At 65.2% G+C, this 57,671-nt stretch carries 43 protein-coding genes (2 of these 43 only partly in view); 23 read left to right on the forward strand and 20 right to left on the reverse strand.

Annotated elements, in window-relative coordinates:
• A protein-coding gene (locus tag LK539_RS06445; protein WP_227800085.1) for a hypothetical protein crosses the window boundary here: on the forward strand, positions 1-359 show its 3' end. It extends 1,024 nt beyond the left edge of the window; 359 of the gene's 1,383 nt are visible here — the last part of the coding sequence; its start codon lies off the left edge, out of view; it ends in the stop codon at positions 357-359.
• A gap of 23 nt (positions 360-382) precedes the next feature.
• Here the strand turns inward: LK539_RS06445 and LK539_RS06450 are convergent, their stop codons facing one another.
• Positions 383-1,750, reverse strand: a complete 1,368-nt coding sequence (locus LK539_RS06450) for an enolase C-terminal domain-like protein (RefSeq protein ID WP_227800086.1) — start codon at positions 1,748-1,750, stop codon at positions 383-385.
• Positions 1,751-1,845: 95 nt separating this feature from the next.
• On the opposite strand from LK539_RS06450, the gene LK539_RS06455 reads away from it, so the two are divergent.
• The gene (locus tag LK539_RS06455) at positions 1,846-3,105 is read left to right on the forward strand and encodes an SGNH/GDSL hydrolase family protein (protein WP_227800087.1); all 1,260 of its coding nucleotides are present in this window, start codon (positions 1,846-1,848) and stop codon (positions 3,103-3,105) included.
• Between the two features lie 54 nt (positions 3,106-3,159).
• Here the strand turns inward: LK539_RS06455 and LK539_RS06460 are convergent, their stop codons facing one another.
• Positions 3,160-5,364, reverse strand: coding sequence for an alpha-glucuronidase family glycosyl hydrolase (locus LK539_RS06460; RefSeq protein ID WP_227800088.1), 2,205 nt, complete (start codon positions 5,362-5,364; stop codon positions 3,160-3,162).
• Between the two features lie 358 nt (positions 5,365-5,722).
• Here LK539_RS06460 and LK539_RS06465 point away from each other — a divergent pair, with 358 nt between their 5' ends.
• From LK539_RS06465 to LK539_RS06480, 4 genes are all read left to right on the forward strand, one after another.
• The gene (locus LK539_RS06465) at positions 5,723-8,674 is read left to right on the forward strand and encodes a TonB-dependent receptor (protein WP_227800089.1); all 2,952 of its coding nucleotides are present in this window, start codon (positions 5,723-5,725) and stop codon (positions 8,672-8,674) included.
• Positions 8,675-8,687: 13 nt separating this feature from the next.
• On the forward strand, positions 8,688-11,072 hold the full coding sequence (locus LK539_RS06470; RefSeq protein WP_227800090.1) for a glycoside hydrolase family 3 N-terminal domain-containing protein: 2,385 nt from the start codon (positions 8,688-8,690) through the stop codon (positions 11,070-11,072).
• A gap of 61 nt (positions 11,073-11,133) precedes the next feature.
• The gene (locus tag LK539_RS06475) at positions 11,134-11,925 is read left to right on the forward strand and encodes an SDR family NAD(P)-dependent oxidoreductase (protein ID WP_227800091.1); all 792 of its coding nucleotides are present in this window, start codon (positions 11,134-11,136) and stop codon (positions 11,923-11,925) included.
• 34 nt (positions 11,926-11,959) lie between these two features.
• Positions 11,960-13,507: an alpha-N-arabinofuranosidase gene (locus tag LK539_RS06480; RefSeq protein WP_227800092.1), complete on the forward strand. Its 1,548-nt coding sequence runs from the start codon at positions 11,960-11,962 to the stop codon at positions 13,505-13,507.
• Between the two features lie 12 nt (positions 13,508-13,519).
• On the opposite strand, the gene udk is transcribed toward LK539_RS06480, so the two are convergent.
• Positions 13,520-14,161: a uridine kinase gene (gene udk, locus LK539_RS06485; protein WP_227800093.1), complete on the reverse strand. Its 642-nt coding sequence runs from the start codon at positions 14,159-14,161 to the stop codon at positions 13,520-13,522.
• Between the two features lie 147 nt (positions 14,162-14,308).
• Here udk and LK539_RS06490 point away from each other — a divergent pair, with 147 nt between their 5' ends.
• Positions 14,309-14,794 (forward strand): type II secretion system protein, encoded by a 486-nt coding sequence (locus LK539_RS06490; RefSeq protein ID WP_227800094.1) that lies wholly within the window; start codon positions 14,309-14,311, stop codon positions 14,792-14,794.
• On the opposite strand, the gene LK539_RS06495 is transcribed toward LK539_RS06490, so the two are convergent.
• From LK539_RS06495 to LK539_RS06510, 4 genes are all read right to left on the reverse strand, one after another.
• Positions 14,791-15,828, reverse strand: coding sequence for a glycoside hydrolase family 43 protein (locus tag LK539_RS06495; protein WP_227800095.1), 1,038 nt, complete (start codon positions 15,826-15,828; stop codon positions 14,791-14,793). The genes LK539_RS06490 and LK539_RS06495 overlap by 4 nt on opposite strands.
• Before the next feature lie 24 nt (positions 15,829-15,852).
• Positions 15,853-17,337: an MFS transporter gene (locus tag LK539_RS06500; RefSeq protein WP_227800096.1), complete on the reverse strand. Its 1,485-nt coding sequence runs from the start codon at positions 17,335-17,337 to the stop codon at positions 15,853-15,855.
• A gap of 211 nt (positions 17,338-17,548) precedes the next feature.
• Entirely contained in the window at positions 17,549-18,535 is a 987-nt protein-coding gene (locus LK539_RS06505; RefSeq protein ID WP_227800097.1) for a TerC family protein, read from the reverse strand.
• Between the two features lie 32 nt (positions 18,536-18,567).
• On the reverse strand, positions 18,568-18,996 hold the full coding sequence (locus tag LK539_RS06510) for a TerB family tellurite resistance protein (protein ID WP_227800098.1): 429 nt from the start codon (positions 18,994-18,996) through the stop codon (positions 18,568-18,570).
• Between the two features lie 101 nt (positions 18,997-19,097).
• Here LK539_RS06510 and LK539_RS06515 point away from each other — a divergent pair, with 101 nt between their 5' ends.
• On the forward strand, positions 19,098-20,000 hold the full coding sequence (locus LK539_RS06515) for a LysR family transcriptional regulator (protein WP_227800099.1): 903 nt from the start codon (positions 19,098-19,100) through the stop codon (positions 19,998-20,000).
• A gap of 173 nt (positions 20,001-20,173) precedes the next feature.
• Here LK539_RS06515 and cadR read toward each other — a convergent pair whose 3' ends face one another.
• The gene (cadR, locus tag LK539_RS06520; RefSeq protein WP_227800100.1) at positions 20,174-20,599 is read right to left on the reverse strand and encodes a Cd(II)/Pb(II)-responsive transcriptional regulator; all 426 of its coding nucleotides are present in this window, start codon (positions 20,597-20,599) and stop codon (positions 20,174-20,176) included.
• A gap of 89 nt (positions 20,600-20,688) precedes the next feature.
• Here cadR and LK539_RS06525 point away from each other — a divergent pair, with 89 nt between their 5' ends.
• The 5 genes from LK539_RS06525 to LK539_RS06545 all read left to right on the forward strand — a co-directional run bounded on the left by LK539_RS06525 (position 20,689) and on the right by LK539_RS06545 (position 29,231).
• Entirely contained in the window at positions 20,689-23,115 is a 2,427-nt protein-coding gene (locus LK539_RS06525) for a heavy metal translocating P-type ATPase (RefSeq protein WP_227800558.1), read from the forward strand.
• Positions 23,112-23,447, forward strand: a complete 336-nt coding sequence (locus LK539_RS06530) for a DUF2946 family protein (RefSeq protein WP_227800101.1) — start codon at positions 23,112-23,114, stop codon at positions 23,445-23,447. Before LK539_RS06525 ends, LK539_RS06530 begins: the two co-directional genes overlap by 4 nt.
• Before the next feature lie 93 nt (positions 23,448-23,540).
• Positions 23,541-24,824 carry a TolC family protein gene (locus LK539_RS06535; protein WP_227800102.1) on the forward strand — a complete coding sequence of 428 codons (1,284 nt, stop codon included), beginning with the start codon at positions 23,541-23,543 and terminating at the stop codon, positions 24,822-24,824.
• Positions 24,824-26,071: an efflux RND transporter periplasmic adaptor subunit gene (locus tag LK539_RS06540; protein WP_227800103.1), complete on the forward strand. Its 1,248-nt coding sequence runs from the start codon at positions 24,824-24,826 to the stop codon at positions 26,069-26,071. Before LK539_RS06535 ends, LK539_RS06540 begins: the two co-directional genes overlap by 1 nt.
• A 16-nt stretch (positions 26,072-26,087) precedes the next feature.
• A complete protein-coding gene (locus LK539_RS06545) occupies positions 26,088-29,231 on the forward strand; it encodes an efflux RND transporter permease subunit (RefSeq protein ID WP_227800104.1) in 3,144 nt (1,047 codons plus the stop codon).
• A 111-nt stretch (positions 29,232-29,342) separates the two neighbouring features.
• Here the strand turns inward: LK539_RS06545 and LK539_RS06550 are convergent, their stop codons facing one another.
• The 9 genes from LK539_RS06550 to uraH all read right to left on the reverse strand — a co-directional run bounded on the left by LK539_RS06550 (position 29,343) and on the right by uraH (position 39,174).
• The gene (locus tag LK539_RS06550) at positions 29,343-30,578 is read right to left on the reverse strand and encodes a type II secretion system F family protein (protein WP_227800105.1); all 1,236 of its coding nucleotides are present in this window, start codon (positions 30,576-30,578) and stop codon (positions 29,343-29,345) included.
• Positions 30,579-30,592: 14 nt separating this feature from the next.
• A complete protein-coding gene (gene pilB / locus LK539_RS06555; RefSeq protein WP_227800106.1) occupies positions 30,593-32,320 on the reverse strand; it encodes a type IV-A pilus assembly ATPase PilB in 1,728 nt (575 codons plus the stop codon).
• A gap of 182 nt (positions 32,321-32,502) precedes the next feature.
• Positions 32,503-32,664: a hypothetical protein gene (locus LK539_RS06560; RefSeq protein ID WP_227800107.1), complete on the reverse strand. Its 162-nt coding sequence runs from the start codon at positions 32,662-32,664 to the stop codon at positions 32,503-32,505.
• 186 nt (positions 32,665-32,850) lie between these two features.
• Complete coding sequence (locus tag LK539_RS06565) at positions 32,851-34,413, reverse strand: methyl-accepting chemotaxis protein (protein ID WP_227800108.1); 1,563 nt, start codon at positions 34,411-34,413, stop codon at positions 32,851-32,853.
• 68 nt (positions 34,414-34,481) lie between these two features.
• Positions 34,482-34,889: a hypothetical protein gene (locus LK539_RS06570; RefSeq protein WP_227800109.1), complete on the reverse strand. Its 408-nt coding sequence runs from the start codon at positions 34,887-34,889 to the stop codon at positions 34,482-34,484.
• Between the two features lie 10 nt (positions 34,890-34,899).
• Positions 34,900-36,144, reverse strand: coding sequence for a hypothetical protein (locus tag LK539_RS06575; protein WP_227800110.1), 1,245 nt, complete (start codon positions 36,142-36,144; stop codon positions 34,900-34,902).
• A 204-nt stretch (positions 36,145-36,348) separates the two neighbouring features.
• Positions 36,349-36,906 carry an ATP-dependent Clp protease proteolytic subunit gene (locus tag LK539_RS06580; RefSeq protein ID WP_227800111.1) on the reverse strand — a complete coding sequence of 186 codons (558 nt, stop codon included), beginning with the start codon at positions 36,904-36,906 and terminating at the stop codon, positions 36,349-36,351.
• A 38-nt stretch (positions 36,907-36,944) separates the two neighbouring features.
• Positions 36,945-38,756 carry a DUF4153 domain-containing protein gene (locus LK539_RS06585; RefSeq protein WP_227800112.1) on the reverse strand — a complete coding sequence of 604 codons (1,812 nt, stop codon included), beginning with the start codon at positions 38,754-38,756 and terminating at the stop codon, positions 36,945-36,947.
• 64 nt (positions 38,757-38,820) lie between these two features.
• Complete coding sequence (uraH, locus tag LK539_RS06590; protein WP_227800113.1) at positions 38,821-39,174, reverse strand: hydroxyisourate hydrolase; 354 nt, start codon at positions 39,172-39,174, stop codon at positions 38,821-38,823.
• A gap of 105 nt (positions 39,175-39,279) precedes the next feature.
• Between uraH and puuE the strand changes: the two genes are divergently transcribed.
• The 10 genes from puuE (at position 39,280) to LK539_RS06640 (ending at position 55,123) form a co-directional block, all read left to right on the forward strand.
• The gene (puuE, locus tag LK539_RS06595; protein WP_227800114.1) at positions 39,280-40,221 is read left to right on the forward strand and encodes an allantoinase PuuE; all 942 of its coding nucleotides are present in this window, start codon (positions 39,280-39,282) and stop codon (positions 40,219-40,221) included.
• Between the two features lie 117 nt (positions 40,222-40,338).
• On the forward strand, positions 40,339-41,799 hold the full coding sequence (gene xdhA / locus LK539_RS06600) for a xanthine dehydrogenase small subunit (RefSeq protein WP_227800115.1): 1,461 nt from the start codon (positions 40,339-40,341) through the stop codon (positions 41,797-41,799).
• A 10-nt stretch (positions 41,800-41,809) separates the two neighbouring features.
• Positions 41,810-44,140 carry a xanthine dehydrogenase molybdopterin binding subunit gene (xdhB, locus tag LK539_RS06605; protein ID WP_227800116.1) on the forward strand — a complete coding sequence of 777 codons (2,331 nt, stop codon included), beginning with the start codon at positions 41,810-41,812 and terminating at the stop codon, positions 44,138-44,140.
• Positions 44,140-45,231, forward strand: coding sequence for a xanthine dehydrogenase accessory protein XdhC (gene xdhC / locus LK539_RS06610; RefSeq protein ID WP_227800117.1), 1,092 nt, complete (start codon positions 44,140-44,142; stop codon positions 45,229-45,231). The genes xdhB and xdhC overlap by 1 nt, the downstream gene beginning before the upstream one ends.
• Positions 45,231-46,541: a guanine deaminase gene (gene guaD, locus LK539_RS06615; RefSeq protein ID WP_227800118.1), complete on the forward strand. Its 1,311-nt coding sequence runs from the start codon at positions 45,231-45,233 to the stop codon at positions 46,539-46,541. The genes xdhC and guaD overlap by 1 nt, the downstream gene beginning before the upstream one ends.
• Positions 46,542-46,719: 178 nt before the next feature.
• Positions 46,720-48,228 carry an adenosine deaminase gene (locus LK539_RS06620; RefSeq protein ID WP_227800119.1) on the forward strand — a complete coding sequence of 503 codons (1,509 nt, stop codon included), beginning with the start codon at positions 46,720-46,722 and terminating at the stop codon, positions 48,226-48,228.
• A 476-nt stretch (positions 48,229-48,704) separates the two neighbouring features.
• Positions 48,705-51,077 (forward strand): TonB-dependent receptor, encoded by a 2,373-nt coding sequence (locus tag LK539_RS06625; protein ID WP_227800120.1) that lies wholly within the window; start codon positions 48,705-48,707, stop codon positions 51,075-51,077.
• Positions 51,078-51,184: 107 nt separating this feature from the next.
• Positions 51,185-52,924 (forward strand): bifunctional UDP-sugar hydrolase/5'-nucleotidase, encoded by a 1,740-nt coding sequence (locus tag LK539_RS06630; protein WP_227800121.1) that lies wholly within the window; start codon positions 51,185-51,187, stop codon positions 52,922-52,924.
• Positions 52,925-52,944: 20 nt separating this feature from the next.
• Positions 52,945-54,006, forward strand: coding sequence for a S1/P1 nuclease (locus LK539_RS06635; protein WP_227800122.1), 1,062 nt, complete (start codon positions 52,945-52,947; stop codon positions 54,004-54,006).
• A 256-nt stretch (positions 54,007-54,262) separates the two neighbouring features.
• Positions 54,263-55,123: a MipA/OmpV family protein gene (locus LK539_RS06640; protein ID WP_227800123.1), complete on the forward strand. Its 861-nt coding sequence runs from the start codon at positions 54,263-54,265 to the stop codon at positions 55,121-55,123.
• A gap of 70 nt (positions 55,124-55,193) precedes the next feature.
• Here LK539_RS06640 and LK539_RS06645 read toward each other — a convergent pair whose 3' ends face one another.
• The 3 genes from LK539_RS06645 to LK539_RS06655 form a co-directional block, all read right to left on the reverse strand.
• A complete protein-coding gene (locus tag LK539_RS06645; protein WP_227800124.1) occupies positions 55,194-55,547 on the reverse strand; it encodes a hypothetical protein in 354 nt (117 codons plus the stop codon).
• A 197-nt stretch (positions 55,548-55,744) separates the two neighbouring features.
• Positions 55,745-56,710 (reverse strand): ABC transporter permease, encoded by a 966-nt coding sequence (locus LK539_RS06650; RefSeq protein ID WP_227800125.1) that lies wholly within the window; start codon positions 56,708-56,710, stop codon positions 55,745-55,747.
• A gap of 6 nt (positions 56,711-56,716) precedes the next feature.
• Positions 56,717-57,671, reverse strand: the 3' portion of a protein-coding gene (locus LK539_RS06655) for an ABC transporter permease (protein ID WP_227800126.1). Its footprint extends 137 nt past the window's final position; only the last 955 of its 1,092 coding nucleotides appear in the window; its start codon lies beyond the right edge, outside the window; the stop codon is at positions 56,717-56,719.

The raw sequence follows: 57,671 nt of genomic DNA on the forward strand, positions 1-57,671 counted from the left end.
CGCTGCGCCCGCTCGTGCTGCACCTGCCCGACCTGCGCCAGACCGTGGAGCTGTCCTACCGCCACGGCTTCCGGCTGCGGCCGCGCATGGATGGCGAACAGCGCGCCGCCCACGTGGCGATGTTCTCGGGCACGGCCCTGCAGCTGCTGCGCGCCGAGGACGGCTTCGATACCGTGTATGCCGGCGGCTGCTTCTGGACGCTGCGGCGCAGCGGGCTGTCGACCTTCGGGCGCTTTTTCCTGCCCCAGCGCATGGGACGGCGTGGCGCTGACCGGCGCCGGCCGCTCAAGATGGGCGGCTACCTGTGGCGCGCCCTGGTGGGACGGATGGCGCGCCAGCTGCAGGCGGCGCTGCGCTGAATCATTCGTAGGGGTGGCCCGGTTCAGCGCGCGTAGCTTGGCCGCTTCGGGTCGTAGGTCCACTCCGGAAGGAGATAGCGCATGGCCATCGCATCGTCGCGCGCGCCGGTGGCGATCTTTTTGTACAGCTGGTGCGCCTGTTCGATGCGCGCCATGTCCGGCTCGATGCCCAGACCCGGCCGTTCGGGCACCGCCACCTGGCCGCCGACGATCTGCAAGGGCTCGCGCGTGAGGCGCTCCTGGCCTTCCTGCCAGATCCAGTGGGTGTCGATGGCGGTGATCTTGCCGGGCGCCGCGGCGGCGGCATGGGTGAACATGGCCAGCGACACGTCGAAGTGGTTGTTCGAGTGCGAGCCCCAGGTCAGGCCCCAGTCGTGGCACAGCTGGGCCAGCCGGACTGAACCCTGCATGGTCCAGAAGTGCGGGTCCGCCAGCGGGATGTCGACCGCGCCCAGCAGGTGCGAATGGGCCATCTGGCGCCAGTCGGTGGCGACCATGTTGGTCGCCGTCGGGATGCCGGTGGCGCGTTTGAATTCCGCCATGATCTCGCGACCGGAATAGCCGTTCTCCGGTCCGCAGGGGTCTTCGGCATAGGCCAGGATGTGACCCTGGCCACGGCAGGCCGCGATCGCCTCGGCGAGCGACCAGGCGCCGTTCGGATCGAGCGTCGCGCGCGAATCCGGGAAGCGGCGCTTGATCGCTGCCACCGCCGCGATCTCTTCTTCGGGGCGCATGACGCCGCCCTTGAGCTTGAAGTCGCGGAAACCGTACTTGTCGACGCTGGCCTCGGCCAGGTCGGCGATCTGTTCCGGGGTGAGCGCTTCCTCGGTGCGGCGGCCGTACCAGTCGCTGCCGCCGCTGCCGGCCAGGTAAGCCAGGTCGGTGCGGCGCCGGTCGCCGATGTAGAACAGATAGGCAAGCATCGGCACGTGGCTGCGCTGCTGGCCGCTGCCGAGCAGTTCGCAGACTGGCACGCCCAGGTGCTGGCCGAGCAGGTCGAGCAGGGCGGCTTCGACCGCCGTGATCACGTTTTCCAGGCGCAGGTTGATTTCGTGCGGCTGCTTCAGGACCGCCGCTTCGGCGCTCGAGGTCACCTGGTGGCTGGGACCGGCGATGGCGGCGCGCAGGGCGTTCAGGGTACGGTTGTACTTGCCGATCTCGCTGCCCACCACCAGCGCCGTGCCCCGCTCCAGCGCGCGCAGGATGCCGTCCGAGCCCGGCACCTCGCCCATGCCGACGTTACCGGCGCTGTCCTCGAGCAGGACCAGGATGCGGGTGAAGAAGGGCGCATGGGCGCCGCACAGGTTGAGCAGCATGCTGTCGTAGCCGGCGACCGGAATGACCCGCATGCTTGTGACGGTAGGGCTGGTGTTTCGCTGGATCGGCATCATCGGTCGGGTCTCCTTGGCGAACAAGCGCGGCTTGCTCGTAACATTGTTCTAAAATAAAATGATTGCGCAAACATAACCAGTCTGAAGGAAACCCGATGGCGCGTCAAACGATTCCGGCACGGGCCCTTGCCCTCGCCATCCTGCCCGGCCTGCTGGCCGCCTGCGGCACCGTAGGGAGTCCCGCCATCGGCGAGCATTGGGTGGCTTCCTGGGGCACGGCCCAGCTCGCGCCGGAGAGCAAGGACGCCTTGCCGGCCGCCGACTGGCGCGATGCCACCCTGCGCCAGGTGCTGCGGGTGTCGCTCGGCGGCGAGCGCCTGCGGGTCCGTTTCAGCAATTCCTTCGGCAGCGCGCCGCTGGTCATCAGCGGCGCCAGCGTGGCGCTTGCGAGCGGACCAGGACGAGCCACGATCGATCCCGCCAGCGCGCGCGAGCTGCGCTTCGGCGGCAGCGCTTCGGTGACCATTCCCGCCGGCGCCGAATACCTGAGCGACCCGGTGCTGTTCAAGCATGCAGCCGGCGCGGATCTGGCGGTGTCGATGCATTTCACGGAAGAGCCGGCGCGCCAGACCGCCCATCCGGGTTCGCGCGCCACCAGCTTCATGGCCAAAGGCCGGCGCCTGGCGGAGGCCGAGCTGCCGGGGGCGGTGAGCTTCGCGCGCTGGTACCAGCTGGCCGGGGTCGAGGTGCAAGCCGCACCAGGTGCGCACGCGGTGGTGGCGATCGGCGACTCGATCACCGACGGCTACGGCGTCGCGCCCGACACCAATTTGCGCTGGACGGATGCGCTGGCGCTGCGCCTGCGCACGGCCGGCATGCATTCGGTGGGCGTGGTCAACGCCGGCATCGGCGGCGGACGCCTGCTGCGCGACGGTTTGGGCCCCAACCTGGCCGCGCGCTTCGAGCGCGACGTGCTGGCGCGGCCCGGCGTACGGCATGCGATCGTCCTGATCGGCGTGAACGACTTCGGCACCCAGCACCGCAACACCGAGGACAGTCCCGCAATGCGCCGGCAGCTGCTGGCCGACATGCAGGAAGCCCTGCGCCAGGTGACGGCCAGCGCCCAGGCGCGCGGCGTGTGCGTGATCGGCGCCACCATCACGCCTTATGGCGGGAGCGAGTACTACCACCCGGAGAAGGACAACGAACAGGACCGCCTGGCCTACAACGACTGGATCCGCCGCTCGGGCACGTTCGACGGGGTGATCGACTTCGATGCGGCACTGCGCGATCCGGTCCGGCCCGACCGTATTCGCAAGGAGTACGACAACGATGGGCTGCATCCGAACATGGCCGGGTACCGGGCGATGGCGCAAACCGTGCCGCTGGAAATGCTCAGCCAGTGCCGGCGCTAGGATGAGCGCGCGGCGGCGCGGCGGCCAGGGCCGCCGCGACCAGGGCAGGTGGAATCAGCCGTTGCCGGGCGCGTAGGGGAAGCGCAGCGCGCGGTAATACTCGAGCGTCTGCGCGGGCGGCCTGGCGCCGGCGGGCAGTGCGCGGCCAGAGACGTGCATGAAGTACGCCAGGCAGGCGTCGCGCCACCACTGCGCCTCCGCGCGCTGCTGGGCCAGGCGCTGGGCGGTATCGTTCCAGCGCTGGGCGTCGACCACCTGGCGCAAGCCGTTCCAGCGCTCCTGCATGCGTTCCACTTCGGCGACGCCGCGGTCGTAGCGGGCGACCAGCTCTTCCCACAGCGTGCGGCCGGATGGCATGCGGTAGTCCCAGGGCAGGTGATGGAACCACAGCAGCAGCTCGGGCGGCGTGGTGGCGGGATCGGAAAAGCGGCGCGCGACTTCCGGCGCATACTGGCTTACCGCATTGCTGCCGCGCGCCGTGCGGTCGAAACCAATGCCGTCGCGATCGGCGCGGTGGTAGTAGACCGGGTTCCAGTCAAGGCGTTCCAGGTTGTCGACCCAAGGGCCGGGGCCGTGGTGATGGCCGGTGTCCATCAGGTGGTGCAGGCCGAGCGGGGTCATGTAGTCGACCACGGCTTCGCGCGAGGCCATCATCATGGCCAGGACCGGATCGAGCACGCGCGGATCCGGGGCGAAGGTCTGGGCCGCCCACTCGCGCGCGACGGCGCGGGCGTCCAGCAGCGGGTCCCAGGCCATGCGTCCGAAGGCATACCAGTTGGCCTGGTCGAAGACCGAGCCGGACCAGCTGCGGCTGCTGCCGATGTTGGCCACGCCGGCGATGCCGCCGACGCGTCCTTTCTGGGCGCCCTGCAGCGATTGGGCCACGCTCAGCGCGCGTCCGCCGGCGCGGGTATCGGCGCGCAGGGTCTCCTGGAACATCGGGCCGAGATAGGCCTGGTGGGTGGCGAAGCCCAGGTACTCCTTGGTGATCTGGAATTCCATCATCAGGCGCGTGTCCGGCATGGCGCCGAATAGCGGGTGGAAGGGCTCGCGCGGCTGGAAGTCGATGGCGCCGTTCTTCACCTGCACCAGCACGTTGGGGTCGAACTTGCCGTCCAGCGGCTTGAACTGGTCATAGGCATGGGCGGCGCGATCGTGCTTCGGATCGTCGCCTTGTCCCTTGCGCTTGCGCGCTTCCGGCGGCTCGTACACGAAGGCGCGCCACATCACCGTGCCGCCGTGCGGCGCCAGCGCGCGCGCCAGCATGTTGGCGCCGTCGACGTGGTTGCGGCCGTAGTCCTGCGGCCCGGGCTGTCCTTCCGAATTGGCCTTTACCAGGTAACCGCCGAAGTCGGGGATGCTGCGGTAGATCTCGTCGGTCTTGCGGCGCCACCAGGCGGCCACCGCCGGGTCGAGCGGATCGGCGCTGGCGGTCTCGCGCAAGTCCAGTGGCGTCGACCAGCGCACCGACAGGAACACCCGGATGCCGTAGGGGCGCAGGACCTTCGCCACGGCGGCGGCCTTGGCGATGAAGGCGGGACTCAGCACCTCGGCCTTGGCGTTGACGTTGTTCAGAACCGTACCGTTGATGCCGAGCGAGGCGTTGGCGCGCGCATAGTCCAGGTAGCGCGGATCGATGATGGCGGGAAGCTCCCACCAGTTCCAGATCGATTGCCCGGCGTAGCCGCGCTCCACGCTGCGGTCCAGGTTGTCCCAGTGGTTCAGCACGCGCAGCGGCAGGGCAGGGTTCGAGACCAGCGGCGCCCGCGCCAGGCTCGCCGCGCTGCCGTCCTGCAGGCCGCGTAGCAGGGCGAAGCTGCCGTACAGCAGGCCAATGTCCGACTTGGCCGCGACCAGGGTCAGTTGCCGGCCGTTCGACGTGGTACGGGCCAACAGGTAGCCCTCGGGCCCGACCTGGTCGAGCGAGGTGCGCAAGGAGGGCGGCAGTCCCGCGGGCAGGCGGTCGAGGCGCGCCAGGACCACGCTGGCGGGACCGATGCTGGCGGCGGCTTGAAGCGGACGCCCCAGCATGCCGCCCAGGCCGCGCAGCAGTTCGGCGCGGGCGGCGGCCACGGTCGGGCTCTCGGGTGCCAGGCTTACCACAGTGCTCGCGGACAGCGCCGCGGCCGGGGGCAGGGGGCGATAGCGCAACCAGAGCTGGTAGCCGTCTTCGTCGGCGTGCGCACTGGCCGCGAACAGGGCGCCCAGCAGCAATGCTGCCAGCATGCGCACCAGTGCAAATGGGAGGGAAGGCTGCAAGCTAGTCTCCTTGGTGATTGTCGGCCGGTCGTACGCCAGGCCTGTCGAGCTACGATGTTAGCGCAAACTTTTTCAAATAGAAAATGGTTTCTTGTAGGTTCGGCCTGTAATTACGCCAGCGAAGTGCATGGCCAGCCCACGATCACGACGCCCAGCGGGGCATTTCATGCTCCGTATTGTTCGCGCTAACAATGTGGCATGAACGCTTGTCAAATTTGGTCCAGCCGCTTGCCAGATTTTCGTTGACAGGTCTGAAACTTGCCGTTTAGACTGAAATGATTGCGATAACATTTATGTTATTGGAATGTTGTATGTATCGCCCACAACATGTTGCATAAAAATATTTAGGAGACAATCCATGCACCAGCAGCGAGGCAGCACGTTCCTGCGCCCCGGTCATACCGGCGGCCGCCTTCTTCAACTGACGATCCTTGCCGGGCTGGTCTCGGCAGCCTATGCGCAAGAGACATCCGCGCCGGCCAGCCAGGGCCCGATCCAGACCGTGCAGGTGACCGGTTATCGCGGCAGCCTCGAGACCTCGGCGCGCGCCAAGCGCGAGGCCACCGGTTTCCAGGATTCGATCTTCGCCGAAGACCTCGGCAAATTCCCCGATACGAACATCGCCGAATCGCTGAACCGCATTCCGGGCGTGCAGGTCTCGCGCGAGATCACGGGCGAGGGCGTCAACATCCAGATCCGCGGCCTGGGCACCAGCTTCACCAAGGTCCTGCTCAACGGCGCGCCGATCGCGGTCGCTTCCACCGGCAGCACCGACAGCCAGAACACCAACCGCGAGGTCGACCTCGACCTGCTGCCGACCGACCTGTTCACCAAGCTCACCGTCAGCAAGAGCCCGGCGGCCTCGCTGCTCGAAGGCGGCGCCGCCGGCGTGGTCGACATGCGCAGCGCGCGCCCGTTCGACCGCAAGGGCGCCTACGTCGCCGCCAACGTCGGCGGCACCCGCAACCAGGTAGCCGGCAAGTGGGGCAATAAGGGTTCGGTCCTGGCCAGCAAGACCTTCGACAATACCTGGGGCATCCTGGGTGGCATCGCCTGGAGCAAGTCCAGGGTGCAGGCCACCGGCTACGAGACCATCGGCCTGACCAACCCGAACCTGACCGCTGCCCAGAGCAGCAGCCCGACTCGCAACAACACCGGCGGCGGCAACTGGACCATCCCGGCCACGGTGCCGAGCAATGCCGGCAACGGCCTGACCCCCGGCGCCGCGATCGACCAGGCCTTCCTGCTGGCGCGCAACCCGGGCCTGAACATCGGCCAGATCGACAATGCCCTGATCCCGCGCCTGGGCCGCCAGATGGCGCAGTACGGCGACAAGGACAAGGTCACCGCCATCGTGTCCGGCGAATTCCGCCCGAGCGACAGCCTGCGCTTCTACGTCGACACGATGTACAGCGAGAAGGACAATGACCTGCAGCGCATCGACACCAACTGGATCGGCCGCAACGGCGCCATCATCCCGCTCAACCTGAAGGTCGACCGCAGCGACTGCAACGCCGGCTGCGTGGTCGAAAGCGGCACCTTCGCTAATGCCCAGTTCTTCGCAGAGTACCGTCCCTACATGGAGGAAGTGCGCCTGAAGGGCATCAACCCGGGCATGGAATGGGACATCGGCGACAAACTCAAGCTCAACGCCCAGCTGAACTACACCAAGTCCGAGTTCACGCGCGAGTCGCCGACCGTGCTGCCGGTCACCGCGGTCAATTCGGGCAACACCGTCACCTTCACCAACGGCCCGGTGCCGAGCATCGTCAGCTCGCTGGATATCAGCAACCCGGCCAACTACCGCCTCGACACCGCCAACGGCGCGCGCGTCAACCTGCAGCAGGAAGTGCGCGAGACCAGCACCAAGGGCGTGCGCTCCGACCTGACCTGGGGCGACCGCGCCTTTAGCATCAAGGGCGGCTTCGCCTACGACGACATCCTGCGCCGCATCACCGCGCGCGACAACTCGACCGCGTGGCAGAACCTCATCTGCGGCAACGTGGCGGGTTGCCAGGGCGCCGGCACCATCGGCGCGCGCGTCGGCGACTACCTGCGGCGCGGCCCGAACGGCCTGATCGAGGTCGACTGGCAGCGCTTCGCCGGCGACACCAACTACCAGCAGCTGCTCGAGCAGGCCCCGATCACGGGCGCGGCCAATACCGGCGCGGCCACCGGCTTCATCCAGGAGAAGACCAAGGGCGTGTTCCTGCAGACCGACGGCGTCACCCAGCTGGCCGGCATGCAGCTGCGCTACAACGCCGGCGTGCGCTACGTGCGCACCGAGCAGAGCGTGGGCGCCTACAATTCGGTGGCCGATCCGCGCAATGCCAACCTGCCGGCCGGCGCCACCCCGTTCCCGAACGTGAACCAATGGGTCTACGTCGACAAGGAATACAGCAACACGCTGCCGTCGGCCAGCGCCGCGCTCGACCTGGCCAAGAACCTGGTGCTGCGTGCTTCGGCTTCGCGCTCGATGACGCGCGCCAATCCGGAAGCCCTGCGCCCCGGCATCAACTTCTCGAACCCGTCGGCCGACATCGGCAGCCTGGGCGCGCCGAACCTGGCGCCCTACATTTCGGACAACCTGGACCTCGGCATCGAGTGGTACACCGGCCGCGAAGGCTACGTGGCCGCCACGGTCTTCCAGAAAAAGCTGAACGGCTTCACGGTCAACCAGAACAACACCTTGCCCTTCACCGACCTGGCACAGTACGGCGTCACCTACGACAGCCTGACCCCGACCCAGCAGCAGGCGCTCGACGCCCGCGGCGGCCCGAACTCGGCCACCGTGGTGATGACCTCGCAGCGCAATGCGGGCGGCCAGCTGAAGGTGACCGGCCTCGAACTGGGCTGGGTGCAGCCGCTCGACCGCCTGCTGCCGTGGCGCGGCTTCGGCTTCTCGGAAACCCTGACCCTGATCGACCAGAAGGCGACGGGCGAGGGCACCCAGGGCTTCGTGGCGCTGGGGGTGCCGAAGAAGAGCAACAACTTCCAGCTCTACTACGAGAACCATGGTTTCATGGCACGCCTGTCGCACACCTACTCGCAGGGCAGCCAGGTCTCCGGCCTGAACCAGAACGGCATCGCCGCGGCGGCGCTGTACAGCGACGACTTCAAGCAGCTCGACTTCTCGTCGCAGTTCGACCTGGAGAAACTGTTTGATCGCGACGGCCTGCCGACCCTGACCTTCGACGTGGTGAACGCGACGGACACGGTGCGCCGCACCTACTTCCAGTTCCCGAACGCGACCTTCACCAGCTACAAGCCGGGCCGCACCATCGCGGTCGGCCTGCGCGCGAAGTTCTGAGCGGACGGCGCGCGTGGGTATCGAGCGCAGGGAGTTCCTCGCCGCGGCCGGCGCCCTGGCTGGCATGGCGGCACTGCCGTCGGCCGGCGCCGCGCCGGCGGCAGGCCAGCCGCTGTACCGGCAGGCCGGGGCGCCCGTCAGCGCTCGCGTCGAGGACCTGCTGCGCCGCATGACGCTGGACGAGAAGATCGCCCAGATGCAGTGCCTGTGGCAGAAGAAGGTGGAGGTGCAGAACGCCGACACCAGCTTCGCGCCGGAGAAAATGGCGGCGGCCTGGCCGCACGGGATGGGCATGTTGGGCCGCCCGTCGGACCGCCAGGTGGGAAAAAGCGGCGTGGCCGGCGACACCGGCCGGGTGCGGCATCGCGGCCCGCGCGAGACCGCCGACTACGTGAACGCGGTACAGAAATGGGCGGTCGAGCAGACCCGCCTCGGCATTCCGCTCCTGATGCACGAGGAAGCCCTGCACGGCTACGCGGCGCGCGAGGCCACCAGCTTCCCGCAGTCGATCGCGCTGGCGTCCAGTTTCGACCCGGCGCTGGTCACCCGCATCTTCTCCGTGGCGGCGCGCGAGATGCGGGCGCGCGGCGCCAACATCGCGCTGGCGCCGGTGGTCGACGTGGCGCGCGACCCGCGCTGGGGGCGCTTCGAGGAAACCTATGGCGAGGATCCCCACCTGTGCGGCGTCATGGGCAAGGCCGCGGTGCTGGGCTTTTCCGGCGATGCGCTGCCGCTGGCGAAGGACAAGGTGTATGCCACCCTGAAGCACATGACCGGCCACGGCCAGCCCGAAAGCGGCACCAACATCGGGCCGGCCAACCTGGGCGAGCGCTCCCTGCGCGAGGACTTCTTTCCGCCGTTCGAGAAGATCATCAGGGAGACCAGGATCGCCGCCGTCATGCCCTCGTATAACGAGATCGACGGCGTGCCCTCGCACGCCAACCGCTGGCTGCTCACCAAAGTGCTGCGCGAGGAATGGGGCTTCCAGGGCCTGACCGTGTCCGACTACATGGGGGTCAATGAACTGATCACGCGCCACAGCCTGGCGTCCACACCCAGGGAAGCCGCGCTGCGGGCGCTCAAGGCCGGCGTCGACATCGAGACGCCGGATCCGCTGGGCTACCTCAAGCTGGCCGAGCTGGTGCGCGAAGGCCAGGTCTCCGTGAAGGAGATCGATGCCGTCGTGCGCCGCATCCTGCGCTTCAAGTTCGACGCCGGCCTGTTCGAGAACCCTTACGTCGACGCGGCCCGGGCCGACGCCCTGACGGCGACCCCGGATGCGCTGGCGCTGGCGCGCGAGGCGGCAGTGAAAAGCGCGGTACTGCTGAAAAACGACAAGGGCCTGCTGCCGCTGCAGCCGAACAAGGTGGGCAGGCTCCTGCTGCTGGGCGCCCATGCCAAGGACACGCCGCTGGGCGGCTATTCGAACGAGCCGCGCCACGTGGTGTCGATCCACGAGGGCCTGCAGCGTGCCGCCGGCGAGCTCGGTTTCACGCTGGCCTATGCCGAAGGCGTGCGCCTGACCGAGGAGCGCAACCCGGGCAAGGACGAGATCCGCTTCACGCCGCCAGACGTCAACGCCCGCCTGATCGCCGAAGCGGTGGGGGCGGCCAGGTCGGCCGACACCATCGTCATGGTCCTGGGCGACAACGAGATGACGGCGCGCGAAGCCTGGGCCGACACCCACCTGGGCGACCGCAGCACGCTCGACCTGCTGGGCCAGCAGAACGACCTGGCGCGCGCCATCTTCGCGCTGAACAAACCGACCGTGGTGCTGCTGCTGAATGGCCGCCCGCTGTCGGTCAACTACCTGGCCGAGCGCGCCGAGACCCTGATGGAATGCTGGTACCTGGGCCAGGAAACCGGCCATGCGGTGGCCGACCTGCTGTTCGGCCGCGCCAACCCTGGCGGCAAGCTGCCGGTGTCGATCGCACGCGAGCCGGGCCAGCTGCCGATCCACTACAGTCGCAAGCCGAGTAGCCGGCGCGGCTACATCGACGGCAGCACGAAGCCTCTGTTCCCCTTCGGTTTCGGCCTCTCCTACACGCGCTTCGAGATCTCGGCGCCGCGGCTGGAGCGCAGCCGCATCGCGCCCGATGGCAGCACCCGCGCGCTGGTCGAGGTGCGCAATGTCGGGAAGCTGCGCGGCGACGAAGTGGTGCAGCTCTACATCCGCGACGACGTCAGTTCGGTCACCCGTCCGCTGCTGGAACTGAAGGGCTTCCAGCGCGTGAGCCTGGCGCCGGGCGAGGCGCGCGTGCTGAGCTTCGCTATCGGGCCCTCCGACCTGTGCTTCTTCAATACCGACATGAAGCGCGTCGTGGAACCGGGCACCTTCACCATTTTCGCCGGGCCGAACAGTGTCGACCTGAAGAAGACGACCCTGACGGTGGCATAAGGGGCGCAGCCTGCTGTCGGCCGGCGCCGCCGCTCAACTACAAGACAGCCAAGAGAATTCCATGCCTGAAAACAGATCACATCCATTTACCTACGCCACCTATCCGGACCTGGCGGGCAAGCGCGTCGTCATCACCGGCGGCGGGAGCGGCATCGGCAGCGAGCTGACTTCCGCCTTTGCCGGCCAGGGCGCGCAGGTCTGGTTCCTCGATATCGCCGACAGCGCTTCGCGCGAGCTGGAAGCACGCCTGGCCGGCTCCGCGCGTGCGCCGCGCTTCATGCGCTGCGACCTGACCGACCTGGAAGCGCTGGCGCGCGCCATCGCCGCCATCGAGGAACAGGCGGGCGGCATCGACATCCTGCTCAACAATGCCGCCAACGACGACCGCCACGACATCGGGAACATCACCCCGGCGTACTGGGAAAACCGGATGAACGTCAACCTGCGCCACCAGTTCTTTGCCAGCCAGGCGGTGATCCCGGGCATGAAGCAGCGCGGAGAAGGGGTGATCCTGAACTTCGGCTCGATCTCCTGGCACATCCCGCATACCCAGCTGTCCCTGTACATGACCGCCAAGGCCGCGATCGAGGGCATGACGCGTGCGCTGGCGCGCGAACTCGGCCCGCACGGCATCCGCGCCAACACCGTGGTGCCGGGCGCCGTGCGCACGCCGCGCCAGCAGGCCCTGTGGCACAACCCGGAAGAAGAGGCGCGCATCCTGTCCGGCCAGTGCCTGCCGGAGCGCGTCGAGATGGAAGACGTGGCGGCGCTGGCCCTGTTCCTGGCTTCGAACAACGGGCGCCGCTGCAGCGGTCGCGAATACTTCGTCGATGCGGGCTGGTACGGCGCATGAACACCCGGTTGCCGGCTTTTGAACAGGAGAACCCATGAAACGCTTCCGTCGTTGCATCCTCGCGCTCGGCATGCTCGCGGCCCCGGCCTGGGCCCAGCTCAGCGTGACGGTCGATACCACCCGCCCCGGCGCCGCCATCCACAAGGACGTGTACGGGCAGTTCGCGGAACACCTGGGCAGCGGCGTGTATGGCGGCATGTGGGTAGGCACCTCGTCGAAGATTCCGAATGTGCGCGGCTGGCGCAAGGATGTGATGGGCGCCCTGCGCGACCTGCACGTGCCGCTGGTGCGCTGGCCGGGCGGTTGCTTCGCCGACGAATACCATTGGCGCGAAGGCATCGGCCCGCGCGAACGGCGCCCGGTCAGGGTCAATACCAACTGGGGCGGTGTCGAAGAGTCGAATGCCGTCGGCACGCACGAGTTCTTCGACCTGGTCGAGCAGATCGGCGCCGATGCCTATGTCAACGGCAACCTCGGCAGCGGCAGCGTGCAGGAGATGTCCGAGTGGCTCGAATACATGACCTCGGACAGCAAGTCGAGCCTGGCCCAGCTGCGCCGCAAGAATGGCCGCGACAAGCCCTTCAAGCTGGCCTATTTCGCGGTCGGCAACGAAGCATGGGGCTGCGGCGGCCAGATGCGTCCCGAACACTACACGAACCTGTACCGCAACACGGCCGCCTTCCTGAAGGCGCCGCCCCATCTCAAGCCGGGGATCATCGCCAGCGGCGGCACCAGCAACGGCGAGGACACCAAATGGACCGATCTCCTCAGCAAGGATGCCCCCGAGGGAACGGTCGGCATCAGCTTCCACCACTACACCCTGCCGACCGGAGACTGGAAGCGCAAGGGTGCGGCGACCGGCTTCCCCGAAGAGGAATGGATCTCGACGCTTGCGCGTACGCTCGAGATGGAGAACTACATCAAGCGCAACGTCGCGGTCCTCGACCGTAACGACCCGCAGAAGAAAATCGGCCTGTTCGTGGACGAATGGGGCACCTGGTACGACGTCGAAGAGGGCAGCAACCCGGGCTTCCTGTACCAGCAGAACACGCTGCGCGACGCAGTGGTGGCGGCGCTGAACTTCAATCTCTTCCATGCCCACGCGGAGCGCGTGCGCATGACGAACATCGCGCAGATGGTCAACGTACTGCAGGCGATGATCCTGACCGACAAGGACCGGATGCTGCTGACCCCGACCTACCACGCGTTCCGGATGTACGTCCCGTTCCAGGGGGCGGTCTCGCTGGCGGCGACGGTCGAACGGGACCAGCCCTATGTGCTGGGCGCGAGCAGCGTCCCCGGGCTGAGCGTGTCGGCCGCCCGGGCCAGGGACGGCAAGGTGCATGTCGCGATGGTCAATCCGCATCCGCGCGAGGCGAGGCAGGTGGACCTGCAGGTGATCGGCCAGCAGGCCTCGCGCGCCGTGGGGCAGGTGCTGACCGCCGAGGCGATGGACGCCCACAATAGCTTCCGCCAGCCGCAGGCGGTGACGCCTCAGCCCTACCGCGCAAGCGCGAGCGAGGGCAAGCTGCGCCTGACGCTGCCGGCCAAGTCGGTCCTGGTGGTCGCGCTCGAGCCTTGAGGGGCGGGCGCCTCAGGGACGTTTCAGCTGGCCGATGACGCTGGCCACCTTGGTGGTGATGACGTCGACCGCCGGGCCGTTGGCGCCGTGGGGCAGGATCACGTCGGCGTGGCGCTTGGTCGGCTCGATGAACTGCTTGTGCATCGGGCGCACCGTTTCCAGGTACTGGTTGACGATGCTCTCCATCGTGCGGCCGCGCTCGGCGATGTCGCGCTGCATGCGGCGGATGAAGCGCACGTCCGGGGCGGTGTCCACGAAAATCTTCAGTGACATCATCTTGCGCAGGTCCGCGTCGTACAGGGCGAACAGGCCTTCGATCACGATCACCGGGGCCGGCTTGACGGGAATGGTCTTGCTGGAGCGGTTGTCGACCGTGAAGTCGTACTCCGGCATCTGGATCGTTTCGCCATTGCGCAGGGCCTGGACGTGCTCCACCAGCAGCGGCCAGTCGAAGGCCTGCGGATGGTCGTAGTTCTGCTTGCGGCGCACTTCGGGGGTAAGGTCGGACTGGTCGCGGTAGTAATCGTCCTGCATCACCACCGACACCATCTCGGCGCCAAACGAAGCCAGCACCTGCTGGGTCACCGTCGACTTGCCACTGCCGCTTCCGCCGGCGACGCCAATGACAAACGGTTGGAAGGAAATCTGATTCATCCCCGCATGATACCGGAGCGGCGGCCGAACCGACAGGGCGGGGTGCGCGGGAGCCACGCTTTCGCCGGCCCCGCGCTGGTTACGCAAGCGAGCGCCGCCTGCCGGATTTTCGGTTTAGGATGCGCCATCGATTGTTAACATTTTTATATGAAATCGAACCGAACCGGCGCCTGGCCACGCTCTCGAGAAGGCGGTTTCACCCTGATCGAAACGACTGCCGTCATTGCCATCATGGGCACCCTGGCCGCTGCCGCACTGCCGAGGATGGCCGGCCTGACTGGCGAAGCACGCTACGCTGCGCTCGACAATGCGCGGGGAGCGCTGGCTAGCGTTGCGACAATGGCGCATGCAAAGTTCCTGATCAACGGGCAGGCCACGCAAAGCTTCCAGGACAGCGCGGTGACCCTGGCGCACGGCTATCCAGCGGCAAGCCAGGCAACGGCAGAGGCGGCGGGATTGGGCGCGCATTATGTGGTGCTCGCCCAGGCCGGCGCGATGACGCTGGTGCCCAGGGCGATCGCCGGCACACCGAAGGCAGCCCACTGCTTCCTGATCTACGAACAGGCATCGGCCGCCAGGCCGGTGCCGCGCATCAGTCTCGGCGACGGCGCGAGCGCCGACACCTGCGCCTAGGCTTCTCCAGCTTCCCCAGTTTCTCCATAAGGCGAAATCGTCACGATATCGCCCGCTTCGTCGTAGTGCAGCTCGGTCATCTTCACGCTGCGCAGGTGGGTCACGCCTTCCGACAGGCTGCTGTCGTGGTAGAACAGGTAGCTGCGGCCTTCGAACTCGCAGATCGAGTGGTGCGTGGTCCAGCCGATCACCGGCGTCATGATCGTCCCGCGGTAGGTGAAGGGGCCGTAGGGGCTGTCGCCGACCGCATAGCAGAGCAGGTGGGTGTTGCCGGTCGAGTAAGAAAAATAGTACTTGCCCTTGTGCTTGTGCAGCCACGGCGCTTCGAAGTAGCGGCGTTCGTGGTCGCCGGCGCGCAGGGGCTCGCCATGCTCGTCGAGGATCTGCACCGCGCGCGGTGCTTCCGCGAACCCCTTCATGTCGGCCGTGAGCCGCGCCATCCGCGGCGCCAGCGCTTCCTGGTCCGGCGCCGGCTCGGTATTGGCTGGGTCGTGGACGTTGTCGCGGTAGTGCTGCAGCTGTCCGCCCCAGATCCCGCCGAAATACATGTAGAAGGCGCCGTCGCCGTCCTCGAACACGGCCGGGTCGATCGAATAGCTGCCTTCGATGGGTGTGGGCTCGGCCACAAAGGGCCCGGCGGGATGCTCGCCGACCGCGACGCCGATCTGGAAGATGCCGTCCGGCCGCTTGGCCGGGAAGTACAGGTAGTACTTGCCATCCTTGCAGGCCGCGTCCGGCGCCCACATCTGGCGCGCCGCCCACGGCACGTCCTTTACGTGCAGGGCCACGCCATGGTCGACCGCTTCGGCGCCGGGGTGCGCGAGCGAGAGCACGTGGTAGTCCTCCATCGCGAAGTGGTCGCCGTTGTCGTTGAACGGAATGCCGGCTTCGATGTCGTGCGAGGGATAGATGTAGATGCGGCCGTCGAACACGTGGGCCGACGGGTCGGCGGTATAGATGTGCTCCACCAGCGGAGCCGAGATGGCGCGCGCCTTCAGCGCCCGCACGTTTTCCTTGTCGATGATTTCGGACATGACTAGCCTGTTGTCGTTAAGGGATCAGGTTTGGGCCGAAGCGCGCCGTTCGCCGAGTTCGCGCTCGATCTGCAGCTCGACGTTCCTGCGGATGCCGTACAGGGCAAGGCTGGCCACGCCGAGCAGGAAGGGGATCGAGGCCCAGATGCTCACCGACAGCAGGATGCCGTTTGCCGTTTCGGGAGACTGGGCGGGCAGCGCGGCGTCGTAGCCGTAGTGGGACAGCAGGGCGGCGACCAGGGCGCCGCCGATGGACAGGCCGGCCTTGAGGCCAAAGATCATGGCGGAGAACAGCAGGGCGGTGGCGCGGCGGTTGTTCTTCCACTCCGAATAGTCGGCGACGTCGGCGATCATCGCCCACAGCAGGGGGATCGTGATGCCGTAGAAGAAGCCGTGCAGCAGCTGGCACAGGAACACCGGTGCGATCGAGGTGGGTGGGAAGAAGTAGAGGGCCAGCAGGAACAGTGTCGAGACCAGCAGCGCGGCGCCGAACACATCGCGCTTGCCGTAGCGGTCCGCCAGCGGCTTGGAAAAGCCGATCCCGACGATCATCATGATGATGCCGACCGCGTTGAACAGGCTGAAGCCCGAGGTGGCGGCGTCCTTCGGCCAGTGGAAGGCAGTCAGGCCAAGGCCGGCCAACAGCGCATTCAGGCCGCCGATGAAGGCGTTGAAGCCGATCCCTTCCAGGAAGGCGGCCAGCCGGGCTTCATCCAGGTAGGAGTTGAAGTAGAAGACGTACATGCCGCCCTTGAGCGCCAGCGTGACGAACACCAGGATGGTCAGCACCAGCATCACCACCCAGGGACGGTTGCCGAGCAGGTCGACGATGTCCTGGCCGATGCTGGAACGCTGCGACGGCGCCGGCACGATGCGCTCGCGGGTCGTGAAGAAGGTAACCAGGAAGAAGATGGTGCCGACGATGGCGAATACGGTCATCGTGTTCTCGAAGCCGCGCGCCTTGTCGCCGTCGCCCAGGATCAGCACCAGCGGCAGCAGCAGGACCTGGATGATGAACTGCGCCACCATCACGGCGGTGAAGCGGTAGGCCGACAGGCTGTTGCGTTCGGCCATATTGCCGGTCAGGACCCCGCTCAGCGCGGAATAGGGCAGGTTATTGGCCGAGTACACCAGCATCAGCATGATGTAGGTGAGCAGGGCGTAGATGATCTTGCCGCGCTCGCCCAGGTCGGGCGTGCTGAAGGCCAGCAGCGCGGTAAGGCCGAAAGGAATCGAGGTCCACAGGATCCAGGGGCGGAACTTGCCCCAGCGGGTGTGGGTGCGGTCGGCCAGCAGGCCCATGAGCGGGTTGAAGCAGGCGCCGACGATGCCGCCAACGAAGATGATCGAGGCCGCCGCGCTCGGCGGGACCTTGTACACGTCCGTGTAGAAGAAGGCGATGAAAGTCAGGAGGGTCTGGAAGATCAGGTTGGCGGCCAGGTCGCCCAGGCTGTAGCCAAGCTTCTCGACCACCCCCAGCCGCGAAGGCGTGGTGCTCGGATTGCTCATGGTGTCTCACTCGTCGTTGTACTTGTACGGGCATGTCCCTGCCCGGCCTGACCGGCTATCATCCTTTACCACAAAATGATTGCGCTATCATCAAGTCCAGTATGGCTGAGGCTTGTAACGGAGTCAACCCATAAGGCAAGCGGCAGAAATGCTTGGACAATAAAAAAAGGGCGCGCCGTGATGGCGCGCCCTCGTGCTTCGGCAAGGGATGTCAGCCCGCCACGGCCGGCGGGTCCTTGCGGGTCTTCCACAGCGAGTACAGGATGCCCGACGCGATGAGCAGACCCGTGATCGCCAGCGACAGCCCGGCCGGCACCTTGCCGCCGAAGACGAAGTCGCCCAGGAAGATCTTCGAGCCGATGAATACCAGCACTGCGGCCAGCGAATACTTCAGGTAGTGGAAGCGCGCCACCATCGCCGCCAGCGCAAAATACAGGGCGCGCAGGCCCAGCACCGCGAAGATGTTCGAGGTGTAGACGATGAACGGGTCACTGGTGATCGCGAAGATCGCCGGCACGCTGTCGACCGCGAACACGACGTCCGTGATCTCGACCATGCACAGCGCCAGGAACAGCGGCGTCGCCCACAGGAGCATCTTGCCGGGAGCCTTCGGGTCGGGCTGGCGCACCAGGAAGTGGTTACCGTGCAGTTCAGGCGTGACGCGCAGGTGGCGCTTCAGCCAGGACAGCACCTTGCTTTCCTTGATATCGTCGCTGCTGGTATCCACAAAAAACATTTTGATGCCGGTGAAGACCAGGAAGGCGCCGAAGAGGTACAGGGTCCAGTAATAGCTTTCCACCAGGGCCGTGCCGGCGCCGATCATGATGCCGCGCGTGACGATCACACCCACGATGCCCCAGAACAGTACCCGGTGCTGGTACAGCGGCGGGATCGCCAGGGTCGCGAAGATCAGCGAGATCACGAAGATGTTATCCAGCGACAGGCTCTTCTCGATCAGGAAACCGGTGTAGAAGTGCATGCCTTTCTCGCCGCCGAGTTCATGCCAGACCCAGAGGCCGAACAGCAGGCCGGCGCTCAGGTAGAGCGCGGACAGCTTCAGGCTTTCCTTGACCCCGATGACGTGGTCCTTCTTGTTCAGGACCCCGAGGTCGAAGGCCAGCAGGATGACGACGATCGCGAGGAACACCAGCCAGGTCCAGGCCGGTGTTCCGAGCCAGAGCGCATTGGGCATTTCCATGATGTCCTCCGTTTAGTTTGGATGGGCTGGACTCAGGTGCTCAGCGCCGCCGTGGAAAAAGAATCCTCGGCACGGTCCTGGCCGAACCAGGCGCGGGCGGCGCGCCGCACCAAAGTGGTCTCGCGGCCGTCGAGGTGGCCGTCGGCCTGGACGATGTCGACCATGGTCTTCCACAGGCAGATCTGCAGCAGCGGATCGCGGATGTCGAGCAGCAGCGCGTCCAGCAGCTTCGGATCGATCTCGACCACGCCGGCGCGGCGGTTGGACGCTGCATCGAGCAGGTCTTCGCACAATTCGCGCAGGGTGCGATCAAAGGTGTCGTCATCGACCTTGACCTGCTCGAGGAAGGGGGCGCGGTGCATGGCGTGCACTTCGGACGGACTGACATGGCCGTCGACGATCATGGACAGGGCCAGGATGCGGCTGACGGCTTCAGGACTGTTGGCGGGATAAGCGTGCATGGCAACCTCGTTGAGTGGAAAGTGGATCCACTATAGGAGCGCACAAAACTAAAGTAAAATCGATTAATCTTTAGTGATGCGTAAGTTTTATTGAGGTTTTCATGATCAACTACAAGCACCTGCATTACTTTCATGCGGTTGCCACCCAAGGCACGGTAGTGCGCGCCGCCGAGCAGCTGCACGTGACGGCGCAGGCGATCAGCATGCAGCTGCAAGTGCTGGAAGACCAGCTGGGCGAAGAGCTGTTCCAGAAGAAGGGGCGGGTGCTGGAGCTGACCGAGGCCGGCAAGACCGTGCTGCGGTATACGGAACAGATCTTCGACCTCGGCAACGAGCTGGAGCAGGCGGTGCGGCGCGGTGTGTTCAAGGGAGACGAGACGCTGCGGGTAGGCGTGTGCGACATGATCGCCAAGAACCTGGTGTTCCGCCTGCTGCAGCCGGCGCGCGACGCCGGCCTGGCGATGCGCCTGATCTGCCGCGAAGGCCGCTTCGAGGACCTGGTGGTGGATCTCACCGCGCATAAGCTCGACCTCGTCATCTCCGACCAGGGCCTGCCCACCGGCGGCGCGGTGCGCGGCCATACGCGGCTGCTCGGCTCGAGCACGCTCACCGTATTCGGCCACCCCGACCTGTGCAAAGCCTGGCCCGGGCGCTTCCCCGAGTGCCTGCGCAACGCCCCCTTCCTGCTGCCGGGCCAGGACGCCGCCATCCACAGCCAGCTGCGCAGCTGGTTCGAGACCCACGACCTTCGTCCGATCACGGTGGGAGAGTTCGACGACGGCGCGCTGCTGAAATCCTTCGCCTGCGCCGGCACCGGCTTCATGGTCGCGCCCACGGTGTTGTCAAGCAGCGTGCAGGCGGAGAACGGCCTGGTGGCAGTCGGCACCATCGACAGCATCGTCGAGCACTTCTATGCCGTGTCGGTCGAGCGCCGCGAAGGGCATCCGGCCGTACGCCGTATCCTGGATGCGGCAGGAAGCGTCTTTACGCAGGAGCCGGCCTGAAAACAAAGCGGGCCGGTCGCGTGACCGGCCCGTTGGGCAGGACAGCGGGCCCGCATGTGGAACGCACCATATCTTGCAGTGATTTCCTCCTCGTTGGTAAGTACTTTCAGGTATCTCGCAGCATTTTTCTCACAAAACTTTGCAGTTTTTCGACGATGGTGTTGCGAAGCGTGTTATCTGGCACCAAGGTTCGGGGCTTCGCAGCTCATTTCCGTGCCGAGGGCGTGCAGGATTGCACAGGTACTCGTCGTATCGGTGACCACGCAACGACCCCTGAGATCACGCAGCTGGGCTTCCAGCGCGCTCAATGCCCGGATCCGCTCGACGACGTGGCCGATGTGCTTGTCCAGCAGGTCATTGACGCCGGCGCATTCCTGCTGGGGATGGTCGCGAAGATCGAGGAGCACCCTGATTTCGTCCAAGGTCATGTCGAGTGCCCGGCAGTGCCGGATGAACGATAGCCGGTCTGCGTGTCGATTGTTGTAAGTACGGTAGTTGTTCGTTGAGCGCTCGGGCGGCATGAGAAGCCCGATGCGCTCGTAGTACCTGATCGTCTCAACCAGGCAGCCCGAGCGTTCTGCCAACTCGCCAATCTTCATTATTCAGTCCTTTCTGCACATGCGGTACTTGACCCCGTACCTGCTACAGGGTTTTAAATGCCAACTATACACAGTTTGGAAGGTAAATGATGTCGGAGTGTCAGAACAAATCCTGCTGCGGAAAACCGGCCATGATGACGTCGGCGGAACCTCCTGCGGACGCAAGTGCCGCCGCGCTTGATCTTCATATCGCCCAGATGGACTGCCCGACCGAGGAAGGACTGTTGCGCCAGGCACTGGGCCGGGTGGCAGGCGTCGAGCGTCTGGATTTCAATCTCGTCCAACGCAAACTCCGCGTGTCCCACAAGCTTGCTGACCCGGCGCCGATCATCACGGCCATTCGCGCCGTGGGAATGGAGCCGGTCCTCGAAGGCGACGCCGGCCGTGCATCAGGCTCCGCCAATTCGATCTTCAGGATCGACAACATGGACTGCCCGACCGAGGAAGCGCTGATACGCACCAAGCTGGCCGGCTTGCCCCAGGTCGAAAAACTCGAGTTCAACCTGGTGCAGAGGCGTTTGAGCGTATGGCACGATGGTCCCGCAAGCCTGGTCGAGGAGGCGTTGCGATCGATCGGCATGCAGCCAGTGGCGGTCGCAAGCGAAGCAGGCAGCCATGCCGTGCCATCGCAGTCGTCAGCACAGAAAAGGCAGTTCGCCACCCTCCTGCTCGGCTTGGCCGCGGCTGTGGGCGCCGAGATTGTTGCCTGGAGTACCGGACTCGAAGATTCACTCCCGGTGATCGCGCTGTCGGTCGCAGCCATCGCAGCGTCCGGTCTTGGCGTTTACAAGAAGGGCTGGATCGCACTCACGAACCGCAATCTCAACATCAACGCCCTAATGTCGATTGCCGTGACCGGTGCGGTACTGATTGGCCAGTGGCCGGAGGCGGCGATGGTCATGGTCTTGTTCGCCATCGCCGAGATGATCGAGGCACGTTCGCTCGACCGGGCAAGAAACGCAATCCAGAGCCTGGTTGCCCTGACGCCCGATACCGTGAGCGTGCGCCTGGACGATGGCAGCTGGACTGAACGCGAGGCGGCGGGCGTCCCGGTCGGAACTGTCGCCCGCGTCGGGCCAGGCGAGCGCATTGCGCTCGATGGTCAGGTGACAGTCGGCCAGTCCGCCGTGAACCAGGCCTCGATTACCGGCGAGAGCATCCCGGTGTCGAAATCGGTGGGTGACATGGTTTTCGCCGGCACGGTCAATGAGACCGGCTCGTTCGAATACCGGGTCACCGCCGCCCACAGCAACTCGACGCTCGCGCGTATCATTCGCGCCGTCGAGGAGGCGCAAGGCAGTCGCGCACCGACGCAGCGCTTCGTCGACAAGTTCTCGAAGGTCTATACGCCGATCGTGTTTGCGCTCGCCCTGGCAGTCGCCATTTTCCCCCCATTGCTCATGGGGGCAGCATGGATGCCATGGATCTACAAGGCGCTTGTCCTGCTCGTGATCGCTTGCCCGTGTGCGCTCGTCATCTCGACCCCGGTCACCGTCGTCAGCGGCCTTGCGGCGGCCGCACGGGCGGGCATCCTGATCAAGGGCGGCGTCTACCTCGAAGAGGGCGGCAAGCTACGCTCGCTGGCCCTCGACAAGACCGGTACGATCACGCAGGGTAAGCCCGTCGTGACCGATGTCTTCGCCTTGCAAGGTGAAGTGAACGATTCCCTGCAGCTTGCGGCCTCGCTTGCAGGACGGTCCGATCATCCGGTGTCGACTGCGGTCAGCCGCCACTGGCAAGCACAGGGGATAAACCCTCCGCTGTCGAATGTGGGCGACTTCGAGGCGCTCACCGGCAGGGGAACAAAAGGCAAGCTTGACGGCAAGTGGTACTACCTGGGCAATCACCGGCTGGTCGAAGAGCTTGGCATTTGCAATGCAGCGACGGAGCAGATGCTTGCAAGACTGGAGGCCGAAGGGAAAACGGCGGTCGTGTTGTGCGACGCGTCAGTGCCGCTCCTGGTCATTGGCGTGGCGGACACGATCCGCGAAACCAGCCGGGAGGCGATCGGCCAGCTTCACCGGCTTGGCGTACGCACTGTCATGCTTACCGGCGACAATGCCGTGACCGCAGCTGCGATCGCCCGCCAGGTCGGCATCGACGACGCTCGTGGTAACCTCCTGCCGGCGGACAAGCTCGCAGCGATTGAAGAAGAAACAGCGCGGCACAAGGTGGTCGGCATGGTCGGCGACGGCATCAATGATGCGCCGGCGCTTGCCAAGGCAAACATCGGGTTCGCGATGGGCGCTGCCGGCACCGATACCGCCATCGAGACCGCCGACGTCGCCCTGATGGACGACGACTTGCGCAAGATACCTCAATTTATTCGCCTGAGCCAACAGGTCAGGACCATCCTCAAGCAGAATATCTTCGCGGCCCTGGCCATCAAGGCGGTCTTTCTTCTGCTCGCGATTGCGGGATCGGCTACACTCTGGATGGCTGTGTTCGCAGACATGGGTGCCAGCTTGCTTGTCGTGTTCAATGGCCTGCGACTGCTGCGTAAAGCAAACCGATGAAACGTTACCTCTTGATCTTGCTGCTCTTTCTGCTGCCGCTCCAGTTCTCCTGGGCGGTTGCAGGCACGTATTGCACGCACGAGCAGGAATTGACTTCGCAGCACTTCGGTCACCATGTGCACAAACATGACAAGACTGGTGATAGCGCCAAGGAAGCGTCGCAACAGGGCAAAGCAGACCTGGACTGCGATTACTGTCACCACGCACCCACAAGCGCACTTTTCCCGGCAGCCCCTTCAATTGCCGCGCCTGATCCGACGGTTCATACGCGGTCCGATCTTCAAGGCTACGATTCCTACATCCCCGACCTGATACCCCGGCCGGACTGGTAATCCCCGACCAAGGCCGGCGGAACCGTTGATTGCACGTGCCACGAATGCGCGTGCAACGGCGACGCCGATTAGCAATCCTGTTCGGAGATACACATGAAGAAGGTAGTTCTATCGCTTGCGATAGCGGGGCTGTACTGCGCGCCTGTGCTCGCGCAAACGCAACAGCAGTCGGCTGTCGCTCCCGAAACAGCGCGGATCGCACCTGTTGCGCTGACATTGAGTGCCGCGGTAGAGCGCGCAATGCGCTTACATCCGGAGATCCGGGCCGCGATCAGCGAAGCCGCCGCCCAAGCCGGCGCGGTAAAGCAAGCAGGTGTCTTGCCCAATCCGGAGCTTGAGGTCCTGCGTGAAGGAACCGACGACCGGAATCGCAGCTCGACCGTACAGCTGAACATTCCCCTGGAACTTGGTGGGAAGCGCTCCGCGCGCATGCGTGCGGCCGAGCGCGAACAGCAGGTCGCACAACTCGACGTCAATGCCGTCCGCGCGCGCATCCGCGGTGAGACGAGCGCTGCGTTTTATGAAGTCGTCGCAGCACTCGAGCGCAGCCGCGTCGCCGGGGAACTCGCCGCAATTGCAGGACAGGCAACCGGCGCAGCAGGCAAGCGCGTTCTTGCAGGCAAGGTATCTCCCGTCGAGGAGACCCGGGCAAACGTCGCCCAGGCTGGCGTGCATATCGAGGTTGTGCAGGCCAAACGGGAACTCGACCGCGCCAAAGGCCGGCTCGCAGCACTGGTGGGCGAAGACCCACGCAGGCTCGAGATCGTGAGCCCCGGTGCAGTCGAGCTGCCACGCTTGGTGCCCCTGCCAGACTTGCTGTCGCAACTTGAGCGTGCGCCCGGCGTGCTGCGGGCGCGTGCCGCCGTCGAGCATCGCCAGGCCGTGGTCGACGTCGAGCGGGCGCGGCGTATGCCGGATGTCACGGTCGCCGTGGGCTCGAAACGTGAGGAGGGCCATCGGCAGACAGTCCTCGGCCTGTCCGTGCCCCTGCCGCTCTTCGACCGCAACCAGGGCAGCCTGCTCGAGTCGCTGCGCCGAACCGACAAGGCCAGAGACGAACTGGACGCCGAAGCGAGCCGCCTGCGCGCCGAACTCTACGATGCGCACGCCCGCCTGAGTGCAGCCCTCGAGGAGGTCGCGTTGATCTCGACGGACGTTCTCCCGGGAGCGGAAAGCGCCTACCGTGCTGCAAGTCGCGGGTTCGAGCTTGGAAAGTTCAGCTTCCTGGAAGTGCTCGACGCGCAACGCACGCTGTTCCAATCGAAAAACCAATACCTGCTGGCGGTAGCGGAGAGCTACCGGGCATCGGCCGACATCGATCGGCTCATCGGCACAATCACACCGGCGCCCGCAACCACATCAGGTCAGGAGCAATAATGAAGAAGCATCAAGTCAAGGTAATCGCCGTCATGGCCGCCCTGGCCATCGTGTTTGGCGGTGTCGTCGTTTTCAAAGGCCCAGGCAGCGCCGGGAAAGGCGAACATAGCGAGGCTGCCGAGCATGGCGACAAGGACGAGCACAAAGGCAAGGAAACTGCCAGCAAAGCGGGCGATGGCGACGAGCACGAGGAAGGCAAGCACAGCGGCGAGGTGGAAGGCGTGATCCGTTTCAGCGACGAGCAGATCAAGCTTGCGGGAATCACGATGCAGACGGCAGCCGCCGCACATCTCGACACCTTCATCCGCATGCCGGGCCAGATCGCTTTGAACGAGGACCGCACGGCCCACGTTACTGCGCGTGCGGCCGGCGCCGTCCAGGTGGTCGAGGCGACGCTTGGTCAAGCCGTAAAGAAAGGCGACGTGCTTGCGGTCATTGCCAGTGCCGAGATCGCAGACCAGCGCGGCGAACTGGCGGCGGCCGAAAAACGCGTCGCCTATGCCCGCAGCGTGTACGCATCGGAAAAGACGCTGTGGGAAGAGAAAATTTCGGCCCGCCAGGACTATCTCAAGGCGGAAAGCGAGCTGCGCGAAGCGGAGATTGGCTTGCAGATGGCGCGTCAGAAGCTGGCTGCGCTTGGGGGCCAGTCCGGAGGAGCCGGGGCCAGCAATCGCCTGCAGGTGCGTGCGCCATTCGGCGGGACGATCGTCGAAAAGCACGTCGCACTAGGGGAGGTCGTGGGCGCCGACACGCGCATCTTTACGGTATCTGACTTGTCGACCGTATGGGCCGACGTCGTCGTGCCTGCCAAGGACCTGGAGATCGTCCGTGTCGGTACCGAAGCCGTGATCCGTTCGGTTGCCTCGGATACGACTGCGCCCGGCAAAGTCAGTTTCGTCAGCAGCCTGATCGGTGAGGAATCGCGCTCAGCCAAGGCACGCGTTGTCCTGGACAACCCGAAGGCAGCCTGGCGGCCCGGCCTCTTCGTCAACGTGGACATCGTTACCGGATCCGCCGAAGTGCCTGTCGCCGTGGCGAGGGAAGCGCTACAGACTGTTGAAGGCAGACAGGTCGTTTTCAAGCGTGCGGGCGGTGGTTTCGTCGCCCAGCCTGTCTCAGTGGGCCGTTCCGATGGTCGCCTGGTCGAGATCGTCAGCGGAATGAAAGCAGGCGAACCCTATGCCGGCGCCGGCAGCTTTGCCATCAAGGCGGAGCAAGCCAAGGGCGATGCCGAGCACGAGCATTAAACAGGGACCAACGACCATGTTTAATCGAATCATTCGTGCTTCCATCGAGAACCGCTGGATCGTCATGTTCCTCGTGTTCGTAATGGCGGCGGCCGGCGTGTACAACTACCAGCGGCTTCCCATCGACGCCGTGCCGGACGTGACCAACGTCCAGGTGCAGATCAATACGGCCGCGCCCGGCTTCTCGCCACTGGAGACGGAACAGCGCATCACCTTCCCGATCGAGTCGCTGATGTCAGGCCTGCCGCAACTCGAGTCTTTCCGCTCGCTGTCGCGCTACGGGCTGTCGCAGGTCACCGTGGTCTTCAAGGATGGTACCGACATCCATTTCGCCCGCCAGCTGGTCAGCCAGCGGCTGCAGGATGCGCGCGGGGAGCTGCCCTCCGGCGCGGTTCCCGAGATGGGGCCGATCGCCACGGGCCTGAGTGAAATCTATCTCTGGACTGTCGAGACAGTGCCTGGGGCGAAGAAGGCGGACGGGTCTCCCTATACGCCGACCGACCTGCGCGAGGTCCAGGACTGGATTATCAAGCCGCAGCTGCGCAATGTGCCGGGCGTTACGGAGATCAATTCGATTGGCGGCTACAACAAGGAGTTCCTGGTCGCGCCCAACCCGAACATCCTGTCCTCGTACGGCCTGGGCTTGCCCGATGTCGTCACTGCACTCGAGCGCAACAACAGCAATGTCGGCGCCGGATACATCGAACGGGCCGGCGAGCAGTACCTGATCCGCGCGCCGGGCCAGGTCGGCTCGATCGCCGACATTGGCAACATCGTCGTGTCGAGCATCCGGGGCAGCCCGGTACGGATCCGCGATGTGGCCGAAGTCTCGGTGGGGCGTGAGCTGCGAACCGGCGCCGCGACCGAGAACGGCCAGGAAGTCGTGCTGGGAACGGTCTTCATGCTGATCGGCGAGAACAGCCGTGCGGTGTCGACGGCCGTGGACAAGAAGATGGCCGAGATCAACCGCACCCTGCCGGCTGGCGTGAAGGCCGTCACGGTGTACGACCGCACGGTGCTGGTCGAGAGGGCCATCAACACGGTCAAGAACAACCTGCTCGAGGGGGCCGTGCTGGTGGTTGCGGTGCTGTTCGTGTTCCTCGGGAATTTCCGGGCAGCGCTGTTGACCGCGATGGTCATTCCCCTCTCGATGCTGTTCACCTTCTCGGGCATGGTGGCCAACAACGTCAGCGCGAACCTGCTCAGCCTGGGCGCGCTCGACTTCGGCATCATCGTGGACGGTGCGGTCGTGATCGTCGAGAACTGCGTCCGACGCCTTGCCCACACCCGCGCACACCATGGCCGGCCCTTGAGCATGCAGGAGCGCTTCCAGGAAGTGTTCCTGGCCGCGCAGGAAGCCCGGCGCCCGTTGCTGTTCGGCCAGCTCATCATCATGATTGTCTATCTTCCGATCTTTGTTCTCACAGGTATTGAGGGCAAGATGTTCCATCCGATGGCGTTCACGGTGGTTATTGCCCTGCTGGGTGCGATGATCCTGTCGGTCACCTTCGTCCCCGCCGCAGTCGCCCTGTTCATGACCAAGGACGTCGCCGAGAAGGAAAACCGCCTGATGCTCACGGCGCGTCGCTACTACGAACCGGCCCTGCGCTATGTCATGGCCAACAAACCGGTGGCCCTGGCCTTCGCCGGCATCGTCCTGGCCCTGTCGGTATTGCTGGCCACCAGGCTGGGGACCGAGTTCGTGCCGAACATGAACGAAGGCGACTTCGCGGTGTTGACGGTACGCGTGCCTGGGACGAGCTTGACCCAATCGGTCAAGATGCAGCAGCAGATCGAGACCACCCTGATCAAGAAGTTCCCCGAGATCGCGCGCGTCTTCGCCCGCATCGGTACGGCGGAGGTGGCGTCCGATCCGATGCCGCCGAGCGTGGCGGACGGCTACATCATGCTCAAGCCGGAGAGCGAATGGCCGAAGCCGAAGAAGACGCGGGATCAACTCCTGGCGGCTATCCAGGAGACGGTCGAAACCTTGCCGGGCAACAGCTACGAGTTCAGCCAGCCGATCCAGCTCAGGGTCAACGAGTTGATCTCGGGTGTACGCAGCGACGTGGCCGTGAAGGTATTCGGAGACGATCTCGACACCCTCAATGCCACGGCCGCCCGTGTCGGTGAGGTACTCGAACAGGTGCCAGGCGCAAGCGAAGTCGCGGTCGAGCAAACGACCGGCCTGCCGATGCTGCAGATCCAGGTCGACCGCGAGCGCGCCGCAAGGATGGGCCTGAATATCGCCGATGTCCAGGAGATGATTGCGACAGCAACCGCCGGCCGGCAAGCGGGAACCCTGTTCGAGGGTGACCGGCGCTTCGACATCGTCGTGCGCCTGCCGGAAATGGTGCGCAGCGATGTCGACGCCCTCAAGCGCCTGCCAGTCCCGTTGCCGGCACGCGGCGTAGAAGGTGGCCAGCACTTCATCACCCTCGGTGAGATTGCATCGTTCGAGATGGCGCCAGGCCCGAACCAGTTGAGCCGGGAGCAGGGCAAGCGCCGCGTCGTCGTCACTACCAATGTCCGCGGCCGCGACATCGGGTCCTTTGTCGCGGAGGCGCAGCAACGCATCCAGGCCGAGGTCAAGGTGCCACCGGGCTACTGGACAACCTGGGGCGGGCAGTTCGAGAACCTGCAGGCGGCGGCCAAGCGGCTGCAGGTCGTCATACCGGCGTCGCTCCTCCTGGTGTTTGCCCTGCTGTTCATCATGTTCAATAACGTGAAGGACGGACTGCTCGTGTTCACCGGCATACCGTTTGCGCTCACTGGCGGCATCTTCGCGCTTTGGCTGCGCGACATTCCGATGTCGATTTCGGCAGCTGTTGGCTTCATTGCGCTGTCGGGCGTGGCAGTCCTGAACGGCCTCGTGATGATCTCCTTTATCCGCAGCCTGCGGGACGAGGGGCGGACGCTGATCGACGCCGTGCACGAAGGCGCAGTGACCAGGCTGCGCCCGGTCTTGATGACGGCCCTGGTGGCATCGCTCGGTTTCGTGCCGATGGCAATTGCGACCGGGACCGGCGCCGAAGTGCAGCGTCCATTGGCAACGGTCGTCATCGGCGGTGTCCTGTCGTCGACCGCGCTCACGCTGCTGTTATTGCCATTGATGTACTACCAGGCGCACCGTCAGGCGAAGGCGCCTGCACCAACGTAGCGCATTTCCCCGGAGGTTCTGCTCCAGTGCAGGACCTCCAGAAGTGTGTTTCGGGCAAACGCCCTGCGAGGCATCCCTGTTATCTTTCGATAGGGCCGCGGGTACGCGGCCTTACACCACCGCCCCCAGCTTGAAGATCGGCAGATACATCGCAATCACCAGGCCGCCGATCAGGACACCCAGGATCACCATGATCAGCGGTTCCATCAGCGAGGACAGCCCAGCCACGGCCTCGTCGACTTCCTCTTCGAAGAAGTCCGCCACCTTGCCCAGCATGGCGTCGAGCGAGCCGGATTCTTCGCCGATCTGGACCATCTGGATCACCATGTTCGGGAACACGTTCACGTTCTGCATCGCGATGGTCAGGCTGGTGCCGGTGCTGACCTCGGTCTGGATCTTGCGCGTCGCTTCCAGGTAGACGTCATTGCCCGAGGCGCCGCCGACCGAGTCGAGGGCTTCGACCAGCGGCACGCCGGCCGCGAACATGGTCGACAGGGTGCGGGTCCAGCGCGCGATGGTGGCCTTGCGGATCACGGCGCCGAAGATCGGCAGGCGCAGCAGGATGCGGTCCATCGCCTGCTGCATTTTCTTGGAGCGCTTCCAGGACTGGAAGAAGAAGTACAGCCCGGCGAACAGGCCGCCGAAGATGACGTACCACCAGGCCACGAAAAACTCCGAGATCGCCATCACCATCAGGGTCGGCGCCGGCAGGTCGGCGCCGAAGCTCTTGAACACTTCCTTGAAGGCGGGGACCACCCAGATCATGATGACCGCGGTGACGACGAAGGCGATCGCGATGATCGAGATCGGGTACATCAGGGCCGACTTGATCTTGGCCTTGATCGCCAGTGTCTTTTCCTTGTAGATCGCCAGGCGCGTGAGCAGGTCTTCCAGGATACCGGCCTGTTCGCCGGCGCCCACCAGGTTGCAGAACAGCGCATCGAAATACAGCGGGTACTTGCGGAAGGCGTTGTTCAGGCTGGTGCCGGTCTCGACGTCGTTGCGCAGGTCCATGATCAGCTTGGACATCGAGGGATTGGCGTGGCCCTTGCCGACGATGTCGAAGGCCTGCAGCAGCGGCACGCCGGCCTTCATCATGGTGGCCAGCTGGCGCGTGAACAGGGTCAGGTCCTTGTCGGTGATCTTGCGGCCGCTGCGGTAGGCCTTCTTCTTGACCTTGGTGACCAGGATGCCCTGGCGGCGCAGCGTGACGTTGACGATCGCCTCGCCGCCGGCGCGCAGCTCGCCGCGCACGGTCTTGCCGCTGCGGTCCTTGCCTTCCCAGGCATAGACCTTTTCCTTGACCTGGGCGCCGCCCTGGCTTTTCGTGGGGAGGAGGCTTGCCATATCGTCACTCGTTCCTATTCATTGGTGCAGCCAAGCACTTCTTCGAGGCTGGTGAGCCCCTGTTTTACTTTCATCAGGCCGGAGCGGCGCAGCGAGTTCACGCCTTCCTTCTCGGCCTGTTCGGCGATCTGCATCGAGTTGCCGTGCGTGAGGATCAGGGCCTCGATCGCCGGGGTGATCGGCATGATCTGGTAGATGCCGACGCGGCCCTTGTAGCCCGAGCCGAGGCAGCGGTCGCAGCCCACCGGACCGTAGGGCTTCCAGTCGCCTTCCAGGTCGCTCTCGCGGTAGCCGGCCGCGAGCAGCACCTCGCGCGAGGTCTCGAGCGGCTGCTTGCAGTTGCACAGGCGGCGCGCCAGGCGCTGCGCCGTGATCAGGATGACGGACGAGGCGATGTTGAAGGGCGCCACGCCCATGTTCATCAGGCGCGTCAGGGTCGAGGGCGCGTCGTTGGTGTGCAGGGTCGAGAACACCATGTGGCCGGTCTGGGCGGCCTTGATCGCGATGTCCGCGGTTTCCAGGTCGCGGATCTCGCCGACCATGATGATGTCCGGATCCTGGCGCAGGAAGGACTTCAGCGCCACCGGGAAGGTGAGGCCGGCCTTGTCGTTGACGTTGACCTGGTTCACGCCCGGCAGGTTGATCTCGGCCGGGTCTTCCGCGGTCGAGATGTTGATGCCCGGTTTGTTCAGCAAATTCAGGCAGGTGTACAGCGACACCGTCTTGCCGGAGCCGGTGGGGCCGGTCACCAGCACCATGCCGTAGGGGCGCGTGATCGCGTCCAGCAGCAGTTCCTTCTGCTCCGGCTCGTAGCCGAGCGCGTCGATGCCCATCTGGGCCTGGGTGGCATCGAGGATACGCATGACGGTCTTTTCGCCGAACAGCGTGGGCAGCGTGGAAACGCGCAAGTCGATGGTGCGGGTCGGGCCGACGATCAGGCGCATGCGGCCGTCCTGCGGCACGCGCTTTTCCGAGATGTCGAGCTTGGCCAGCACCTTGATGCGCGAGACCAGCTTTTCGCGGATCGACAGCGGCGGGGTGGCGTGGTCGCGCAGCACGCCGTCCACGCGCATGCGGATGCGGTAGTACTTCTCGTAGGGCTCGAAGTGGATGTCCGAGGCGCCCAGCTGCACCGCGTCCATCAGAATCTTGTTCAGGAAGCGCACGATCGGCGCGTCCTCGACGTCGCTGGTGGCCTCGGGCGGCGCGACCGGCTGCGCGTCGTCGTCGGCGAATTCGATCTCGCCTTCGTCGCCCACCAGGTCGTTCAGGCTTGCTTCCGCGCTCTTGGCCAGGCTGCCCAGCAGCTTGAGCAGGACGTCGTGGGCCACGATCACCGGCTCGACCGAGGACTCGCTCTGGAACTTGATCTGGTCCAGGGCCTGGATATTCGTCGGATCCGATAAGGCCACCGACATCTTGTTGCCGCGCTTGGCCAGGGCGATGACGCGCTGCGCCTGCATCAGCTTGGCGTCGATGGCGGTGCTGGGAATGGCGTCCGGCGCAAAGCTCGACAGGTCGAGCAGCGGGTAGCCGAAGGTGTCGGCGCAGAAGGCGGCCAGGCTGGCGGAATCGATGATGCCGCTTTCCAGCAGGGCATCGATGAAGGCGGTCTTATCAAGGGACGCCTTCTTGTGCAGCGCATCGGCTTGGGCGGCGCTCAAACGGTTCGCCTGCACGAGCGCCCGCGCCAGCCCCGACAGGGGCGCGCCAGTGATCGTGTTGGGGAGAACTGCTGCCATAGAAAACGAGGCCGAAAAAGGGGATTTACCCGGGAAGGATTCTTTGGATGATGCCTACAGGCATCAAATTTGTAAAGGATTCCGACCTTGGGAGATGCGTATGCGCCACGAAGACAGCCTGTCGTGACGCCTTTTATGGCCCGTTCTACAACGGGTGTGAGCGGGCCGACAATGATTATGGTTCAGGCGACAAGGAAGCGTCTTGACGGGCCGGGGCGCAGCAGCTTGACCTGTTTCACGGCCTGGTTCTTCAGCTGCACTACCTCGATAGCGCAGGCGCCGACCTTGAGCGGGGTGGTCGCGATCACCACCAGGAACAGGAAGCGGTGGGTGTGCTTCAGCAACCAGCCGTAGGGTGGGCGGCTCCACCCATCGACGCGATCGACCGCTGACGTTGACGCCGCCCACGCGTTCAAATCTCCTGTGAACAGGGAGAACGGCTATTCACCGGCTGCTTGAACGCGTGGGCGGCGCCAGCGTTACCGGTATGCCGGATGCAGGGTGGAGCCGCCCACCCTACGGACTACAAATTAGCGCAGCGCCAGACGCTTGCTGCCACCGGAAACAACCGCCTGCGCCGCCTCCAGCTTGAACACCGACAGCGCATGCGTCAGCTGCGTGGTCTGGTCCGTCAGCGATTCCGCCGCCGCCGACGCTTCTTCCACCAGCGCCGAATTCTGCTGGGTCATCTCGTCGATGCTGCCGATCGCGCGGCCGATGTCGTCGATGCCGGCGCTCTGGCGGGCGCCGGCGGCGCTGATTTCGGCCATGATGGTCTGCACCTTGCGCACCGATTCCACGATCTGGCCCATGGTCACGCCGGCTTCGTCCACCAGCGCACTGCCGGCTTCCACTTTGGACACCGAGTCGCCGATCAGTTCCTTGATTTCCTTGGCCGCCGCCGCCGAGCGCTGGGCCAGGTTGCGCACTTCGCCCGCGACGACCGCGAAGCCGCGGCCCTGTTCGCCGGCACGCGCCGCTTCCACCGCGGCGTTCAGCGCCAGGATGTTGGTCTGGAAGGCGATGCCGTCGATGACCGAGATGATCTCGACGATCTTCTTGGCCGAGCTGTTGATGTCGCCCATGGTCGTCACCACGCCGCCGACCACTTCGCCGCCGCGGGTCGCGATGCTGGTCGCGGTTTCCACCAGTGTGTTGGCCTGGGTGGCGGCGGTCGCGTTCTCGCGCACGGCGCCGGTCAGTTCTTCCATCGAGCGGGTGGTGCGGTCCAGGCTCGCGGCCTGGGATTCGGTGCGGCGCGCCAGGTCGGCGTTGCCGCTCGCGATTTCCGAGCTGGCATTGGCGATGGTGTCGGCCGACTGCTTGATTTCGGCCACCAGGGTCGACAGGCGGCCGCGCATTTCCTTCAGCGCCACCAGCAGGCTGCCGGTGTCGCCGGCTTCTACCCGGATCTCGGTCGACAGGTCGCCGGCTGCCACGGCCTGCGCGATCTCGCGCGCATATTCCGGTTCGCCACCCAGCTGCTGCCAGATGGTGCGCACCACGAACCAGGACACCACGGCCAGGATGGCGATGACGACCAGCGCGGTGACGATCATCGAGATCACGACCTGGTTGACGCTGTGCTTGCTGGCCTCGATGCCGGCCGCGAACTGGCGCTGGGCCGCTTCGTTGACCTTGGCCAGGTCGCCATTCAGGGTGGCGAGGGTCGACTGCATCTTGCCGACCACGGCCTGCGGATCGCCTTCTTCCATTTCCAGCATGATGCGCGCGGCCGACAGGGCCGGCGCGTAATACGCGTCGAATTCCTTGCCCAGGCGCGTGCCGGCGTCAAGCTGCCCCGGGATCTGCTTGAACTTCTCCAGCTTGGCGCGCAGCTTGTCCGCTTCCGCGCCCATCTGGCCGACTTTCTCCTTGTCGCCTTCGGCGACAGCTTCCTGCAGCCCGTCGGTAATGGCTGCCACGTCGAGAATGAGTGCCTTGGAGGCATCGAGCACCGGATAATCGACGCTGGCGGTCGTGGTGATCGAGTTCAGTGCGCCGTTCGCGATCATCGCGCTGGCGCCGGCGCCAAGGCCGAAAATAATGGCGGAAATGACGGGCAGTGCCCAGATCCTGCGCTTGATGCTCATTGTGATGTCTCCAGAATGCATAAACCGCCGCCGGCGTGATGCCGGCGGCGGGTGCTAGCTGTTACGGTTTACTGCGCGGTGTAGACGACCTTGACGCTGCCGTCCACTGCGCCCTTGTCGATGTAGCCGATGGCCTTCGGGTTGGCGGCGACGGCAGCCTTCACGGCGGCGCTGTCGGCGACCTCCTTCGGCATCGTGGCCTTGCCGGTGAACACCAGCTTGGACCACAGTGCCTTGGCCTGGGCGACATCCTTGTCCGCCACCTTCTTGTAGAACTCGGCGCGGACCGGGCTCGCATCGGCCTGGTCGATCGGGGTCATGCTCGAGGACTTACCGAGGAAGAACTGGGCGACCTGCTCCTTGCTCATCGTGCTTTCGGCGGCGCTCTTGTTGACCACCACGACCACTTCGGCCATGGCGGGGACCGAGGCGCCGATGGCGGCGATGGTGAACAGGCTTGCAATCATCTTGTTCATGGCTCGCTCCTTAGAACACGAAGTCGAGGGCGATGGCGCCGACGGTCACGGTGTCGTTGAAGCCCGGCTGCGCGGCCACGAACAGGCCGGTGCCGTTCTTCGGCTTGACGCGGTCGATCTGCGCCTTCAGCGCGACCGAGCTGGCGAAGTCCCAGCGCACGCCGATCGAATTGGTCGACTGCTCGCCCTGGCCGACGCCCGAGTTCGGCAGGCGGCGCACGCCGGCGCCCAGCTGCTGCAGGGTCGGGGTGCATGCGGCCGGGTAGCCCGGCGGGCAGGTTGCCGGCACGGTGTTCACGATGGCGCTGTCGATCTTCAGGTTGGCGTGGGTGACGTAGGGCAGGAACTTGCCGATGCGGTAGCCGCCCATCACGTACCAGGCGCTGGTGTCGTTGATGTAGGCCTTGGTCTTGCGCTTGGCGAATTCGGTTTGCACGACGACGTTGTTCCAGTCCATCGACAGACCGAGCGAGCTGAAGGTAGCGCGCTTTTCCTTGGGTTCGATTTCGCCGGCCAGGGTATTGAGCTGCGGGAAGCGGTAGCCGGTGCCGGCTGCGCGCAGGCCGCCGATCAGGGTGTTGAGCGAGGTCGAATCGGCAATGGTGATCTCACCGGTTGCGTGGCCGGCGCGGACGGTGAACGGGCCGTGTTCGGCACTGATGTTCAGGGCGGCCAGCTTCTTGCCGCGGGCGTGGATGCCGCCGGTCAGGGGAGCTTTCACCTTGCCGTAGGCGAGCTGCGAGGTCACGGTGGTGTCGCCGAAGCCGTGCTGCCAGGTGATGTCGGCGCCATCGACGCTGTTGAACGGCACCTGCGAATACACTTCCGCCGGCGGACGCAGCATGGTGTTGGCGTAGCCGACGTTGCGGTAGTCGGAGATCATGAAGACCGGCAGGCCAACGCGGCCGACGCGGAGGCTCAGGTTGTCCGCGAGCTTGGCCTTGGCGAAGGCCCAGCTCAGTTCGGCGCCGTAGCTGTCTTCGGCGTCACGGCGCACCAGGCCCTGGGCAGTGAAGGACAGCCAGCTGTTGACCGGCAGATCGGCCTGCAGGCCCAGGTTCGAATCGATACCGGTACGGTAGTCCTTGGACGAACCGCTGGCCTGGTTCGGGCGGGCGAATTCGGCTTTGTCGCTATCGGCGTAGGTGAGGGCGCCGGTTCCGAAGCCACTGACTTTCACGGCGGGGAAGCCTGCGCCGTCTTGCGCGTAGGCCGTCGAGACTGCCAGCGGAAGCGCCAGCAGAGAAGCAATCACACTTTTCTTCATCATCATTCTTGTTGCGTAAAGCTGCTCGGGAAGGGCGGCGCTGAAAAGGCAGCAAACATGCAGCGCCGTGAAAACTGGAAATCATTCTATCCAGCGAGCAATATTTACATCAACAATAATGATTACAATTAGTGACAAAGTTCTATTTATTCTCTCCAATTGTTGCGGTTCTGAAACAGCATGTTGTCAGAATTAATTCCACCAATGACAAGTGTTTCCTGCAGGCGGCAGTTGCGCCTGCTGGGCCCGATGCACGATGCCGGCCTTGACCGCTTCCTCGGCGTCGAAGATGCGCGCATTGCCCGTCAGGTTGCTGCGGATGTCAGTTGGAGAACCCGCTTCGGTGGTGGCTTCGAGGAAGATGCGCCCATAGCGCTCGGCATCGAAATCGAGGCAGTCCCGCCACTCGGACACGCGCGAGTGGTCGGCTGCGACCAGGCTGCCGAAGCCCCAGTGCAGCGGGTGGATCAGGAAGCGCGTGCCGGGGCAGGCGTAGCGCTTCTGCCCGGCCAGGAAGATCACGACGGCGACGGATTCGACGCTGCCGATGTTGTGGGTGGTGAGCGGTACCGGGAGCGACTTGAGGAAGAAGTAGAGCGCGAAGCCGGCCGTCATGTTGCCGCCTTCGCTCGACATGTGCAGTTCGATCTCGGTCGCGCCGTTCTGCAGCGCCTGCAGACAGTTGTTGCGGATGGCGCTGGCGGAATTGTGGTTGATCGGTCCGATGAAATGAACGATATGCAATGCCATGGGCTCTCCCGACGTGGTGAGCCCAAGCATAGCAAGATTCACTTCGGCGGCGCGTCCGGCTGAGGGGTGGCTTCAGGCGGACAGGGGGCGTCTTCCGCCGTCCAGTCGACCCGGATGCGCCGTCCCGCGACTTCCAGCTCGGGACGCAGCGGCTGCACGGCGCTGAGCTTTCCTTCGCGCAGGGCCTGGCGGTATGCCGGACATACCGCGCGGATGCGGCCGGCGATACGCCAGCGGCCGCCTTCTTCCTCGCTTGCGATCACCGAATTCCAGGCATCGTCGCCGAACAGCAGCACTTCCGGCCGCGCATCACCAATCACGTCGCGTACCAGCGCATCGCAGGTCCGGCCGCGGAGGCGCAGGCAGTCGGGCAGGTTCGGGCCGACGGCCAGATCGACCCAGTTGATCGCCCTGAAGCTGTCGGGCAGGCGGGTACCTGCGGGCCAGACACGCAGGTTGGTGGCCAGGTCGGGAGCGTCGGCCAGCAGTCCCTGGTAATAGCGGTTCTGCAGCTTGCGCACCGCCGCGATCCGCTCGCGCAGTGCGGCCCCGCCCTGCGCATCGAGGCGGGCCAGCGCTTCGGCGCCGTAGCGCGCGCCATCGAAGTGCAGGTAGCCGACGTCGAAGCGCGCTGCCGACACCCGGCCCGACGCCAGCCGCGCGAGCTGGTCCTCCGTCGACAGGCGCGCCGGGTCGAGCAGCGGCGTGTACAAGGCCAGCAGCACAGCCAGGACCATGAAGGCAGCCGCGATGTTGACCCCGGCGAGCGTCGGCAGCCAGCCCTTGCGCAGCGCGGCGGCCGCGTAGCCGCCCGCATAGCAGGCGGCCACCAGCAGGCAGGCGGCGGCGACGACGCGGTCTTCGGTCCAGCCGTGGTCCTGCACGCGCAGGGCAAGGGCGTAGATCGCGAGCAGCGTGACCGGCACCAGCAGCAGCGAGGCGACACGGGCCGCCAGCGTGATCGGCCGCGCGACCTGGACCGCGCCGTTCTGCCAGGCGGCGTTGATCAGCACCACGAAGGCGGCCGCCGCCCCGAGCAGGGAGGCGGCGGCGCTGCGCGTGGCCCACAGCGGTTCCAGCCCCGTGAACGGCAGGCTGGCCAGGAAGCCGGCCACCAGCAGCGTCAGCACCGGCAGGATCCAGGACAGCAGCACCAGCAGCAGGTTGCGGATGCCGCGCACGATGCCCGGACGCACATCGGTCAGGTGCAGGGCGGTGGCGAAGGCGAAGGTGGTGACGGGAATGGAAAACCAGGATTCCCGGATGGCCTTGCTGAGGAAATCGAGTTTGATCAGGAGGAAGAGCTGGGCGCCCAAGTGCAGCACCAGCCAGGTGACGCCGACGAACAGGCCGCTGAAAGCCAGTTGCACGCCCAGCTTCCAGGCGGTCTCGAAATAGGCGCCGTACGAGGCGATGCGGCGCCGCTCGAGTGCGCCGGCCAGCACCATGGCATGGGCGATGAACAGGCCGCCGACCAGGGCAAGGTTGAGTTGCGACGATGGCTCCGGTGCGCGCGGCTTCGGCGGCGCCGGCGGGCGCCAGGCGCCCTCCATGCGCCATACGTCGTGGAAGGCGAGGAGGACGATGATGGCGGCCGCGGCCGCGGTCCACAGCAGCAACTGAGACCGCGTCAGTTGCCCGAGGCCGCTGATGGCGATGACCGGCGCGAGCACGCACAACAGGAGCAGGGGCACGAACAGGCGCGGCACCGTCGCCGGCCAGTGCAGTTCCATGCCGGCGCGGTACAGGAAATACAGCACCACGCCCTGGACCAGCCCGATCGCGATGCGGGTGGCGGCAAGTCCCGGCCGCGGGGCCAAGTCGGGTGTCTCGAAGGCGGCTGCGTGCATGGCGGCTCCTGGTTGTTGTTCAATAAATATTACTGCGGTTCAACCCGGCCGGCGATAGTTTTGCTCAGCTGCCCCGGTAAGTGGAATAGGACCAGGGCGTCATCACCAACGGCACGTGGTAGTTCTGCGCGCTGTCGGCAATGCCGAAGGCGATCGTGATGCGGTCGAGGAAACGCGGGGAGGGCAGTTCCACGCCCTGGGCGGCAAAATAGTCGCCGGCGTGGAACACCAGCTCGTACTGGCCCGGGCGCAGCAGATCGCCTTCCAGCAGCGGGGCGCCGCAGCGACCGTCGCCGTTGGTGAGCTCGGTCTTGATCAGGGTGCGCCCGCCGGCGGCAAGGGCATACAGCTCGACCCGCACGCCGGCCCCCGGGCGGCCATGGGCGGTATCGAGGACGTGGGTGGAAAGTTTGCCCATGCGGCTCCCATATGTGAAGGATGAGTCGGAGTATGCGACGAATCATATACCGTTGTGCTTCCTGCAATATATGATCGCCGATATACCTCCCTTTTTATGACGCTCATGGACACCTACCGGAACTATCCGCGCGACCTGGTCGGCTACGGCCGCACGCCGCCCCATTCCCGCTGGCCCGGCGGCGCCCGGGTCGCCCTGCAGTTCGTGCTGAACTACGAGGAAGGGGCGGAAAACTGCGTGCTGCACGGCGACCCGGCCTCGGAGACCTTTTTATCCGAGATCATCGGCGCCCAAGCCTTCCCGATGCGCCACATGAGCATGGAGTCTCTCTATGAATACGGCTCGCGCGCCGGCCTGTGGCGGGTGCTGCGCCTGTTCGAGGAGCGCGGGCTGCCGCTGACGGTGTTCGGGGTGGCGATGGCGCTCAAGCGCAATATGGAGGCGGTGAGCGCCTTCCGCGAACTGGGCCACGAGATCGCCTGCCACGGCCTGCGCTGGATCTCGTACCAGAACGTGGACGAGGCCACCGAGCGTGCCCACATGCAGGAAGCGGTGCAGATCATCCGCGAGCTCACCGGAGAAGCGCCGCTCGGCTGGTACACCGGACGCGACTCGCCCAACACGCGCCGCCTGGTGGTCGAGCACGGCGGCTTCGCCTACGACGCCGACCACTACGGCGACGACCTGCCGTTCTGGCAAGAGGTGGCGGTGAGCGGGGGCGAAACGGTGCCGCACCTGGTGGTGCCCTATACCCTCGACACCAACGACATGCGCTTCGCCGCCACGCAGGGCTTCAATTCGGGCACCCAGTTCTTCGACTACCTGAAGGATGCCTTCGACGTGCTGTACGCGGAAGGCGACCCGAACGGCCTGGACCGGCCGAAGATGCTGTCGATCGGCCTGCACTGCCGCCTGGTCGGGCGGCCGGCGCGCGCCGCGGCGCTGGCGCGCTTCCTCGACTACGTGCAGGGGCACGAGGGCGTCTGGATCACGCGCCGCATCGACATCGCACGGCACTGGAAAAGCGTGCATCCTTTCCTAAAATGAAAGCGTGCAGCGATTCATAAGATATACGAATATATTGATAAGTAATATATAGATTGTCTTATAAGTGAAATGCCTTTGGGTGCTAGCCTTCCGCCCTTGCCTGAAAATGAGAACACCATGTCCGAGCCGATCCGATTCTATTACCGTGGCGCCGTGCGGGAAGTGCGCGATGCGCAGCCCACGCAGACCATCCTGCAGCACCTGCGGGAAGACCTGCACTGCACCGGCACCAAGGAAGGCTGCGCCGAAGGCGACTGCGGCGCCTGCACGGTGGTGCTCGGCTCGCTGGAAGGCGGGCAACTCGAACTCAAGGCGGTCAATTCCTGCATCCAGTTCACCCCTACGCTCGACGGCAAGGCCCTGTTCACGGTGGAAGACCTGCAGCAGCAGGACGGTTCGCTGCATCCGGTGCAGCAGGCGCTGGTCGAGTGCCACGGTTCCCAGTGTGGCTTCTGCACGCCGGGCTTTGCCATGTCGCTGTGGGGCATGTACCTGAAACAGCAAGGCACGCCTACGCGCTGCCAGATCGACGACGCCCTGTCGGGCAACCTGTGCCGCTGCACCGGCTACCGCCCGATCATCGATGCGGCGCGCCGCATGGTCGAGCTGCCGCCGGCTGCTTTTGACCGCGCCGCGCTGGCCGAACGCCTGCAGCTGCTCCAGCGCACCCATGGCTTCAGCTATGAAGCGAAAGGCGGACGCTTCCACATCCCGCGCACGCTGGACGAACTGGTCCAGCTGCGCGCCGAACACCCGGCCGCGCTGCTGCTGGCCGGTTCCACCGATGTCGGCCTGTGGGTGACCAAGCACATGCGCGAGCTGAACGACATCATCTACCTGGGCCAGGTGGACGCGTTGAAGGCCGTGGCGGAAAGCGACGGCATGCTCGAGATCGGCGCCGGCGTTACGCTGAACGACGCCTACGCCGCCATCTGCCGCCATTACCCCGACGAGCTGTCGGAGATGTGGCAGCGCTTCGCCTCGCTCCCGATCCGCAATGCCGGCACCCTGGGCGGCAACGTCGCCAACGGCTCGCCGATCGGCGATTCGATGCCCTGGCTGATCGCCCTGGGCAGCCAGGTGGTGCTGCGCGGCGCTGCGGGCAAGCGCGTGCTGGCGCTGGAAGATTTCTATCTTGGCTACCAGCAGAAAGACCTGCAGGCCGGCGAATTCGTCCAGGGCCTGCGCATCCCGCTGCGCCGTGAGGGGCTGCGGATGCGTACCTATAAACTGGCCAAGCGCTTCGACCAGGACATTTCGGCCGTGTGCGCGGCCTTCGCCATCACGCTCGATGGCGACACCATCGCCAGCGCACGCATCGCCTTTGGCGGCATGGCGGCCACGCCCAAGCGGGCGACGCAAGCCGAAGCGGCACTGGTCGGCGAGGCCTGGAATGACGCCACCATGCGCGCGGCCATGAGCATGTTGGCGCAGGATTACGCCCCCTTGAGCGACATGCGCGCGTCCAGCAGCTACCGCATGCAGGCGGCGCAGAACCTGCTGCGGCGCTTCTGGCTCGAGACCCGCGTCGACAATCCGCTGCCGGCAACGGCGGTCAATGCCTTCGCGGCCGGTTGAGGAGAGCGACATGAACGACGCAGGCACCCCTATCCTCGATGCGAGCCAGTGGACCGAAGTCGGCCGCGCGCGGCCGCACGAATCCGCCGTACTGCACGTGCTCGGCCAGGCCACCTATACCGACGACATCCCTGAGACTGCCGGCACCCTGCATGCGGCGCTCGGCCTGTCCTCCCGCGCCCATGCGCGCATCCTCGGCATCGACCTGGAACCCGTGCGCGCCAGCCGCGGCGTGGTCGCGGTCCTGACGGCGCGCGACATCCCGGGCACGAACGATTGCGGCCCGATCATCCACGACGACCCGATCCTGGCCGATGGCCTGGTCCAGTACGTCGGCCAGCCGATGTTCATCGTCGTCGCCGACAGCCACGACAACGCACGGCGCGCTGCGAAACTGGCGAAGGTCGAGTACGAAGACCTGCCGGCCATCCTCACGCCGCAGGCGGCACGCGCGGCCCAGTCCTATGTGCTGCCGCCGATGCGCCTGGCGCGCGGCGATGCCGAAAGTGCGTTCGCCCAGTCTCCTTACCGCGTCAAGGGCGAGCTCTACGTCGGCGGCCAGGAACAGTTCTACCTCGAAGGCCAGATCGCCTATGCGATCCCGGGAGAGGACCGCGGCATGCATGTCTACTGCTCGACCCAGCATCCGAGCGAAATGCAGCACGTGGTCGCGCACGCGCTGGGCCTGCATTCGCACCACGTGGTGGTCGAGTGCCGCCGCATGGGCGGCGGCTTCGGCGGCAAGGAATCGCAGTCGGCGCTGTGGGCGTCGAGCGCGGCGATTGCGGCCGCCCGCCTGCGCCGCCCGGTCAAGCTGCGCGCCGACCGCGACGACGACATGCTCGTCACCGGCAAGCGCCACTGCTTCCACTACGAGTACGAAGTCGGCTACGACGGGGAAGGGCGCATCGTTGCGGCGAAAGTCGACATGGTCACGCGCGCCGGCTTCTCGGCCGACCTGTCCGGCCCCGTGGCCACGCGCGCCGTCTGCCACTTCGACAATACTTATTACCTCTCCGACGTCGAGATCCGCGCCGCCTGCGGCAAGACCAACACCCAGTCGAACACCGCCTTCCGCGGCTTCGGCGGGCCGCAGGGTGCGATCGCGATCGAATACGTGATCGACGAGATCGCACGCAACCTGGGCCGCGACCCGCTCGACATCCGGCGCCTGAATTTCTACGGCAAGGCCGATCGCAACGTCACCCCCTACGGCCAGGCGGTGGTCGACAACGTGATCCACGAACTGGTGGCCGAGCTGGAACAGACCAGCGACTACCGCGCCCGCCGTACCGCAATTAACGAATTTAACCGCTGCAGCCCGGTGCTGAAGAAGGGCCTGGCGCTCACCCCGGTGAAATTCGGCATCGCCTTCAACGTCACCCACCTGAACCAGGCCGGCGCGCTGGTGCACGTCTACGTGGACGGCTCGATCCTGGTGAACCACGGCGGCACCGAGATGGGGCAGGGCATCAACACCAAGGTGATGCAGGTGGTCGCGCACGAACTGGGCGTGGACCTGGAGCGTGTGCGTGCCACCGCCACCAATACCAGCAAGGTCGCCAACACCTCGGCCACGGCAGCGTCCACCGGCGCGGACCTGAACGGCAAGGCCGCGCAGGACGCCGCGCGCAAGATCCGCGAGCGCCTGGCTGCGTTCGTGGCCTCGCAGTTCGGCGGCGAGCCGTCCGAGGTGCGCTTCGCCGACGACACCGTCTTCGTGGCCGGCCAGGCGCTGCGCTTCGGCGAAGTGGTGGCCAAGGCCTATCTGGCGCGGGTGCAGCTGTGGTCGGACGGCTTCTATGCCACCCCCGGCCTGCACTGGGATCCGAAGACCATGAACGGCAATCCCTTCTCCTACTACGCCTACGGCGCCGCCGTGTCGGAAGTGGTGGTGGACACGCTCACCGGCGAGTGGAAGCTGCTGCGCGCCGATGCGCTCTACGACGCCGGCAACTCGCTGAATCCGGCGATCGACATCGGCCAGGTCGAAGGCGCCTTCATCCAGGGCATGGGTTGGCTTACCACCGAAGAACTGTGGTGGAACCCGGCGGGCAAGTTGATGACGCACGCGCCGTCGACCTACAAGATTCCTGGTATCTCCGACTGCCCGGAAGACTTCCGCGTGCGCCTCTTCAAGAACCGCAACGTGGCCGACAGCATCCACCGCTCCAAGGCGGTGGGCGAGCCGCCGCTGCTGCTGCCGTTCTCGGTGTTCTTTGCGATTCGCGACGCCATCTCGAGCGTGGGCGGCCATCGCGTGAATCCGCCGTTGAACGCGCCGGCCACCTGTGAGGAAATCCTCAAGGCGGTGGCCTACGTCGAATCGGCGAGTGCCTGATGAGCGATTGGCTCCCATCCGAGCTGCACGCGCCGGCAGTGCTGGTGACGGTCGCCCGCGTCGAGGGTTCCGTTCCACGCGAGCCGGGCGCCCGCATGCTGGTGGATGCCCAGGGTTTCAGGGGCACCATTGGCGGCGGCCACCTGGAGCACCGGGCGCTGGAGATGGCGCGTGCCATGCTGGAGCAGGGCGGGGCCGCGCACGTCGAACGCTTTCCGCTGGGGCCAAAGCTGGGACAGTGCTGCGGTGGTATCGCCTGGCTGGCGTTCGAGTTTGCCGATGCGCAGCAGCTGTCACTGCTCGACAGTCGGCGCAATGAGGACACCTGGCGGGTGGTTTGTGTAGGGGTGATCTGGTCCAGTGGACCAGATCACGGTCACCCGCCCACGCGGTCGGCGAAAGATGAGGGACAGCCTGTGCGTCCGCCAGTTGACCGCGTGGGCGGCGAAGCCGCCCACCCTACGGGTATATTCGACGGCAGCGGACGACTGCTGGATGGCGAAGCTGTCCCTGAATTCGACCGCTCGCAGGGCACGCACATATTCCAGGACGACGCAGGCCGTCTCTGGCTGGCCGACGCTGTCCTCGCCCCGCGTGCCCACCTGATGCTGTTCGGCGCCGGCCATGTCGGCGCCGCCATCGTACGCGCCCTGGCCGAGCTGCCTTGCCGCGTCACCTGGGTCGACGAGCGCGAGGACCTGTTCCCGGCCGCCATCCCGGCCAACGTGACGGTCGAAGCGACCGACACGCCCGAAGCGCTTGTTGAAAACGCACCACAGGGCACCACCTTTCTGGTCATGACCCACAGCCATGCCCTTGACCTGAGCCTGTCGCACGCGATACTGTCCCGCCCCGGCGCCCAGGATTGGTTCGGCCTGATCGGCTCCGATACCAAGCGCCGCCAGTTCGAGCACCGCCTGCGCGAACGCGGCATCATTGATGCGCGCCTCGCCACCATGGTTTGCCCGGTCGGCATTCCCGGCATCGAGGGCAAGGCCCCGGCCGTGATCGCGGCCTCCGTGGCGGCCCAGCTGCTCACCGTATGGGAAGCGGCAGCCCGCCCAATTGAAGTTTCAACGGAAATACACTGATGTCCACCGCACCTCACAACGTGCAAGCCTATCGTGCGAGCTTGCTGCATTTTCACGCCGACCCGGGATTCCACGGCGATGCCCACGCCTGGCACGAAGACGGCCTGCTGGTGGTCGAGGATGGCCGCGTCAAGGCCGCCGGCGATTATGCCGCGCTGATCGGCAGCTTGCCTGACGGCGTGACGCCGCACGACTACCGTGGCCAGCTCATCACCCCGGGCTTCATCGACACCCACCTGCATTACCCGCAGACCGACATGATTGCCTCGCCAAGCGAGGGCCTGCTGCCCTGGCTGGAGACCTACACTTTCCCGACCGAACGCCGCTTCGAGGACCCGGCGCACGCCCGTGCGACCGCCGAGTTCTTCCTCGACGAACTGCTACGCTGCGGGACCACCACCGCGGTCGTCTACTGCACCGTGCATCCGCAATCGGTCGACGCCTTTTTCGAGGCCAGCGAGGCGCGCAACCTGCGCATGGTGGCCGGCAAGGTGCTGATGGACCGCCACTGCCCGGATTTCCTGCGCGATTGCGAGGGCAGCGTGGGCGACAGCGCCGCCCTGATCGAGAAGTGGCACAAGCGCGGGCGCCAGCTGTATGCGATCACGCCGCGCTTCGCCCCGACCTCGACCGACGCCCAGCTGCGCGCCACCGCCGAACTGGCGAAGGCCTGGCCCGACACCTTCATCCAGACCCACGTCTCGGAAAACAAGGACGAGTGCAAGTGGGTGGGCGAACTGCATCCGCAGTCGCGCAGCTACCTGGACGTGTATGAGCGCTTTGGCCTGATGCGCCCGCGCGCGCTGTTCGGCCACTGCATCTGGCTCGACGACGAAGACTTCGCGCGCATGGCGGCCACGGGCGGCGCCGTGGCGGTCTGCCCGACCTCCAACCTGTTCCTCGGCAGCGGCCTGTTCGACTTCGAAAAGGCGGATGGGGCAAACGCGCTGCTGTCGCTCGGCACCGACGTCGGCGCCGGCACCTCGTTCTCGATCCTGCAGACCATGAACGAAGCCTACAAGGTGGCGCGCCTGAAGGGCAGCTACCTGCCTGCGCTGCGCATGTTCTATCTCGCCACCCTGGGCGCGGCGCGCGCCATGGACCTGGAGGGCACGATCGGCAGCTTTGTCCCGGGCGCGGAAGCGGACTTCATCGTGCTCGACCCGAAGGCCACGCCGCTGCTGGCGCGCCGCACGGCGCAGCTGGAGTCACTCGAGGAGTTGCTGTTCGCGCTGGCGCTGCTGGGCGACGACCGTGCGATCAGGGCGACCTATTCGGGCGGCGCCCTCGTTCATCGCCGCAGCGCGTAGGGTGGGCGGCTTGACCGCCCACGCGGTGATTGTCGAGGGCTCCACCATCGTGCCGGATGATCTCGCCGCCAGCTATCACCGCGTGGGGGGGGGGACCCGCCCACCCTACGTGCCATATTGCAAAGGCTAACTCAACCGTATAGAGTTGCGCGGTCCACCGCACCAGAAAGTCACACCCATGTACAAGAAACTGACCGGCAGCGTCCTGCCGGCTTTTGCCCTGTCGCTGGCCGTCGCCGGCGCCCCAGCCCTGGCCAAAGGCCCGGCTTCGACCGCGAACGAAGCCGCCACCGCCCGCCACTACGCCAGCCTGATCGCCGGCGAGCCGAAGCTGTCCGAGCTGACCCTGTTCTTCACCCAGATGCCCAAGGGCGGCGACCTGCACCACCATTATTCGGGTTCGGTCTATGCCGAGCAGTACGTCGACTTCCTCGACAAGCAGGGCTACTGCGTCAACAAGCAGACCTACCAGATCGAGACCCGGAAGGAAGTCGTCGAGGCCGAGCGCGCCAAGCCGGCCAAGGACCGCAACTGCCTGTCCACAAGCGAGGTGTATGCCGACGACTACACCTACCGCGAACTGCTGCAGCGCTGGTCGAACAAGGACTTCAACAACCACGGCGCGATCCAGCCGCCGCCGGACCGTTTGTTCTTCCAGACCTTCGGCTTCTTTGGCCCGGTCTCGAACGCGAACTTCCGCGAAGGCCTGCAGGAACTCAAGAAGCGCGCCATTGCGGAAAACGTCAGCTACATCGAGACCATGTTCAAGATGTCGCCCTTCGTGGTGAACAAGGAGTTCGACACCCAGGCCTGGCAGAACGCCAATGACGACAAGGCTTTTGAAGCCCAGATGGGCGCCTGGCTGGCGGTGCTGGAGCAGGACGCCGGCTTCCGCAAGTCCCTTGAAGACTTCGTCAACAAGATCCACGAGTCGGCCGAAGGCATCGACGACGAGCGCTTCACCATGCGCTACCAGACCTACGTGCTGCGCCTGCTGAACCCCTCGCAGGTGTTCTCGTCGATGGTCTCGGGTTTCAAGGCTGCGGCCATGAGCGACAAGATCGTCGGCGTCAATATCGTTGGCCAGGAAAGCACCATGGTGTCGATGCGCGACTACGCGCTGCACATGAAGATGTTCCGCTTCCTGAAGTCGCGCTATCCGGAAGTGAGGATCGCCATGCACGCCGGCGAGCTGGCGCTGGGCGACGTGCCGCCGGAAGGCCTGAAGTTCCACATCGACCAGGCCCTGGTGGTTGCCGGCGCCAACCGCATCGGCCACGGCATCGACCTGGCGCACGAGACCAATGCCCCGGCCATCATGGCGAAGATGCGCAAGGACGACATCCCGGTCGAGATCAACCTGACCTCGAACGCCTTCATCAGCGGCATCGAAGGGGCCAACCACCCGATCACCCTGTATCGTAAATATGGCGTGCCCTACGTGATCTCGACCGACGACGCCGGCGTGACCCGCCACACCCTGTCGAACGAGTACGTGCTGTTCGCCAGCCGCTACAAGCCGGACTACGCGGAAATGAAGCGCACCTCGTACAACAGCATCCGCTACGCCTTCCTGCCGGTAGCAGAAAAACAACGCCTGACCCGTCAGCTGGACGAGCGTTTCGCGGCGTTCGAAGCCCGGATCGCCGAACTGGCCCGCAGCGCCGCCCCCGCAGCCAAGCGCTGATCAAAAAAACGGCACTTGACAGTGCCAATCTCTTCCAAAAGGGCAATGTGTGGCCACCGCGCTACACATTGCCCATCCATCTCCTTGGCAAAACGGATTTACAAATTAATTCGTTTCGCTGCTGAATTAGTCCTCTTATAATCGCGCCGCAGCAATTTCCACAGGTGAACTCCGTGTTGCGGACAACCGACACGGGACAGCCACGGGGACTTATACGAAATACGTATAAATTTGTAAGCGAAATGGTATTTGTCACGCTAGATGCACTCATGCATAGTCGGCGAGTGACTATTTAGGAAAGACTTTTTTTCTACTTGGTCCACGCCTCATCGTGACTCCGGTGGCGTCATCAACCGGACATATTCAGACCTTACACTGCCATGCCGCTGCAAAAGTCTAGAACTTTTGGCAAGAATTCATGCAGGTGTAGCACTTGCTGTTGTAGTTTTCATAATGACACTCTAGGGGAGTTTTGAATGCAATCCGCTTTTAACCAACAACCGAAGCTGCGCCTGAGCGCGATCGCGCTGGCATGCCTGGCATGCGCCGGCGTCGCCCAAGCCCAGACGGCAACGTCTGACGAAGGCCAGGTTCGTTCGGAAGTTGTTATCACCGGCAAGAAACTGGGTATGGGTCTGATGGTCTTCGAAGAAGCGCCGAAAGCGCGTTCGACCGTCACCGCAGCGGAACTGGAAAAGCAGCGCCCGACCGGCAACGCCTATGAGGCACTGGAACTGCTGCCGGCAGTGAACAGCTACAACCACGATGCAACCGGCCTGTTCGGCGGCGGCCTGACCCTGCGCGGTTTCAACAGCGACCAGATCGGCGCCACCATCAACGGCGTGCCGGTGAACGACTCGGGTTCGTTCTCGGTGTACCCGCAAGAATACGTTGACCAGGAAAACACCTGCTCGCAGTTCGTGACCCAGGGTTCGACCGACGTCGACTCGCCGCAGGTCGGCGCGACCGGCGGTAACTTCGGCATCAACACCTGCAACCCGGAAAACAAGCAGCGCCTGCGCGTGATGCAGACCTTCGGCCAGCTGGACATGTTCAAGTCCTTCGTCCGCTACGACAGCGGCATTCTGCCGGACAACCGCTCGAAGCTGTTCGTCTCGTTCTCGCGCGCCATGTCGGACAAGTGGAAGGGCAAGGGCAAGGCAGAGCGTAACCACATCGACGCCGGCTTCAACTACGACTGGGATCGCTTCAACTACATCCACGCCACCCTGCTGTGGAACGAAGCGCTGAACAACAGCATCAACAACCTGACGCTGACCGAAATCAACACCCGTGGTTACTACTACGACACCAGCGACTACTTCGTCGGCCACCTGACCCCGCGTGCAGGCACTGCCCAGACCGAAGCTACCCAGACCCCGCTGTACCACGGCCTGTACATCAACCCGTTCAAGAACGCGATTGCTTCGGCAACCGCCAAGTTCCGCCTGAGCGAAAACCTCGACCTGAAAGTGCTGCCGTACTTCTGGTATGGCTTCGGTAACGGTGGCCTGCAGCAGCGCGTCCAGCGCGAAAGCGGCAGCTTCCTGAACACCACGACCAACCGCCTCGGCGCATCGGTCGACCTGAACGGCGACGGCGATACGCTCGACACCATCATCATGGCGAACGCGTCGCACACCGACACCAAGCGTCCGGGTATCACCTCGTCGCTGAACTACCAGTGGAACAACCACAACATCCTGGGTGGCTTCTGGTACGAGCGCGCCAAGCACCGTCAGACCGGCCCGATGGTCCCGGTGACCGCCGACGGCCGTCCGTATGACCCGTACCTGCAGATCTACCAGATCCGCCGTCCGGACGGTTCGCTGTTCATGAGCCGCGACTGGGACACCATCTCGACCGCGTACCAGTTCTTCATCCAGGACACGATCACGATGATGGACGACAAGCTGACCCTGAACCTGGGTCTGCGTACGCCGAACATCGAGCGTGACTTCACCAACTTCGCGAGCGAAGGCAACCAGAACCCGACCTACAACATCGTCAAGAAGTACAAGGACGTGCTGCCGCAGCTGGGCGCCCGCTTCCGCATCACCAACGACGACCAGCTGTTCGCGTCGGTGGCGAAGAACATGAAAGCCCCGCCGAACTTCGTGTTCAGCAACGTCGGCACCAACGTGACCCTGGTTGGTAACCAGGCGACCCTGCGCGGCGACGTGCAGGAAGAGACCTCGTGGAACACCGACATCGGCTACCGCCACCAGAGCAACAACCTGATCGCGACCGTGACCGCGTTCTACGTCGACTTCAAGAACCGCCAGGCGACCGCGTTTGACCCGATCACCAACACCAGCAGCTACACCAACGCTGGCAACGTGAAGAACCACGGCCTCGAGATCGAACTGGGCAACACCCCGATCAACGGCTGGGCAGCTTACGGTTCGTTCGGCTACACCCGCAGCAAGATCGAAGACAACCTGCGCGTGAGCGCCACCGGTACCCTGCCGACCGCCGGCAAGGAAATGCCGCTGACGCCGAAGCTGAAGGCCGGCCTGTCGCTGGAATACACCCAGGGCACGTTCTACGCCCGCGTGAAAGCCAAGGCAACCAGCCGCCAGGCAGGCACCCTGGTGAACGACGAGTGGGCACCGGGTTACACCACCTACGGCTTCGATACTGGCTACACCTTCGACAACTGGGGTGTCTTCAAGCGTCCGAAGCTGCAGTTCAACATCAGCAACATCACCAACAAGCAGTATCGCAACCCGTCGTCGTCGACTGTCAACAACACCACCCCGTTCCCGGGCGTGACCAGCGTCGGCACCCTGCGTTACTACCTGGGCGCACCGCGCTTCGCGTCGGTCACCCTGTCGGTGGACATCTAATAACGCTACAATGCCTGCCGCTGCCTCACGCGGCAGGCGTAGCGTGCAGTACCGAACAGGCCCGCAAGGGCCTGTTTTTACATCCAACCTCCAGTATTGACATCGATATGACGACCGACTTCCCGCGTGCCCCGGCACGGCTTTCCCGTGTCGCGCTGGCGCTTGCGCTTCCCCTGGCTGTCTCCGGCTGTACCTGGCTCGGCGCCGTCGCCAACTATTCCACGCAATCGGGCCGCAACGCGGTTGCGAACGACCCTGTCACGATCAACCTGGTTGCCCTGAACGACTTCCACGGCAACCTGGAACCCAGCCGCTACACCCCGACCAACGCTGACGGCAGCAAGGCGAGCCCGATCCGCGCCGGCGGCGCCGAGGCGGTGGCAGCCGCGCTGCAGGCCTGGCGCAAGCAGGACAAGGACCTGCTGTTCGTCTCCGCGGGCGACCTGGTCGGCGCCAGCCCGGCGATGTCCTCGCTGTGGGCCGACGAGCCCACCATCGAGGCGATGAACATGCTCGACCTGCGCGTGTCCGCGGTCGGCAACCACGAATTCGATGCCGGCCGCAAGGAACTGCTGCGCCAGCAGCACGGCGGCTGCGATTCGCCGCGTCCGGACAAGGCCTGCCAGATGGCCAAGGATTACCGCGGCGCGAACTTCACCTACCTGGCCGGCAACGTGGTCGACAAGGCCACCGGCCAGCCCTTCATCCCGGCCTTCAGGATCATCGAAGCCAAGGGCATCAAGGTCGGCCTGGTCGGCGTGGTGCTGCAGGACACCCGCTCGGTGGTGATGGCCTCCGGGATCGCCGGCCTGGAATTCGGCGACGAGGCGGCGGCCATCAACCGCGCCATTCCCGCCATGCGCCGTGAGGGCGCCGACGTGGTCGTGGCCCTGGTGCACCAGGGCGGAAGTACCAAGGAAAGCGCGATGACTCCCGGCTGCAGCCAGCTCAAAGGCCCGATCGTCGACATCGTGAAAAAGCTCGACCCGGCCATCAAGCTGGTCATCACCGGCCATACCCACGAGGGCTACCTGTGCAAGGTCGACGGCCGTACCGTGACCCAGGCCTCGTCCTATGGCCACCTGCTGACCCGCATCGCCATGAAAGTGCAGAAGGGCGTGGGCAGCGTCGGCGAGATCAAGGTCGAGAACGTCCTGATGAAAGCGGGCGACTTCCCGGCCGACGAAAAGATGGTCGCCTTCATCGCGAAGGTCAAGGAAAGCAGCCGCGCAGCCCTGAATCGCCCGGTGGCGCGCCTGGCCGCGGCGCCGGTGTTGAAAAAGCAGAACGAGGCCGGCGAAGCGCCGCTTGGCAACCTGATCGCCGACGCCGTGCTGGCCGCGACCCGCAACCTGGGCGCCCAGATCGGCTTCATGAACGAAGGCGGCATCCGCAAGGACCTGGAAGCGGGTGTGGACAATGTCGCGTCCTTCGGCCAGACCCAGGCCGTGCTCCCGTTCGGGAACACGCTGGTGGTGATGGACCTGACCGGCGCCCAGATCCGCACCCTGCTCGAGCAGCAGTGGCGTTCGGCATCCAGCAACGGCTCGATGCTGCAGGTGTCCAATGGCTTCAGCTATACCTGGGACGAGAAGCGCCCGGCCGGTAGCCGCGTCACCGCCGTCACGCTGAACGGCAAGCCGCTGGAAGCGAACAAGACCTACCGCATCGTCGCGAATAACTTCCTGGCCGAAGGCGGCGACAACTTCCCCGAATTCGCCAAGGGCGGCAATCGCCTCGAGACCGGCCTGATGGACCTCGACGCCTTCACCGACTACCTGCGCAAGACCGAGGGGCAGGGCGCCGCGCTGGCCCCGAGCGCGCCACGCATCATCAAGGCCCAATGAGCCTTCAACCAAGGATGACCATGAAAAAACTCGCCTGTGTACTCGCGCTGACCGGCGCCTTTGTATCGTTCGACGCCGCGGCCTGGGGCCGTGACGGCCACCGCGCCGTCGGCGCCATCGCCGACAAGCTGCTCAAGGGCTCGAACGCCCAGAAGCAGATCCAGGCCCTGCTGCTGCCGGGTGAATCGCTCGAGTCGATCGCCAACTGGGCCGACTGCGTCAAGGGCAGCTATTGCGGCCCGCAGACCCAGGAGATGGTGGACTACGTGGGCGGCAATCCCAAGCACAGCGAGTACCACTACACCGACGTTCCGTTCCAGCTCGAGAAGTACCATGACCACGGCGTCGGCACGGCCGACGTGGATATCGTCCAGACCCTGAAGCAGTGCATCGCGGTCCTGCAGGGCAAGACCGACCCAGCCCTGAACCCGCACAAGTTCACCAAGCGCCAGGCCCTGATCCTGCTGACCCACTTCGCCGGCGACATCCACCAGCCGCTGCACGTGGGCGCCGCCTTTGTTTCCAAGGACGGCAAGTTCGTGGTGCCGAAGACCCATGCCGAAGTCGACGAGACCGCGATCTTCGATTCGCGCGGCGGCAACAACCTGCTGCTGGACGACGCCAAGGTGAGCGCGCTGGCCGATGGCCTGATCGGCCCGGGCGAACCGGCCCCGGTGCGCGAAGGCGTCCCCAAGGCCCTGACCAAGCCCTTCCACTCGTACTGGGACAGCACCACGGTGGACTACGCCTTCCGCCGCATCAAGACCAAGACCCCGGAGCAGTTCGCGGACGCGGCCATCGCCGGCAACCCGCAGGTGGCCAAGGCCAAGGGCGACCCGATCACCTGGCCATACCAGTGGGCGGACGACGCCCTGGTGGTGGCCAAGCTGGCCTACCAGGACGTGATGCCGGGCAAGCTGACTCCGCAGACCAGCAAGAAGGGCGAGACCTACTACACCTTCGCACTGGAAGTGCCGCAGAACTACCCAGTGCCGAGCTCGGCGATTGCGAAGACCCAGCTGATCAAGGGCGGATACAACCTGGCGGCGGTGCTGCAGGCGATTTTCCCGGAGAAGGGTTGATTGTCGGCGGCTTCCTTAGACCGCAAAAGTAGTTTGCACCGCCAGAAGTAAGACCGTCATCCCGGCGCAGGCCGGGATCCAAGTTCGCTGCGCAGAGTTACGTTCACACTGTGCTACAGAATTGGATCCCGGCCTTCGCCGGGATGACGTTTACGAGCAGGCGACTTTCATCAAAGCTGACGCTGCTCAGCGTGCGCGGCGCGTCCACTCCCTGGTCTTGGATAGAATCCGCTTCACCGGAACCTACGCCAAGACCATGAGCCCTCTCCTTAAGGCCGCCTGCTGCGGCTGCCTGATCCTCTCCAGCGCCGCCAGCGCCCAGACCAGCCCCGAGCGCAAGCTCCCCCTATGGGAAATCGGCGTCGGCGCCGCCGCCATCTCGACTCCGTCCTATCCCGGCTCCGACGAGCGCGAATCGCGCCTGCTGGTCTTCCCCAACATCGTCTACCGCGGCGAGATCCTGCGCGCCGACCGTTCCGGCGTCAACGCGCGCGTGTTCCGCAGTGACCGGGCCGAACTCGACATCGGCTTCGCCGGCGCCTTGCCTTCAGACTCGGACGATGTCGACGAGCGCGCCGGCATGCCGGATCTCGGCCCGCTAGTCGAATTCGGTCCGCGCCTGAAGTTGCGCCTGCTCGAGCTCGGCAACAATCGCCGCCTGCGCGCCGAATTCCCGCTGCGCGCCGTGATCGAGGCGCGCGGCGGCCTGCATCATCGGGGCGCCACTTTCGAGCCGCGCCTGGCCTACGAGATGGCGGGCGAGCGCGGACTATGGACGCTGGAAACGAATCTCTCCGTCGTGCTGGGCGACCGCCGCATCAACCGCCACTTCTACGAGGTGGCGCCGCAGTACGCGACGGCCCTCCGGCCCGCGTACCTGGCCGATTCCGGCCTGATGGCGACGCGCCTGGGCCTGTTCGGCTCTCGCCGCATCGACGAGGACCTGCGGGTGTTCGGCTATCTGCGTTTCGAAAGCTACAAGGGAGCGGCAAACCGCGACAGTCCCCTGCATGTGAAGGACAGCGGGGTATCGGGAGGAATAGGGGTGATGTGGACCTTCAAGCGTTCCATCCGCCGCGCCAGCGGGGCGGAGACGGTGGATCCGGCGATCCAGTAAGCGCCGTGCGGGGCCGCACGACGCTCCCATGAAACCCGGGGAGCGCGCGGCTTCCCGGGTCGGTGATGGCTTACTTGCCGGTCGACTTGCTGTCCTTGTGCGAGGACTTCTTGTCGTGCTTGGCTTGCTTGTCCTGCTTGGTGTCGGTCTTGTCTGCCGGAGTGGCCGGGGTCGCCGGGGTGGCCGGGGTTGCGGCAGTAGCCGGCGAAGCCGCGGTTGCCGAGGTGGCGCCGGTGCCGCCCGAGGTATCGGTGGTCGAGGCGGCGGTATCTGCCGAAGTTGCCGGGGTAGCCGGCACGGCCGGGGTAGCGGCGGTGGCCGGAGTCGCCGGGGTGGCCGGGGTTGCGGTCGTAGGCGAGGTGGTCTGGGCGAATGCCGAGGTAGCCGACAGAGCGACGATCAGGGTAGCAAGTGCTTTCTTCATGGATAAATCCTTTCCGGTTCGGTTCTGGCGTACGTTTATCGTGTCACCTGAGCAATCAACGGCTCGCCGATGAGCCTTGTTGACGGCCTTTACAAAGGCTTACGGTAGTCACATTTGCTAACAACCATGGCAACAAGCGCTGGCTGGAGGCAAAAAAATGGCCTGCGGAAGCAGGCCATTCTTGAGAGTACTGAAACTCAGCGTGACTTGACGAAGGGTCGTCCCAGCGCCTTCGGCGCCACCGACTTGGCCATCAGGCCGGCCAGCACGACCACGGTCAGCACATACGGGATCATCTGGATCAGCGAACCCGGGATGCGGCCCACGACCGGCAGGTCCACGCCTTCGATCTGGATCTGCACCGCGCCGAAGAAGCCGAACATCAGGCAACCCAGCACCGTGTGCAGCGGACGCCAGTTACCGAACACCATCGCCGTCAGCGCCAGGTAGCCGGCGCCCGCCGACATGTCGCGCAGGAAGAAGCCGCTCTGGACGATCGACAGATAGGCGCCCGAGAACGAGCACAGCACGCCGGCAATCAGCATCGCCGTATAGCGCGTCTTCTGGACCGACACGCCGGCCGCATCGGCCGCATGCGGGTTCTCGCCGCAGGCGCGCAGGCGCAGGCCGAAGCGGCTGTGGTACAGGGTCCAGTGCACCACCGGCAGGAGCAGGAAGGCGAGGTAGACCAGTACCGAATGGCCGCCGATCACGTGGCCGTACAGCCAGCCGATGAAGGGGATGCTGTCCATGGCGGCGGTGCCCGGCAGGATCACGTCGGCCAGGCGCGCTTCGCCCAGGTCCGGCGTGCGGCCGCCCTGCTGGAAGAAGTACTGGGCGACCACGAAGGTCAGGCCGCTCATGGCGATGTTGATCGCCATGCCCGCCACCAGCTGGTTGCCCTTCTGGGTGATGGCGACGAAGGCCTGCACCAGCGCCAGGGCGACCGAGGCGAGCATGCCGGCAGCGATGCCGAGCCACGGGTCCTGGTAGGAGTAGGCGACGCCGGCGGAGACGAAGGCGGAGGCGAGGATCTTGCCCTCGAGGCCGAGGTCGATCACGCCGCTGCGCTCGGCGAACAGGCCGGCCATGGCCGCGAAAATCAGGACCGGCGCATTGCGGATCGTCGAGACGACGATACTGGCGAACTGGAAGTCTTCCATGGCGTATTAACCTTTACGAGCCTTAGTTGCATTGATCAGTTTCAGGACCGCAGGCGCGTACAGGTTCTCCATCGCGCCGCAGAACAGGATGATCAGGCCTTGAATGAAAATGAAGGTCTCTTGCGGGATGTTCGGCTTTTCCAGCGACAGGTCGAAGCCGCCCTGGATCAGGGCGCCGAACAGCACCGAGGACAGGAAGATGCCGACCGGATGCTGGCGGCCCATCAGCGCAATCGCGATGCCGACGAAACCGGCGCCGGCCGGGAAGTTCAGGCTCAGGTAGTGAGTCGAGCCGAGGATCGAGTTGACGGCGGCGAGGCCCGCCAGGGCGCCCGAGATCAGCATCGCGACGATGATGGTGCGGCTGATGCGCACGCCGGCGTAGTGGGCGGCGTGCTGGTTCAGGCCCGTGGCCTGCAGCTTGTAGCCCCAGCTCGAGCGCGACATCACGAGGCCGTAGATTACCAGTGCGAGGATCGCCAGCAGGAAGGAGATGTTCAGCGGGGTGTCGCCCATGGCCGGGAACCAGTCGAACAGGCGCGGCATCCAGGACGCTTCGCTGAAGGTACGGCTGGCTGGGTTCTGGTCGCCCTCGGGGATGAGGTACTTCACGATGATGAAGTTCATCAGGCTGGCGGCGATGAAGTTGAACATGATGGTCGTGACCACCACGTGGCTGCCGCGCTTGGCCTGCAGGTAGCCGGGCAGGAAGGCCCAGCCGGCGCCGAACACGGCGCTGGCGATCATCGCCAGCGGAATCAGGAGCCAGGGCGAGAGCGAAGCGTCGAATGCGAGCATCGCCAGGGTTAGCCCTAAGCCGCCCAGGTACATCTGGCCTTCGGCGCCGATGTTGAACAGGCCCGCCTTCATCGCCACCGAGACCGCGAGGCCAGTGAACACGAAGGTGGAAGCGTAGAACAGCGTGTAGCTCAGGCCTTCCGGATTGATGACGGCGCTGTTG

Source organism: Massilia sp. IC2-476 (assembly GCF_020707295.1).
Lineage (GTDB): Bacteria > Pseudomonadota > Gammaproteobacteria > Burkholderiales > Burkholderiaceae_D > Telluria.

What these genes read in the sequence shown, in the direction of transcription:
- LK539_RS06525 (WP_227800558.1), top strand. Translation starts at nt 20,689, where the DNA reads ATGTCGGAGTGTCAGAACAAATCCTGCTGCGGAAAACCGGCCATGATG.
- LK539_RS06645 (WP_227800124.1), bottom strand. Translation starts at nt 55,547, where the DNA reads ATGAAGAAAGCACTTGCTACCCTGATCGTCGCTCTGTCGGCTACCTCG.
- LK539_RS06450 (WP_227800086.1), bottom strand. Translation starts at nt 1,750, where the DNA reads ATGATGCCGATCCAGCGAAACACCAGCCCTACCGTCACAAGCATGCGG.
- guaD (WP_227800118.1), top strand. Translation starts at nt 45,231, where the DNA reads ATGTCCACCGCACCTCACAACGTGCAAGCCTATCGTGCGAGCTTGCTG.
- LK539_RS06580 (WP_227800111.1), bottom strand. Translation starts at nt 36,906, where the DNA reads ATGGCATTGCATATCGTTCATTTCATCGGACCGATCAACCACAATTCC.
- LK539_RS06455 (WP_227800087.1), top strand. Translation starts at nt 1,846, where the DNA reads ATGGCGCGTCAAACGATTCCGGCACGGGCCCTTGCCCTCGCCATCCTG.
- LK539_RS06625 (WP_227800120.1), top strand. Translation starts at nt 48,705, where the DNA reads ATGCAATCCGCTTTTAACCAACAACCGAAGCTGCGCCTGAGCGCGATC.
- LK539_RS06505 (WP_227800097.1), bottom strand. Translation starts at nt 18,535, where the DNA reads ATGGAAATGCCCAATGCGCTCTGGCTCGGAACACCGGCCTGGACCTGG.
- LK539_RS06545 (WP_227800104.1), top strand. Translation starts at nt 26,088, where the DNA reads ATGTTTAATCGAATCATTCGTGCTTCCATCGAGAACCGCTGGATCGTC.
- LK539_RS06585 (WP_227800112.1), bottom strand. Translation starts at nt 38,756, where the DNA reads ATGCACGCAGCCGCCTTCGAGACACCCGACTTGGCCCCGCGGCCGGGA.
- LK539_RS06650 (WP_227800125.1), bottom strand. Translation starts at nt 56,710, where the DNA reads ATGGAAGACTTCCAGTTCGCCAGTATCGTCGTCTCGACGATCCGCAAT.
- LK539_RS06465 (WP_227800089.1), top strand. Translation starts at nt 5,723, where the DNA reads ATGCACCAGCAGCGAGGCAGCACGTTCCTGCGCCCCGGTCATACCGGC.
- udk (WP_227800093.1), bottom strand. Translation starts at nt 14,161, where the DNA reads ATGAATCAGATTTCCTTCCAACCGTTTGTCATTGGCGTCGCCGGCGGA.
- LK539_RS06500 (WP_227800096.1), bottom strand. Translation starts at nt 17,337, where the DNA reads ATGAGCAATCCGAGCACCACGCCTTCGCGGCTGGGGGTGGTCGAGAAG.
- xdhA (WP_227800115.1), top strand. Translation starts at nt 40,339, where the DNA reads ATGTCCGAGCCGATCCGATTCTATTACCGTGGCGCCGTGCGGGAAGTG.
- puuE (WP_227800114.1), top strand. Translation starts at nt 39,280, where the DNA reads ATGGACACCTACCGGAACTATCCGCGCGACCTGGTCGGCTACGGCCGC.
- LK539_RS06635 (WP_227800122.1), top strand. Translation starts at nt 52,945, where the DNA reads ATGAAAAAACTCGCCTGTGTACTCGCGCTGACCGGCGCCTTTGTATCG.
- xdhC (WP_227800117.1), top strand. Translation starts at nt 44,140, where the DNA reads ATGAGCGATTGGCTCCCATCCGAGCTGCACGCGCCGGCAGTGCTGGTG.
- LK539_RS06565 (WP_227800108.1), bottom strand. Translation starts at nt 34,413, where the DNA reads ATGAGCATCAAGCGCAGGATCTGGGCACTGCCCGTCATTTCCGCCATT.
- uraH (WP_227800113.1), bottom strand. Translation starts at nt 39,174, where the DNA reads ATGGGCAAACTTTCCACCCACGTCCTCGATACCGCCCATGGCCGCCCG.
- LK539_RS06510 (WP_227800098.1), bottom strand. Translation starts at nt 18,996, where the DNA reads ATGCACGCTTATCCCGCCAACAGTCCTGAAGCCGTCAGCCGCATCCTG.
- LK539_RS06540 (WP_227800103.1), top strand. Translation starts at nt 24,824, where the DNA reads ATGAAGAAGCATCAAGTCAAGGTAATCGCCGTCATGGCCGCCCTGGCC.
- LK539_RS06480 (WP_227800092.1), top strand. Translation starts at nt 11,960, where the DNA reads ATGAAACGCTTCCGTCGTTGCATCCTCGCGCTCGGCATGCTCGCGGCC.
- LK539_RS06515 (WP_227800099.1), top strand. Translation starts at nt 19,098, where the DNA reads ATGATCAACTACAAGCACCTGCATTACTTTCATGCGGTTGCCACCCAA.
- LK539_RS06630 (WP_227800121.1), top strand. Translation starts at nt 51,185, where the DNA reads ATGACGACCGACTTCCCGCGTGCCCCGGCACGGCTTTCCCGTGTCGCG.
- LK539_RS06490 (WP_227800094.1), top strand. Translation starts at nt 14,309, where the DNA reads ATGAAATCGAACCGAACCGGCGCCTGGCCACGCTCTCGAGAAGGCGGT.
- LK539_RS06640 (WP_227800123.1), top strand. Translation starts at nt 54,263, where the DNA reads ATGAGCCCTCTCCTTAAGGCCGCCTGCTGCGGCTGCCTGATCCTCTCC.
- LK539_RS06570 (WP_227800109.1), bottom strand. Translation starts at nt 34,889, where the DNA reads ATGAACAAGATGATTGCAAGCCTGTTCACCATCGCCGCCATCGGCGCC.
- xdhB (WP_227800116.1), top strand. Translation starts at nt 41,810, where the DNA reads ATGAACGACGCAGGCACCCCTATCCTCGATGCGAGCCAGTGGACCGAA.
- LK539_RS06535 (WP_227800102.1), top strand. Translation starts at nt 23,541, where the DNA reads ATGAAGAAGGTAGTTCTATCGCTTGCGATAGCGGGGCTGTACTGCGCG.
- pilB (WP_227800106.1), bottom strand. Translation starts at nt 32,320, where the DNA reads ATGGCAGCAGTTCTCCCCAACACGATCACTGGCGCGCCCCTGTCGGGG.
- cadR (WP_227800100.1), bottom strand. Translation starts at nt 20,599, where the DNA reads ATGAAGATTGGCGAGTTGGCAGAACGCTCGGGCTGCCTGGTTGAGACG.
- LK539_RS06620 (WP_227800119.1), top strand. Translation starts at nt 46,720, where the DNA reads ATGTACAAGAAACTGACCGGCAGCGTCCTGCCGGCTTTTGCCCTGTCG.
- LK539_RS06530 (WP_227800101.1), top strand. Translation starts at nt 23,112, where the DNA reads ATGAAACGTTACCTCTTGATCTTGCTGCTCTTTCTGCTGCCGCTCCAG.
- LK539_RS06475 (WP_227800091.1), top strand. Translation starts at nt 11,134, where the DNA reads ATGCCTGAAAACAGATCACATCCATTTACCTACGCCACCTATCCGGAC.
- LK539_RS06550 (WP_227800105.1), bottom strand. Translation starts at nt 30,578, where the DNA reads ATGGCAAGCCTCCTCCCCACGAAAAGCCAGGGCGGCGCCCAGGTCAAG.
- LK539_RS06495 (WP_227800095.1), bottom strand. Translation starts at nt 15,828, where the DNA reads ATGTCCGAAATCATCGACAAGGAAAACGTGCGGGCGCTGAAGGCGCGC.